Source organism: Caballeronia sp. INDeC2 (genome assembly GCF_023631325.1).
Taxonomy (GTDB): Bacteria; Pseudomonadota; Gammaproteobacteria; order Burkholderiales; family Burkholderiaceae; genus Caballeronia.
In genome coordinates, this window is record NZ_JALQDG010000046.1 from 56,586 (window position 1) to 114,256 (window position 57,671).

At 63.5% G+C, this 57,671-nt stretch carries 48 protein-coding genes and 2 pseudogenes (2 of these 50 cut by a window edge); 31 read left to right on the plus strand and 19 right to left on the minus strand.

Going from position 1 to position 57,671, the window contains the following annotated elements; all coding sequences use genetic code 11:
* The 11 genes in view from NCS28_RS30020 to NCS28_RS30070 are tightly spaced (at most 29 nt apart) and all read left to right on the plus strand, a layout consistent with a single transcriptional unit that may run on beyond the window.
* Window positions 1–97, plus strand: partial view of an SDR family oxidoreductase gene (locus NCS28_RS30020; protein ID WP_250517430.1) — the end only. It extends 647 nt beyond the left edge of the window; 97 of the gene's 744 nt are visible here — the last part of the coding sequence; the start codon falls outside the window, past its left edge; its stop codon occupies window positions 95–97.
* A gap of 29 nt (window positions 98–126) precedes the next feature.
* Entirely contained in the window at window positions 127–654 is a 528-nt protein-coding gene (locus NCS28_RS30025) for a cupin domain-containing protein (RefSeq protein ID WP_250517431.1), read from the plus strand.
* A gap of 7 nt (window positions 655–661) precedes the next feature.
* Window positions 662–1,522 carry an alpha/beta fold hydrolase gene (locus NCS28_RS30030; protein WP_250517432.1) on the plus strand — a complete coding sequence of 287 codons (861 nt, stop codon included), beginning with the start codon at window positions 662–664 and terminating at the stop codon, window positions 1,520–1,522.
* Window positions 1,519–2,379 carry an IclR family transcriptional regulator gene (locus NCS28_RS30035; RefSeq protein ID WP_250517433.1) on the plus strand — a complete coding sequence of 287 codons (861 nt, stop codon included), beginning with the start codon at window positions 1,519–1,521 and terminating at the stop codon, window positions 2,377–2,379. The genes NCS28_RS30030 and NCS28_RS30035 overlap by 4 nt, the downstream gene beginning before the upstream one ends.
* On the plus strand, window positions 2,376–3,185 hold the full coding sequence (locus NCS28_RS30040) for an SDR family oxidoreductase (protein WP_250517434.1): 810 nt from the start codon (window positions 2,376–2,378) through the stop codon (window positions 3,183–3,185). Before NCS28_RS30035 ends, NCS28_RS30040 begins: the two co-directional genes overlap by 4 nt.
* The gene (locus NCS28_RS30045; protein WP_250517435.1) at window positions 3,178–4,845 is read left to right on the plus strand and encodes a thiamine pyrophosphate-binding protein; all 1,668 of its coding nucleotides are present in this window, start codon (window positions 3,178–3,180) and stop codon (window positions 4,843–4,845) included. Before NCS28_RS30040 ends, NCS28_RS30045 begins: the two co-directional genes overlap by 8 nt.
* Window positions 4,838–5,662 (plus strand): aspartate dehydrogenase, encoded by an 825-nt coding sequence (locus NCS28_RS30050; protein WP_250517436.1) that lies wholly within the window; start codon window positions 4,838–4,840, stop codon window positions 5,660–5,662. Before NCS28_RS30045 ends, NCS28_RS30050 begins: the two co-directional genes overlap by 8 nt.
* Window positions 5,663–5,677: 15 nt before the next feature.
* Entirely contained in the window at window positions 5,678–7,168 is a 1,491-nt protein-coding gene (locus NCS28_RS30055) for an aldehyde dehydrogenase (RefSeq protein ID WP_250517437.1), read from the plus strand.
* Between the two features lie 10 nt (window positions 7,169–7,178).
* Complete coding sequence (locus tag NCS28_RS30060; protein ID WP_250517438.1) at window positions 7,179–8,144, plus strand: VOC family protein; 966 nt, start codon at window positions 7,179–7,181, stop codon at window positions 8,142–8,144.
* Window positions 8,137–9,354: an NAD(P)/FAD-dependent oxidoreductase gene (locus NCS28_RS30065; RefSeq protein ID WP_250517439.1), complete on the plus strand. Its 1,218-nt coding sequence runs from the start codon at window positions 8,137–8,139 to the stop codon at window positions 9,352–9,354. The genes NCS28_RS30060 and NCS28_RS30065 overlap by 8 nt, the downstream gene beginning before the upstream one ends.
* Before the next feature lie 28 nt (window positions 9,355–9,382).
* On the plus strand, window positions 9,383–10,801 hold the full coding sequence (locus NCS28_RS30070; RefSeq protein WP_502801255.1) for an MFS transporter: 1,419 nt from the start codon (window positions 9,383–9,385) through the stop codon (window positions 10,799–10,801).
* 62 nt (window positions 10,802–10,863) lie between these two features.
* Here NCS28_RS30070 and NCS28_RS30075 read toward each other — a convergent pair whose 3' ends face one another.
* The 3 genes from NCS28_RS30075 to tssB all read right to left on the minus strand — a co-directional run bounded on the left by NCS28_RS30075 (window position 10,864) and on the right by tssB (window position 14,252).
* Entirely contained in the window at window positions 10,864–11,982 is a 1,119-nt protein-coding gene (locus NCS28_RS30075; protein WP_250517440.1) for a nucleoside hydrolase, read from the minus strand.
* 159 nt (window positions 11,983–12,141) lie between these two features.
* Entirely contained in the window at window positions 12,142–13,695 is a 1,554-nt protein-coding gene (tssC, locus tag NCS28_RS30080; protein ID WP_250517441.1) for a type VI secretion system contractile sheath large subunit, read from the minus strand.
* A gap of 44 nt (window positions 13,696–13,739) precedes the next feature.
* On the minus strand, window positions 13,740–14,252 hold the full coding sequence (gene tssB / locus NCS28_RS30085; RefSeq protein WP_061119480.1) for a type VI secretion system contractile sheath small subunit: 513 nt from the start codon (window positions 14,250–14,252) through the stop codon (window positions 13,740–13,742).
* Window positions 14,253–14,750: 498 nt separating this feature from the next.
* Here tssB and tssK point away from each other — a divergent pair, with 498 nt between their 5' ends.
* The 6 genes and pseudogenes from tssK (at window position 14,751) to tssE (ending at window position 22,315) form a co-directional block, all read left to right on the plus strand.
* Window positions 14,751–16,103 (plus strand): type VI secretion system baseplate subunit TssK, encoded by a 1,353-nt coding sequence (gene tssK, locus NCS28_RS30090; RefSeq protein WP_250517442.1) that lies wholly within the window; start codon window positions 14,751–14,753, stop codon window positions 16,101–16,103.
* Window positions 16,100–16,828 (plus strand): DotU family type IV/VI secretion system protein, encoded by a 729-nt coding sequence (locus NCS28_RS30095; protein ID WP_250517443.1) that lies wholly within the window; start codon window positions 16,100–16,102, stop codon window positions 16,826–16,828. The genes tssK and NCS28_RS30095 overlap by 4 nt, the downstream gene beginning before the upstream one ends.
* A gap of 5 nt (window positions 16,829–16,833) precedes the next feature.
* Complete coding sequence (locus tag NCS28_RS30100) at window positions 16,834–18,516, plus strand: OmpA family protein (protein ID WP_250517573.1); 1,683 nt, start codon at window positions 16,834–16,836, stop codon at window positions 18,514–18,516.
* Between the two features lie 95 nt (window positions 18,517–18,611).
* On the plus strand, window positions 18,612–19,097 hold the full coding sequence (locus tag NCS28_RS30105; protein WP_250490799.1) for an Hcp family type VI secretion system effector: 486 nt from the start codon (window positions 18,612–18,614) through the stop codon (window positions 19,095–19,097).
* Window positions 19,098–19,212: 115 nt separating this feature from the next.
* A complete protein-coding gene (tssH, locus tag NCS28_RS30110) occupies window positions 19,213–21,876 on the plus strand; it encodes a type VI secretion system ATPase TssH (protein ID WP_250517444.1) in 2,664 nt (887 codons plus the stop codon).
* An 11-nt stretch (window positions 21,877–21,887) separates the two neighbouring features.
* A pseudogene (gene tssE / locus NCS28_RS30115) lies at window positions 21,888–22,315 on the plus strand (type VI secretion system baseplate subunit TssE).
* Between the two features lie 18 nt (window positions 22,316–22,333).
* Here tssE and NCS28_RS30120 read toward each other — a convergent pair.
* The 4 genes from NCS28_RS30120 to sauS form a co-directional block, all read right to left on the minus strand.
* On the minus strand, window positions 22,334–23,920 hold the full coding sequence (locus tag NCS28_RS30120; protein WP_250517445.1) for a tetratricopeptide repeat protein: 1,587 nt from the start codon (window positions 23,918–23,920) through the stop codon (window positions 22,334–22,336).
* A gap of 105 nt (window positions 23,921–24,025) precedes the next feature.
* Window positions 24,026–25,357 carry an MFS transporter gene (locus NCS28_RS30125; protein ID WP_350029831.1) on the minus strand — a complete coding sequence of 444 codons (1,332 nt, stop codon included), beginning with the start codon at window positions 25,355–25,357 and terminating at the stop codon, window positions 24,026–24,028.
* A 70-nt stretch (window positions 25,358–25,427) separates the two neighbouring features.
* Window positions 25,428–27,065 carry an AMP-binding protein gene (locus tag NCS28_RS30130; RefSeq protein ID WP_250517446.1) on the minus strand — a complete coding sequence of 546 codons (1,638 nt, stop codon included), beginning with the start codon at window positions 27,063–27,065 and terminating at the stop codon, window positions 25,428–25,430.
* Window positions 27,062–28,525 (minus strand): acylating sulfoacetaldehyde dehydrogenase, encoded by a 1,464-nt coding sequence (gene sauS, locus NCS28_RS30135; RefSeq protein WP_250517447.1) that lies wholly within the window; start codon window positions 28,523–28,525, stop codon window positions 27,062–27,064. Before sauS ends, NCS28_RS30130 begins: the two co-directional genes overlap by 4 nt.
* Window positions 28,526–28,736: 211 nt before the next feature.
* Between sauS and NCS28_RS30140 the strand changes: the two genes are divergently transcribed.
* Window positions 28,737–29,498 carry an IclR family transcriptional regulator gene (locus NCS28_RS30140; protein ID WP_250517448.1) on the plus strand — a complete coding sequence of 254 codons (762 nt, stop codon included), beginning with the start codon at window positions 28,737–28,739 and terminating at the stop codon, window positions 29,496–29,498.
* Window positions 29,499–29,540: 42 nt separating this feature from the next.
* On the opposite strand, the gene NCS28_RS30145 is transcribed toward NCS28_RS30140, so the two are convergent.
* The 3 genes from NCS28_RS30145 to NCS28_RS30155 all read right to left on the minus strand — a co-directional run bounded on the left by NCS28_RS30145 (window position 29,541) and on the right by NCS28_RS30155 (window position 32,941).
* Window positions 29,541–30,980 carry an amino acid permease gene (locus tag NCS28_RS30145; RefSeq protein ID WP_250517449.1) on the minus strand — a complete coding sequence of 480 codons (1,440 nt, stop codon included), beginning with the start codon at window positions 30,978–30,980 and terminating at the stop codon, window positions 29,541–29,543.
* Window positions 30,981–31,074: 94 nt separating this feature from the next.
* Window positions 31,075–31,464 (minus strand): nuclear transport factor 2 family protein, encoded by a 390-nt coding sequence (locus tag NCS28_RS30150; RefSeq protein WP_250517450.1) that lies wholly within the window; start codon window positions 31,462–31,464, stop codon window positions 31,075–31,077.
* 43 nt (window positions 31,465–31,507) lie between these two features.
* Window positions 31,508–32,941 carry an NAD(P)/FAD-dependent oxidoreductase gene (locus NCS28_RS30155; protein ID WP_250517451.1) on the minus strand — a complete coding sequence of 478 codons (1,434 nt, stop codon included), beginning with the start codon at window positions 32,939–32,941 and terminating at the stop codon, window positions 31,508–31,510.
* A gap of 234 nt (window positions 32,942–33,175) precedes the next feature.
* Between NCS28_RS30155 and NCS28_RS30160 the strand changes: the two genes are divergently transcribed.
* From NCS28_RS30160 to NCS28_RS30175, 4 genes are read left to right on the plus strand one after another with little or no spacing between them, the layout of a single operon-like run.
* On the plus strand, window positions 33,176–33,385 hold the full coding sequence (locus NCS28_RS30160; RefSeq protein WP_250517452.1) for a DUF3311 domain-containing protein: 210 nt from the start codon (window positions 33,176–33,178) through the stop codon (window positions 33,383–33,385).
* A 12-nt stretch (window positions 33,386–33,397) separates the two neighbouring features.
* Window positions 33,398–34,801 (plus strand): sodium:solute symporter family protein, encoded by a 1,404-nt coding sequence (locus tag NCS28_RS30165; RefSeq protein ID WP_250517453.1) that lies wholly within the window; start codon window positions 33,398–33,400, stop codon window positions 34,799–34,801.
* Window positions 34,798–36,450, plus strand: a complete 1,653-nt coding sequence (locus NCS28_RS30170) for an amidohydrolase (protein ID WP_250517454.1) — start codon at window positions 34,798–34,800, stop codon at window positions 36,448–36,450. Before NCS28_RS30165 ends, NCS28_RS30170 begins: the two co-directional genes overlap by 4 nt.
* Window positions 36,447–37,391 (plus strand): CobW family GTP-binding protein, encoded by a 945-nt coding sequence (locus NCS28_RS30175; protein ID WP_250517455.1) that lies wholly within the window; start codon window positions 36,447–36,449, stop codon window positions 37,389–37,391. The genes NCS28_RS30170 and NCS28_RS30175 overlap by 4 nt, the downstream gene beginning before the upstream one ends.
* Here NCS28_RS30175 and NCS28_RS30180 read toward each other — a convergent pair.
* Window positions 37,338–39,071 (minus strand): cobaltochelatase CobT-related protein, encoded by a 1,734-nt coding sequence (locus NCS28_RS30180; RefSeq protein ID WP_250517456.1) that lies wholly within the window; start codon window positions 39,069–39,071, stop codon window positions 37,338–37,340. The two genes, NCS28_RS30175 and NCS28_RS30180, sit on opposite strands and share 54 nt — an antisense overlap.
* Complete coding sequence (locus tag NCS28_RS30185; protein ID WP_250517457.1) at window positions 39,068–40,054, minus strand: AAA family ATPase; 987 nt, start codon at window positions 40,052–40,054, stop codon at window positions 39,068–39,070. Before NCS28_RS30185 ends, NCS28_RS30180 begins: the two co-directional genes overlap by 4 nt.
* 152 nt (window positions 40,055–40,206) lie before the next feature.
* Between NCS28_RS30185 and NCS28_RS30190 the strand changes: the two genes are divergently transcribed.
* The 8 genes from NCS28_RS30190 to pdxR all read left to right on the plus strand — a co-directional run bounded on the left by NCS28_RS30190 (window position 40,207) and on the right by pdxR (window position 50,714).
* Complete coding sequence (locus NCS28_RS30190; RefSeq protein ID WP_250517458.1) at window positions 40,207–40,959, plus strand: IclR family transcriptional regulator; 753 nt, start codon at window positions 40,207–40,209, stop codon at window positions 40,957–40,959.
* Window positions 40,960–41,072: 113 nt separating this feature from the next.
* On the plus strand, window positions 41,073–41,921 hold the full coding sequence (locus NCS28_RS30195; RefSeq protein ID WP_250517459.1) for an IclR family transcriptional regulator: 849 nt from the start codon (window positions 41,073–41,075) through the stop codon (window positions 41,919–41,921).
* A gap of 160 nt (window positions 41,922–42,081) precedes the next feature.
* Window positions 42,082–43,923: a sulfoacetaldehyde acetyltransferase gene (xsc, locus tag NCS28_RS30200; RefSeq protein WP_250517460.1), complete on the plus strand. Its 1,842-nt coding sequence runs from the start codon at window positions 42,082–42,084 to the stop codon at window positions 43,921–43,923.
* Between the two features lie 62 nt (window positions 43,924–43,985).
* A complete protein-coding gene (pta, locus tag NCS28_RS30205; protein WP_250517461.1) occupies window positions 43,986–44,999 on the plus strand; it encodes a phosphate acetyltransferase in 1,014 nt (337 codons plus the stop codon).
* Between the two features lie 9 nt (window positions 45,000–45,008).
* Window positions 45,009–45,833 carry an IclR family transcriptional regulator gene (locus NCS28_RS30210; protein ID WP_250517462.1) on the plus strand — a complete coding sequence of 275 codons (825 nt, stop codon included), beginning with the start codon at window positions 45,009–45,011 and terminating at the stop codon, window positions 45,831–45,833.
* A 209-nt stretch (window positions 45,834–46,042) separates the two neighbouring features.
* Window positions 46,043–47,719, plus strand: coding sequence for a GMC family oxidoreductase (locus NCS28_RS30215; RefSeq protein ID WP_250517463.1), 1,677 nt, complete (start codon window positions 46,043–46,045; stop codon window positions 47,717–47,719).
* A 34-nt stretch (window positions 47,720–47,753) separates the two neighbouring features.
* Entirely contained in the window at window positions 47,754–49,067 is a 1,314-nt protein-coding gene (locus NCS28_RS30220) for an MFS transporter (protein WP_250517464.1), read from the plus strand.
* Window positions 49,068–49,196: 129 nt separating this feature from the next.
* Entirely contained in the window at window positions 49,197–50,714 is a 1,518-nt protein-coding gene (gene pdxR, locus NCS28_RS30225; RefSeq protein ID WP_250517465.1) for a MocR-like pyridoxine biosynthesis transcription factor PdxR, read from the plus strand.
* 10 nt (window positions 50,715–50,724) lie between these two features.
* Here pdxR and NCS28_RS30230 read toward each other — a convergent pair whose 3' ends face one another.
* The 6 genes and pseudogenes from NCS28_RS30230 to NCS28_RS30255 form a co-directional block, all read right to left on the minus strand.
* Window positions 50,725–51,258: a cytochrome b gene (locus NCS28_RS30230; RefSeq protein ID WP_250517466.1), complete on the minus strand. Its 534-nt coding sequence runs from the start codon at window positions 51,256–51,258 to the stop codon at window positions 50,725–50,727.
* Window positions 51,255–52,316 (minus strand): catalase family peroxidase, encoded by a 1,062-nt coding sequence (locus tag NCS28_RS30235; protein ID WP_250517467.1) that lies wholly within the window; start codon window positions 52,314–52,316, stop codon window positions 51,255–51,257. The genes NCS28_RS30230 and NCS28_RS30235 overlap by 4 nt, the downstream gene beginning before the upstream one ends.
* A 467-nt stretch (window positions 52,317–52,783) precedes the next feature.
* Window positions 52,784–53,094, minus strand: a pseudogene (locus NCS28_RS30240) (VOC family protein).
* A gap of 121 nt (window positions 53,095–53,215) precedes the next feature.
* Window positions 53,216–54,742, minus strand: coding sequence for a glycerol-3-phosphate dehydrogenase/oxidase (locus NCS28_RS30245; protein WP_250517468.1), 1,527 nt, complete (start codon window positions 54,740–54,742; stop codon window positions 53,216–53,218).
* 32 nt (window positions 54,743–54,774) lie between these two features.
* On the minus strand, window positions 54,775–55,266 hold the full coding sequence (locus NCS28_RS30250) for a cupin domain-containing protein (RefSeq protein WP_250517469.1): 492 nt from the start codon (window positions 55,264–55,266) through the stop codon (window positions 54,775–54,777).
* 7 nt (window positions 55,267–55,273) lie between these two features.
* Window positions 55,274–56,134, minus strand: a complete 861-nt coding sequence (locus NCS28_RS30255) for a class I SAM-dependent methyltransferase (RefSeq protein ID WP_250517470.1) — start codon at window positions 56,132–56,134, stop codon at window positions 55,274–55,276.
* Between the two features lie 118 nt (window positions 56,135–56,252).
* On the opposite strand from NCS28_RS30255, the gene NCS28_RS30260 reads away from it, so the two are divergent.
* Entirely contained in the window at window positions 56,253–57,176 is a 924-nt protein-coding gene (locus NCS28_RS30260) for a DMT family transporter (protein ID WP_250517471.1), read from the plus strand.
* A 5-nt stretch (window positions 57,177–57,181) separates the two neighbouring features.
* Here the strand turns inward: NCS28_RS30260 and NCS28_RS30265 are convergent, their stop codons facing one another.
* Window positions 57,182–57,671 carry the final stretch of an IlvD/Edd family dehydratase gene (locus NCS28_RS30265; RefSeq protein ID WP_250517472.1) on the minus strand. 1,253 nt of this gene lie beyond the right edge of the window, so only the last 490 of its 1,743 coding nucleotides appear in the window; the start codon falls outside the window, past its right edge — the gene reads right to left on this strand; its stop codon occupies window positions 57,182–57,184.

The following is a 57,671-nucleotide window of genomic DNA, read 5'->3' on the forward strand; positions in this document are numbered from 1 at the left end:
CGACGTGAACGGCCCCGCGCTGTTCCTGCTCTCGGATGCGGCGCGCTTCGTGACCGGCCAGTTGCTGCCGGTCAACGGCGGCTTCGTGATGAATTGATTCGCTCTACATGGAACCTGGAGAAAGCAATGGCCGATGCAGACATCGAACGTAAATCGTGGGATCAGCCCGCCGACGCGAGCTTCGAGCAATGGATGGACTCGCGCGTCGCGCGCCTCGAAACGCGCCGCTACGACTGGGACGCGCTCAAGTTCCAGGCCGATTACGACCCGAAGTATCGCCGCGCGCAGATGCGTTATGTGGGCACGGGAGGCACGGGCGTCGCGAAGGACATGAACACGGTGCCCTCGGGCAGCTTCACGTTTTCGACGATGGTCATTCCCGCGGGCAACATCGGGCCGAGCCATATTCATATCGACGTCGAAGAGATCTTCTTCGTGCTGCGCGGAAAAATGAAGGTGATCTGCGAGAAGGACGGACAGACTTGGGAAGCCGTGCTCGGCGAGCGCGATCTCATTTCCGTGCCGCCCGGCGTGTATCGCACGGAGATCAACATCGGCGAGGAAGACGCGCTGATGTGCGTGATGCTCGGCGCATCGAAGCCCATCACGCCGACGTATCCGCCGGACTCGCCTCTGGCGAAGCTCAAGCGCTGAGGCTGCGATGAACATCGAGACGCTCGCACGCTTTCCGGACATGCACATCGATACCGCGCACGGCATCACGGGTTATCGCGAGGCAGGTGCAACGCATCTGCGCACCCTGCCCGTCGTGTTGCTGCACGGCATCGGCTCGGGCGCGGCGTCGTGGGTTCGGCAACTCGACGTGCTCGGCGCCGGGCGTCGCGTGCTTGCGTGGGATGCGCCGGGTTATGGCGTGTCCACTCGCGTGGCCAATGATTCGCCCGTTGCTGCGGACTATGCGAATGCGCTGCGCGCGTGGCTCGATGCGCTGAACATCACGCGATGCGTGCTCGTCGGCCATTCGCTCGGCGCGATCATCGCGGGTTCGTTCGCCGCAAGTGCGCCGGAGCGTGTCGCGGGCTTGCTGCTGATATCGCCCGCTGCGGGTTACGGCGCTGCATCGAAAGAACTGCGTGAATCTAAACGCGATGCACGCTTGAAGATGCTCGACGAATTCGGCCCGCAAGGACTCGCACGCGAGCGCAGCGCGAACATGGTCTCGCAATACGCCGATGAAACCGCGCGCGAATGGATCCGCTGGAACATGGCGCGCATCGTCCCCGAAGGCTACGCGCAAGCGACGCATCTGCTCGCGAACGCGGACCTCGCAGCGGATATGGCGCGCTTTCATGGACGCATCGCGGTGGCAGTGGGCGCGGAAGACACGATCACGCCGCCCGCCGCATGTGCGCCCATCGCGCAGGCCGCGCACGTCAGCCTGCAAGTCATGCCGCGTGCCGGACACGCGGGTTATGTCGAATCTCCCGCCGCCTATACGGCGCTGATCGACTCGTTTTGCCAGGGCATCGAATGTCACATGAAAGACGGAGTACCGCAATGACATCCATCGCCACGGAAGAAGCCGACAAGAGCGAACCGACGTACATCGTGCCGGGCCTCGAACGCGGGCTGAAGATCCTCACCGAGTTCTCGCCGCGCGAGCCCGTGCTCGGCGCGCCGGAACTGTCGCGGCGCCTCGGCATTCCGCGCACGACGGTTTTCCGGCTGCTTCAGACGCTCGAATCGCTCGGCTTTCTGGAACGCGCCGACAAGGACCGCAACTATCGCCTGGGCGTGGCCGTATTGCGCCTCGGCTTCGAATATCTGAGCTCGCTCGAACTGACCGATCTCGGCCTGCCGATCATCGAGGCACTGCGCGATGCAACCGGCCTCACGAGTCACATCCTGATTCGCGATGGCCGCGATGTCGTGTTCGTCGCGAAGGCGCAGAGTCACGCGCCGATCTTCAGCTCGGTGAAGGTGAACGTCGGCACGCGTCTGCCCGCGCATGCCACGACGCACGGTCACGTTCTGATGGGCGATCTCTCGCTCGACGAATTGCGCGCGCTGTATCCGGAACAGCATCTGGAGCGCTTCACGAAGTCGACGCCCGAAACCGTCGAAGAACTCTTCGAGCGCGTGAAGGAAGACGCCGAACGCGGCTATGCGACGAGTCAATCGTCGTTCGAGCGCGGCATTTCGGTCGTCACCGCGCCGGTTCGCAACGACACGGGGCGCATCGTCGCCGTCATCACGACGACGATCCCGCGTCCGGAAATCGATGCCGCCTTGCTCGGCAGCGGCCTCATCGACAAGGTTCGCGAAGCCGCCGATGCGCTCTCGATGCGTCTCAACTATCGTCCGGCCGCGCGCGCAAGTGCATCGAGCCGATACATGAAGTCTCTGGGGTTGCAATGATTCAGATCGATCTTTCAGGGCAGGTTGCCGTCGTGACCGGCGGTTCGTCGGGCATCGGCTACGCGACGGCGCGTGTGTTCTTGCAAGCGGGCGCATCGGTGGCCATTTGCGGACGCGACGGCGAACGCCTCGAATCCGCGCAAGCCGCACTCGCGAAAGAATTTCCGCAAGCGCAGTTGCTCGCTTCACGTTGCGATGTGCTCGATGAGAACCAGGTGAACGCCTTCGCGTCACGCATCAAGGAACGATTCGGCCGGGTCGACATGCTCGTGAACAATGCGGGACAAGGCCGCGTGTCCGCTTTCGCCGATACGACCGACGACGCCTGGCGCGACGAACTGGAGCTGAAGTACTTCAGCATCATCCGCCCGACGCGCGCCTTTCTGCCGATGCTCAAAGACGCGCCCTCGCCCGCGATCGTCTGCGTGAATTCGCTGCTCGCGTTGCAGCCGGAGCCGCACATGGTCGCGACGTCGTCGGCGAGAGCGGGCGTGCTGAGTCTCGTGAAATCGCTCGCGACGGAACTCGCGCCGCAACGCATCCGCGTGAATTCGATTCTGATCGGTATCGTCGAATCTGGGCAATGGAAACGTCGCTATCAGGACTATTTGCAGCAAGCACAAGAACCGCGTCAAAGCTGGCAGCAATGGACCGGCGAACTCGCGCGCAAGAAGAACATTCCGCTTCGCCGCTTCGGCCTGCCCGAAGAAGCGGCACAGGCGCTCTTTTATCTCGCAACAACGCTGTCGTCGTACACGACCGGCAGCCATATCGATGTTTCCGGAGGCTTTGCTCGTCATGTCTGAAAAAACCACGGTCGGCGAACTGATCGCCGCGTTCCTCGAACAATGCGGCGTGCGCACCGCGTTCGGCGTGATCTCGATTCACAACATGCCGATCCTCGATGCGATCGGCCGTCGCGGCAATATCCGCTATGTCGGCGCACGCGGCGAAGCGGGCGCGGTGAACATGGCCGATGGCCTCGCGCGTGTATCGGGCGAACTGGGCGTCGCGTTCACGTCGACGGGCACCGCCGCCGGCAACGCCGCCGGCGCAATGGTCGAAGCCCTGACCGCGGGCACGGCGCTCCTGCACATCACGGGGCAGATCGAAACCGAATATCTCGATCAGGATCTCGCGTATATCCACGAAGCGCCCGATCAACTGTCGATGCTGCAATCGATCTCGAAGGCCGCATTCCGCGTGCGCACGGTCGAAACCGCATTGCCGACGATCCGCGAAGCCGTGCGCGTCGCGCTGACCGCGCCGGCGGGCCCTGTGAGCGTCGAGATTCCGATCGACATCCAGGCGGCCGAAATCGAATGGCCCGCCGATCTGGCCGCGCCGCACGTCGGCACGCTCACGCACGACAGCCTGCGCGTGAAGCAACTCGCCGATGCGCTCACGAACGCGAAGCGCCCGCTGCTGTGGCTCGGCGGCGGCACGCGTCATGCACGCGGTGCGGTCGAACGGCTGGTCAAGCTCGGCTTCGGCGTGGTGACGAGCGTGCAGGGACGCGGCGTGCTGCCCGAAGATCATCCGGCGACGCTCGGCGCGTTCAACGTGCATCCGTCCGTCGAAGCGTTCTACAAGACGTGCGATGCGCTCGTCGTCGCCGGCTCGCGTCTGCGCGGCAACGAAACGCTGAAGTACAAGCTCGCGCTGCCGCAACCGCTCTATCGCATCGACGCCGATGCGCTCGCCGACAGCCGCGGTTATCGCAATGAACTGTTCGTACATGGCGATGCATCGCGCGTGCTCGACGAACTCGCGACGCTGCTCGAAGGCCGCATCCGCATCGACCCGGCGTTCGCGGGCGATCTCGCCGCCGCGCGCGAAACGGCGGTCGCGGAAGTATCGAAGGGACTGGGACCGTACAAGCGCCTCGTCGATTCGCTGCAACGCGCGGTCGGCCGCGATTACAACTGGGTGCGCGACGTCACGATCTCGAACAGCACGTGGGGCAATCGCCTGCTGAAGATCTTCAATCCGCGCGCGGGCGTGCATGCGCTCGGCGGCGGCATCGGCCAGGGCATGCAGATGGCGATCGGCGCGGCGCTCTCGGGCGCGGCGAAGAAGACCGTCGCGCTCGTCGGCGATGGCGGCCTGATGGTCAATGTCGGCGAACTCGCGACGGCTGTGCAGGAAAAAGCGAACGTGATGATCGTGCTGATGAACGATCAATGCTATGGCGTCATCCGCAACATTCAGGACGCGCAGTATGGCGGCCGCCGCATGTTCGTCGATCTGCATCAGCCGGATTTCGCGCAGTTCTGCGCGAGTCTCGGGCTCACGCATCGGCGCATCACGTCGCTCGATCAGGCCGATGACGTCGTGCGCGAAGGACTCGCCGTCGACGGTCCGGTGCTCGTCGAAGTGGACATGCTGTCGGTCGGCTCGTTCGCGACCGCTTTCGCCGGACCGCCTGTGAAGAAGGAAGAGCCGAAGGAGCCGGAATATGCGTGATCCTCGCCACGTGCCGCATGCGATCGATATCGCGATGATCGGCTTCGGCGCGATCGGCTCGGCGGTGTTCAACGCGGTCGAACATGATCCGCTCGTGCGCATCTCGCATGTCATCGTGCCGGAGCGCGACCGCGATCACGTGCGCTCGGTGCTCGGCGATCGCGTCGATGTCGTATCGCACGTCGATGCGCTCGCGAGCCGTCCCGAGTTCGCGCTCGAATGCGCGGGACACGCGGCGCTCGTCGATCATGTCGTGCCGCTCTTGAAGTCGGGCACGGATTGCGCGGTCGCATCGATCGGCGCGCTCTCCGAAGCGGGCCTCCTCGATGCGCTCTCCAATGCCGCCGATGAAGGCGCGGCCACGATCACGCTGTTGTCGGGCGCGATCGGCGGCGTCGATGCGCTCGCCGCGGCGAAGGAAGGCGGCCTCGACGACGTGCAATACACCGGCCGCAAGCCGCCGCTCGGCTGGCTCGGCACGCCCGCCGAAAGCGTATGCGATCTCAAGTCGCTGACCACGGAAATGGTCATCTTCGAAGGTACTGCGCGCGACGCCGCGCGGCTCTATCCGAAGAACGCGAACGTCGCGGCGACCATCGCGCTGGCCGGGCTCGGGCTGGACGGCACGCGCGTGCGGCTGATCGCCGATCCGAATGTCGAGCGCAACGTGCACCGCATCGTCGCGCGCGGCGCGTTCGGCGAGATGTCGCTCGAAATGTGCGGCAAGCCGCTGCCGTCGAATCCCAAGACATCCGCGCTCACCGCGTTCAGCGCGATCCGTGCGTTGCGCAATCGCGCCGCGCGCTGCGTCATCTGAAGGAGCTTTTGAACGATGAATCATCCCGACACTTCGCTCGTGAGCTCCGGCGATATCTTTCTCGGCGGCGAATGGCGCATAGGACGCGGCAATCAGTACGCGAGCATCTATCCCGCCGATCAGAGCGTCAACGCGGAAATCAGCACGGCGAATGCCGACGATGCGCGCGAAGCCGTCGAGATCGCGGATCGTGCTTACAGGAAGGCCGACTGGGCCGGATTGAAGCCGCATCAACGGGCAGCCGTTCTGCATCGCATCGCAGGTCTGATAGAAGCGCGTCATGAAGCGCTCGCGCACTTGCAGCGGCGCGACAACGGCAAGCCTATCAGCGAAACGCGCGCGCTCGTCACCAGCGCGGCGAACACGTTCCGCTATTTCGCGTCGTGCCTCGAAACGCTCGAAGAAGAACTCACGCCCTCGCGCGGCGACTTTCTGACGATGAGCGTGCACGAGCCGCTCGGCGTCGTCGCGGCGATCACGCCGTGGAATTCGCCGATCGCGTCCGACGCGCAAAAGCTCGCCCCCGCGCTCGCCGCAGGCAACGCCGTCGTGCTGAAGCCCGCCGAAGTGACGCCGCTCGCGTCGCTGGCGCTCGCGCGCATCTGCGAGGAAGCGGGCGTGCCGAAGGGCGTCGTCAGTGTGTTGCCGGGCAAAGGCTCCGTGATCGGCGATGCCCTCGTGCGTCATCCGCTCGTGAAGAAAGTCGCGTTCACGGGCGGCACGGAAGTCGGTCGCGGCATTGCGCGGCTCGCCGCGGAAAAGCTGATGCCGGTGTCGCTCGAACTCGGCGGCAAGTCGCCGACCATCGTCTACGCCGATGCCGATCTCGACCACGCGGTCAACGGCGTGCTGTACGGCATCTTCAGTTCGTCGGGCGAGTCGTGCATCGCGGGGTCGCGGCTTTTCGTCGAACGCAACGTGTACGGCGAATTCATGGCGCGGCTCGTCGATGGCGCGAGAAAGCTGCGCGTTGGCGACCCGACGCGCGAGAACACGCAGATGGGGCCGCTCATCACGGGACAGCATCGCGAAAGCATCGAGCGCTATGTCGCGCTCGGTCTCGAAGAAGGCGGCACGCTCTTGTGCGGCGGCGAGCGCCCCACGGGCGACGGCCGCGAGAAAGGCTTCTTCTATCTGCCGACGATCATCGAAGGGCTCACGAACGACGCGCGCATGTGTCAGGAAGAGATCTTCGGACCGGTGCTCGCCGCCCTGCCCTTCGACGACGAAGCCGCGCTGCTCGACGAGGCCAACGACAGCGTGTTCGGCCTCGCGGCAGGCATCTGGACGCGCGACTATAAACGCGCATGGAAGATGTCGCGTGCATTGAACACCGGCACGGTCTGGATCAACACGTACAAGCAGTTTTCGATTTCTACGCCGTTCGGCGGCTGGAAGGACAGCGGCATGGGACGCGAGAAAGGCCGTCTGGGCCTGCGCGAATACATGCAGCAAAAGAGTCTCTACTGGGGCTTGAACGATGCCCCGTTGCCGTGGGCGAACTGAAGGAGTTGCCATGACGATTCTCGGCATTGAACGCATCACATACGGCGTGACGGATCTCGACACTTGCCGGCGCTTTTTCGCCGACTGGGGTCTGAAGGAAGTCGCGCACGATGAAACGCGCGCGCGTTTCGAAACCCTCAACGGCTGCGAAGTGCTGCTCGCACTTGCCGACGACCCCACGCTTGCGCCCGCCTTCGAAGCCGGTCCGACGCTGCGCGAAGTCACATGGGCCGTCGCGACGCGCGAAGAACTCGACGCACTGCGCGGACGCTTCTCGGGCCAGCCCGGCCACGTCGAAACGGATGACGCCATCGGCTGCATCGATCCGAACGGCATGGCGATTCGCGTCGAAGTCACGAAAAAGCGCGACATCGACGTGAAGGGCTCGCCATCGAACGTGTGGGGACACACTTTGCGCGTCGATACGCCGAGCCCTGTCTATGAGCGCGCGGAGCCGGTCGAAGTGGGCCATGTCGTGTTCTTCACGAACTGCGTCGCGGAGCAGGAGAAGTTCTATCACGATCTGCTCGGCTTCGAGACATCGGATCGTTATCCGGGCCGCGGTGCGTTCATGCGTTGCGCGCCGCACGGCGGTCATCACGATCTGTTCCTGTTGCAATTGCCCGATGGCAAGCGCGGCCTGAATCACGTCGCGTTCACCGTGCGCGATATCCACGAAGTATTCGGCGGCGGCCTGCACATTAGCCGCTGTGGCTGGACCACGCAGCTCGGACCGGGACGCCATCCGGTTTCGTCGGCGTACTTCTGGTACTTCAAGAATCCGGCGGGCGGTCTTATCGAGTATTACGCCGATGAAGACGTGCTCACGCCCGATTGGCAGCCGCGCGATTTCGAACCGGGTCCGACCGTGTTCGCGGAATGGGCCGTCGATGGCGGTCTCGACGGCAACACGCGCCGCCAGAAAGACGCGAAGGCGCCGGAAGGCAAGTTCATGACGGAGCGCAAAAATGGCTGATCTTCAAACGGTCGTGGTGATTGGCGGCGGCCAGGCGGCGGGATGGATCGTCAAGACGCTTCGGAAGGAAGGCTTCGATGGCCGCCTCGTGATGATCGCCGACGAGATTCATCTGCCCTATGAACGCCCGCCGCTGTCGAAGGCCGTGCTCGCGGGCGATGCGGATATCGACACCGTGCGGCTCGTCGATCACGACGCCTTCGCCGAGCTGAATGTCGAAGCGTGGCAGCCGGAATGCGCGGCCTCGATCGATCGCGACGCGCGCATCGTGCGCACCGCGAGCGGACGCGAAGTGCATTACGACCGCGTCGTCATCGCGACGGGCGGCGCGGCAAGGCGTCTGCCGGCGTCGCTTGCAAAGACCTCGCATCTCGCCTATCTGCGCACGCTCGACGACGCGATGCTCATCGGCAAGCGCCTGCGCGAGAGCCATAGCAAGCGCTTGCTCGTGATCGGCGGCGGATGGATCGGCCTCGAAGTCGCCGCGACCGCGAGAAAGCTCGGCGTCGATGTCACGGTGATCGAAGGCGCGCCGCGTCTGTGCGCTCGCTCGGTGCCTGAAAGCGTGTCCGATTTTCTGCTGAAGCTGCATCGCGATAACGGCGTCGATGTGCGGCTCGATGCATCGCTCGTGTCGCTCGACGACTTCGGCAACGGCGTGCGCGCGCAACTCGCCGACGGCACGACCGTCGATGCCGATTTCGCCGTCGCGGGCATCGGACTGACGCCGCACACGCGAATCGCGGAACGCGCGGGCATCGACGTGAACGATGGCATCGTCGTCGATGAATTCGGCGCGACGAACGATGCGCACGTGTTCGCATGCGGCGATGTCGCCAATCATCCGAACGCGTGGCTGAAGCGCCGCGTGCGCCTCGAATCGTGGGCGAACGCACAGAACCAGGCGATCGCGACGGCGCGCGCGGTGCTCGGCGTGCGCACGCCGTATGCCGAGATTCCGTGGTTCTGGTCGGATCAGTACGACGTGAACCTGCAGATTCTCGGCGACATTCCGGCGGGCGCGATGCCGGTCGTGCGCGGCGATCTGGACGCACGTCGCGCATCGCTCTTCTTCTTCGATGGCGATGCATTGCGCGGCGTCATCGCGATCAATGCGACGCGCGATCTCAAGGTAGCGAAGAAATGGATGAGTCAGGGGCGCGCGGTCGATATCGCGGCGCTCGCGGACACGGCGAAGGCACTCGCATAACACACAGACGGGAGCAGGCATGAGGAGCATGGGCAATACGGCCGTTCAACACGGCGGCACCGCCACGACAGTCGCCGACGCGGCCACTGCCGCTCACGCGGTCACGAAGGGATCGATCATCGCGCGCATCGAGCGGTTGCCCGCCAACGCGATGCAGGTGCGCGCGCGCATTCTGATCGGCGCGGCGACCTTCTTCGATGGTTTCGATGTCATCGTCATCGCAGCGACGTTGCCGCTGCTCATTCAGAAATGGGGGCTGACGCCGGGGCAGGTCGGCTTTCTGATCGCCTCGGGATCGATCGGGCAATTAATTGGCGCGTTCCTGTTCCCGTCGCTCGCGGAACGCTATGGGCGCGTGCGTTCCATCGCGTGGAGCTCGGGCATCATCGGCCTGACGAGCATCGCGTGCGGCTTCGCGCCTTCGTTCGCGGTGTTCGTCGCGTTGCGGATCGTGCAGGGGCTCGGGCTCGGCGGCGAGTTGCCCGTCGCGGCGACTTACATCAACGAGATCACGCGTGCGCATGGACGCGGCCGTTTCGTGCTGCTCTACGAGATCGTGTTTCCGATCGGCCTGCTTGCATCGAACGCGCTCGGCGCGTGGATCGTGCCGCGTTTCGGCTGGGAAGTGATGTACTTCATCGGCGGCGTGCCGCTCGTGCTGTTCTTCCTGCTGCGCACGCTGGTGCCGGAATCGCCGCGCTGGCTCGGCGAACGCGGCCGCATGAGCGAAGCCGGCGATGCGCTTTGCGCGTTCGAGGCCACCGTGAAGCAACCGTTGCCGCCGCTCGGCAATCTCGCCGATTTCGAAGCAATGGCGAACCGTCATCCGAAGCGCCGCCGCCTCGATCTGATCGGCCCGGCGTATCTGAAGCGCACGATCGCGGTCGCGCTTCTCTGGATGACGTGCGGCGTGCTTCAGTACGGCCTCTCGACGTGGCTGCCGACGATCTACAAGACCGTCTATCACGCGCCGTTGCAGCTCGCGCTGAATCTCGCGGTGGCTGCTTCCGTGCTCGGCGTGATCGGCTCGCTGACGTGCGCGCTGATCGTCGACAAGGTCGGGCGCAAGCCGGTCATCAACTGGTCGTTCGTGCTGTGCGCGGTGTCGCTCGTGTTTGCGGGCGTGTTCGTCACGCAGTCGGTGTATGTGGTCGCGACGTTCTGCGCGCTCGCGCTCGGCTTCATGGCGTGCGGCTTCATCACCGCTTATGTCTATACGCCCGAGCTTTATCCGACGAGCATCCGCGCGTTCGGATGCGGCCTCGGCGGCGCATGGCTCAAGATCGCGGCAATCTTCGCGCCGGCGCTCGTCGGCAAGACGTTGATGGGCGGGAACATGAATGTCGCGTTCTATGCGCTCGCCGTGGTGCCGCTGGTTGCCGCGGTCGCCGTGCATTACATGGGCATCGAGACGAAGGGCAAGGTGCTGGAGCAGCTTGAAGTGTGATGCTTTCTTGTTCAGGGCCGGCGCTTTGTACCGCCGGTACCACCGGTCCTGAACTCTCGGCGCTACTGGAATTTGACGGGCACGGGCCGCGTCAGCAGATCGACATAGAACTTGAAGAAACGATCGTTGTCGTAGCGCGTCACGTAAGTGATCTTCTGCGGCGATGCACCGGCTTGCGGCGCATCCGGATACACCTTCACGTGCCCCTGATCCTCGCCGGGCGTCGTATCGATGTCGAGATACGCGCTCTGCGTCTGTGTCGCGTAGGTCGGGTCGAGGAAGTAACCGATCGTCAGCGTGTCGTAGATATCGGTGTTCGTCGAGAACGCGCCCGCGTTCGCGATTGCGTAGACCTTCGTCACCGCCGTCTGTCCGGTCGGCGGATTGACGATCTGGTTATAGACCGATTCGGTCAGCGGCACGGTGTCGGTTACGTCGAGCGGAATGACTTTCTGCGGGATCGTCGTCTGCAAGAGCGTGCGCACCGCGACGGGATCGAACCACCAGTTCAGCTCGCCGACGGCGTTCGCGTTGCCCGGCACGTTCATCGCGCCGCCCATGTAGACAATGCCCTTGATGAGCGGCACGATCTCCGGCGCCTTCTGCACGGCGGTTGCCAGATTGGTCGGCGGCCCGACTTCGATGATCGTCACCTGGTTCGGATAGCGCTTGATCGTCTCGACGATGAAGTCGGCGGCGCTCTGGCTTTGCAGCTTCGCCGATGTCGCGAAGCCGTCCGGCGGCGCGGTCAGTTGGGCTTGAGTGGTTGGTTCGGGACGCATCCACGCCCCGAAGTAGCCGTTCGGATTCGCGGCCTGCTGGGCGCGAATGCTCGCGACATCGTATTGCAGCGGATAGTTCGCGCCGGCATACACGCCGACCTTGTCCTGCACGCCCATGCGTTCGACCGCCTTGAGCGCGTCGGCTTCTTCCTGCAGCAGCCAGTCGTTGCCGGTCACGACGCACAGGCCGAGCAGGTTGACCTTGCCCTCGCCCATCAGTTGCGTGGACATGGCGAAGAGCTGGCCGTCGTCGCCCATCGTATTGAAGTCCGAATCGATGATGATCTTCGGCGCGTTGGAATAGCCGGGTTGATTGTCGTCGTCGGAGCCGCCGCAACCGGCGACCACGGCGGTTATGACAAAGGGAATGATCAGGAATGCCGCGCTGCAACGTCGCATGATGTCGTCTCCCGAATCGCTTGTGTAGTAAGTGCGCCGTTGCCTGGCGCAATTCATTCTACGATCGATTGGGAGAGGGCGTTGGCGGCTCTGGAAACGACGACGCCGGAACGGCCCGTGAGCCGTCCCGGCGTTGCACACACTAAGCTATCGCGAGAATCAGCTCTTCGCCTTGGGCATCTGCGAAACCAGCGACAAGCCGATATCCATGCCTTCCACCTGGAAGTGCGGCACGATGAAGAGCTTGATGCGGAAGAAGCCCGGATTGTCCTCGATGTCCTCGACCATCACCTTCGCCTCACGCAGCGGATGCGACGCTTGCAGCTCGTCGCCCGGATCCTTCATCTCGGTGACGAGGCTCTTGATCCAATTGTTCAGTTCGAGCTCGAGCAGACGACGGTCCTTGGTCGTGCCGATGTTCTCGCGCTGAATCAGCTTGAGATAGTGCGCAATGCGCGAGAGCAGAAAGATATACGGCAGGCGCGCATTGATACGGCTGTTCGCGGTGGCTTCCTTGGTCTCATAGAGCGCGGGCTTTTGCGTCGAGTTCGCCGAGAAGAAGCACGCGAAATCGTGATTCTTGTAGAACGAGAGCGGAATGAAACCGAGGTTCGCAAATTCGAATTCGCGCGTCTCGGGAATCAGCACTTCGGTCGGAATCTTCGGCTGCACCCCGGTGCCGAGGTCGTACAGATGCACCGGCAGATCTTCTACCTTGCCGCCCGCTTGCGGACCGCGGATCTGCACGCACCAGCCGTTGTTCACGAAGCTGCGCGTCATGTTGGCTGCGAACGCGAACGACGCGTTCACCCACAGATAACGATCGTGGTCCGGGCCCTTCACCTGCTCTTCATAGTTGAAGGCGCGCACGGGCGTGGTGTCTTTGCCGTACGGCAGGCGGCCGAGCACGCGCGGCATCACGAGGCCGACGTAGCGTGCGTCGTCCGTGTCGCGGAAGCTCTTCCACTTGATGTACTCGGCACGGTCGAAGTAGTTGCCAATGTCCTGAATCGCCGCGACTTCTTCCATCGACTTCTTGCCGAAGAAGGCCGCGCCCACCGAGCCGATGAACGGCATGTGCGCCGCCGCCGCAACCTTCGAGATGTTGCGCAGCAGGGCCACGTCCTGCGGCGAGTTGGCGAATTCGAAGTCGCTGACGAGCGCGCTGATCGGCTGGCCGCCCGGCGTGTCGTATTCCTCAATGTACGTCAGGCGATACAGACCGCTCTGGATGAGTTCCGGCGCGTCGTCGAAGTCGCGGATCAGCGCGTCCTTCGATACGTCCAGCACTTCGATGCGCGCGTTCTTGCGGAAATCCGTACGCGACACGAGCATCTTCAGACCGCGCCACCGGCCTTCGAGCGCCTGGAATTCGGGATTGTGCATAACCGAATCGAGCTGCTTGCTGATCTGGCGATCCAGTTGACCGATGAAGAAATCGAGCAGCGACTTGTCGAGACGCTCCACGGGCTTGCTCGTCTGCGCGACGAGATCGAGGAACGCGCCCATGCCGCGCGCGAGGCGCTCGTCGGCCGATGCTTCGGAAAGCATGTCGTTGTCGCGGAATGCCTCGAGCGGACGCGCCTGCGACACCGGGCTCAGGTGGATCTTGTTGCACAGCGATGCATAGACGCTGTCGCCATACGACTCTTGCGGTGCGTCGAGCACGACGGTTTCGCCTGCTGCGCTCGCGCGGACTTCTTTCTTGCTCATTGATTGTCCTGTCTGGGAAGCTTGTCGGTTGAAGGCTGAAGGGCTCAGGCGTGGCCTTCGGGCTGCGTCGCCGCCGTGGCGATCTGCGAAAGTTCGCCGCGCAGCTTGTCGGAGAGTTCCTTGTTCTTCAGGATCTTCTCGAACTCGCGACGGAAGGTGCCGTTGTCCAGCAAATTCGATTTCAGATCGCGCAGCAGGTTGCGCACGGCGAGCAGCGCCTGCAATTCCGGGATCTGCCGGGCCACTTGCTCAGGCTCGAAGTCCTTCATCGAACGGAAGGAGAGATTCACCGGCATGTCGGAGCCGTCGTTCGCGAGCGTGTTCTCCGTGGCGAACTTCAGGTCCGGCGCGTAGTCCGCCAGAACCGCGTCGAAGTTGTTCTTGTCGATATTGACCTTCTTGCGCTCGGAAAGCGGCGCCTGCTCGCGTCCCGCGCTGAAGTCGCCCGCGACCAGCAGTTTGAGCGGCAATTCGACCTTCTTTTGCGCGCCGCCGGTATGCAGATCGAGCGTGATCGAAACACGGCTCTTGGGAATCTCTCTCTGAAAGCTATCCATCAATAATCCTTAATAAATAGATGACATGCATCTCAAAATCGAGAGGCGGGACCAAAGTTTTTGGGCCTGCCCGACCTGGCGGCAGGCGCACCAGCCTACGAACTTGACTCTTGGAACGTCAATGGGGTCGTATTAGAACAGGTTTTACATCAATTAAAAAGTATCCTCAGATTGCCTAAATATTTGATAAAGGACACGCGCCGGCCTCGGCAGACATTGATGGAAAACGGATTTTCAAACGCCGCTCATGACATCGCCCAGCGTTCCCGGGCGGCGGCCCCACCCCAACGCCGACATTAATTGACATTTCTCGTCGACTCCGAATTCATCTCGAAAATAGCCCGCATATCCCGTGACTGACGGCAAGTAGCCGTTATCACGCGATTCGTATTCCTTGATCGGTAATCAAATGCCCTTTCATGAGTAGGTATACGAATTAAATGTTCGCCTATAGAATCCTGTCCCCAATACAAACGAATAGCACCACCAAATACACTCATGCGGATCGATAAACCGCTCTGGCACGAAGGCCTGATTCTCACGCAACAGCATTTCCAGCAACAGGAGCGGTGGACGGAATTCGCCCTGCGCCAGTTCACGGCGGCCGCGCTCGCGCAGCCGTGGGGAACGCTCGACGTCGAGGTTGACGAAGACGCGCTCGCGGCCGGCCGCTTCAAGCTGTCGCGGCTCAGGCTGCGTTTTCCGGACGGCACGCCCATCGATACGTCGCTTGCGCAAGCGCTGCCGCCCGCGCGCGATCTCACGCAAGGCGTGAGCGCCGAGCGGCAGAGCGTGACCGTGCTGGCCGCGCTCGCGCTGCCCGACGCCAACGGCAACAACTGCCGCATGGACGAGACAGCGCTCACGCGTCCGCGCCGTTCCTATCGCGAGTTCGTCAAGGTGGTCGATCTGAACGGAACGGACGAAACCGAGATTGCCGCGGAGCGTCACGCCGTGCGCCTGCTTTTCGACTTCGAGCCGCATGCAGACGACACCGTCTGCGAGATCGCGCGCCTGACGCGTTCGACGAGCGGCCAGTTCCAGCTCGACCGCCGCTACGTGCCGCCTTGCCTGTCGCTGGGCGCGCATGCGCTGCATGTCGAGCGCATCGGCCGTATCGCCGACATCCTGCTGGCCAAGAGCCTCGCGCTCGGTGCGCGACGCAGCGAGCGCATCGAACAGGTCGCCGAGTACGGCGTCGCCGACGTGCAACTGTTCTGGCTCCTGCACTGCATCCATGCGGCGTGGCCGAAGCTGCGGTTCCTCGCGTCGAATCCGAACCTGCCGCCCGAGCGGCTCTACGCGGTTCTGGCCGAGCTCGCCAGTTCGTTGATGACGTTCTCCACGAGCACGCAACTCACGGATATCCCGTCGTACGATCACGTGCGTGCGGACGAAGTGTTCGCGCAGCTCGAATCGACGATCCGCAGCCTGCTCGACGCGATCATTCCGTCGCGCGTCGTGCCGATCGATCTCTCGCACGATAACGCGACCACGTGGAGCGGCAAGATTCTCGACACGCGCATCGCGGACGGCGCCGCCGACTGGTACCTGTCGGTCAATTCGACGCTGCCGGCCTTCGAGCTCATCGAGCGGATTCCGCGCCTGTGCAAGATCGGCGCGCCCGACGAGGTCGATCACATCGTCAACTCGGCGCTCGCGGGCATTGCGCTAAAGGCCGTTCAACGCGTGCCGGCGGCGATCCCCGTGCGTCTCGACAATCAATACTTCGCGCTCGACGCCGCAAGCCCCGCGCTCGCCCGCATGCTGGCCGCGCGCGCATGCCAGGTCTACCTGCCGACGTCCGTGCCGGATGTCTCGCTCGAACTCTACGCGGTGCTGCGCTCATGAACATGCTGTCTACGTCTCCCGCTTATCCGGGCCTGGTCGAACCGTCGCCGGGCGGCGCGTCGGCCACTTTGAGCGGCATCCGCGATCTGCTGCGCGACACGGCGCTCTTCGTCGCAAATCTGTCGACCGGCGGCACCGCAGAGGATTTCCGTGCCTTGCGTACGCGCTGCACGTCCATGGTCGCCGATTTGAGCGCTGCGCTCGAACGCCGCGGTTATCCGGAAGACGTTCGCGACGATGCGTTGAAGGCGCAATGCGCGCTCCTCGACGAAACGGCTCTGCTACATCTCTCCGACCAGGACAAGCCGAAATGGTCCGCGCAGCCTTTGCAAGTCGAAAAATTCAAGCAGCACGATGGCGGCGAGCGCGTGTTCGAGCGGCTGGAGTTCCGCATGCGCGAGCGTTCGCCGCAGGTCGATCTGCTCGAATGCTATGCCGCCATTCTCGGCCTGGGATTCCTCGGCCGATACGCGGTTCACGGTGAAAACGAGCGGCTGGCGCTCATCGCCGAGCTGAATGGTCTGATCGCGCGGCTTCGCCCCGAAGGCGAACGCTCTCTCGTCATCGATCAGCCGGGCCGGCCCTTCGGCGACTGGATCCGGCGCGTCTCGCCGTGGGCTATCGCCGGACTCGGCTGCATCGTCGCGCTCGTGACGTGGATGATCTGGCACATCGCGCTCAATGTGCAGCTCGCCGCGTTGATTCCCCACGCCGTCAAGCCGTGAGCAACATGCAAAGGTTGGGTTATCCGGCGCGCACGATCGTCGTGCTCGCAGCGCTTCTCGCGCTCGCCGTGCAGTGGCTCGTGCAGCCGTTCGGCAAGGAATGGGTCTGGCTCTGCACCGCCGGCATCGTGATCGCCGCGGCGGCGTTCATCGTCTGGCGCACCCGGCAACTGGCGCGTGCGCGCCGGCGAAGCGCGCATATCCTGCACGCGCTGGGCGCTGCGACCGTCGACATTCCGCTGAATCTGCGCGCCCGCATGCCGCTCGTGCTCGTCACGGGCGATGCGCTTGCCTCGCTCTTCGACCGCGGCGCGGGCGAGCCGCGTCTCGTATATATCGGCGATGGCGCGATCTGGCTGCGCGTGGATCGTCCGCAAGAGCTGCCCGAAGTCGCGCTCGCGATGCGTCAATGGCGCGACGGCCACGCGCCCGATGGCGTCGTGCTGAGCATCGCGCCCGCGCTCCACGCCGACGCCGACGCGCTCTCGCAACGCCTGCGCGTGGCGCGCCAGGCGCTCGCCGATGCATCGCGCATCGTGAGCGCGCGGCTGCCGGGCTACATCGCCGTGTATCAGCGTTTGACGAACCTTGCGCCGCGCGATGCGAACGCGGTGCGTCAATGGCACAGCGTATCGGCCGGTGCGCCGCTCATCGATGCGGGGCGCTTCGAAGCCATGATCCGCAATGCGGAGAGCGAAGCCTGCCGCTACGCAGGCGATCGCTACGCGGCCGCTCATGCCGCGGCGCTGGCATCGATCGTCGGCTGGACGCAGCGTGTGGTCTTCGGCACGCTCACCGATCCGCGTCAGCCGGCCGCGCCCTGGGCGCTTCATGGCGCGGGCTGGATCGATTGCGGACCCGCGAGCGATGCGAACAAGCCGTGGGAGCATGACGTGCAATTGCAAACGCGCATCGCGCCCGCGACCGTCGATGCGGCGCCCGCGCCGTGGCCGTTGCCGCAATCGTTGCTCGAAGCGATGCCGCGCCGCGCCGCCATATCGCCGCGCATCGCCGCATTCGCGCACGCGATCGGCATCGCGGCGCTGGCCGCGGGCGCCGCCTTTCTCGGCGCGGGTCGGCACAACGCGGAACTGCTGGACCGCGTACACATGGATATGGAGCGCTACGCATCGATCGCGCCGGATCGCGACGCGGCCCGGCGCGATGCGTTGATGGCGCTCGTCGCGGATCGCGATGAACTCGATCGCAACGCCCGCACCGGCGAGCCGCTGAAGTTGTCTTTCGGTCTGTATCACGGTGCGCAACTGCTGCCCGCGTTGAATACGGCGATCGCAAGCTATCAGCCGCCGCCACCGCCGCCCGCCGTTGTGACGCTCGACAGCATGTCGCTCTTCGACAGCGGCAAGGCGCAGCTCAAGCCCGGCTCGACGCGCGCCCTCGTCGACGCCCTCGAAATGATCAAGGCGCATCCCGGCAAGCGGATACTCGTCGCGGGTCACACCGACAACGCAGGCGACGCCGTCAGCAACCTCAAGCTCTCGAACGCGCGCGCGGCGGCATTGCGCGACTGGCTGATCGACGCCTCGGGCATTCCGGCCACGCAGTTCGCGGTGCAAGGCTACGGCGACACGCGTCCGCTCGTCGCCAACGACACGCCCGAGGGCCGCGCGAAGAATCGTCGCGTCGAGATCACGCTGGTGCCGGACGCTGCTAATAGCGCGAACTAGCTTCGCGAATCGAATCCCCGGGGTTCCCTCTCCGGGATCTTGTCGCTCAGGGATTTTCCTGGGCATTGCTTGGCAGTACCAAAGAGGAGTAGTAAATGGCAATTCCTGCATACATGTGGCTCAAGGATGACGGCGGCGCGGACATCAAGGGTTCCGTCACGGTGCAAGGCCGCGAAGGCAGCGTCGAAATGGTCGCGTTCGACCACGGCGTGCACATCCCGACCGATGGCAACACGGGCAAGCTGACCGGCACGCGCGTGCACGCGCCGGTCACGCTGACCAAGGAAACCGACGCATCGACGCCGTACCTGTACAAGGCAGTGACGAGCGGTCAGACGCTCAAGTCCGTCGAGATCAAGTGGTACAAGATCGACGACGCGGGCAAGGAGAAGGAATACTTCAACACCAAGCTCGACAACGTCAAGGTCGTCGCCGTGCGTCCGAAGATGCTCGACATCAAGAATCCGGATTACGAGAAGCACAACCATCTGGAAGAAGTCGAACTGCGCTACGAACAGATCACCTGGTCGTACAAGGACGGCAACATCATCCACAAGGACACGTGGAACGAGCGCGCGTAAGCGCCTCATGACGACGTGAGTCGTCGAAGCCAGTCCGCCTCGCGGGCTGGCTTTTTCTTCTGCGATTTCAACAGCCCCGCACGCCCTCTTTCATTCCCTCGTCACCGGACTTCATATGACAATGCGCGATTCCACTCATCTGCTTCGCCGGCTCAATCCGCACTGCGCCCGCACGCTCGAAGCGGCCGCGAGCCTGTGCCAGACGCGCCTTTCCGATGAAATCACGGTCGAGCATTGGCTGCTGAAGCTGATCGAAGCGGACGAAGGAGATATTCCGGCGATCCTGCGTCACTATGAAATCGACGTGGATGCGATCTGGAACGCGCTGCTCGCCGCGATCGATCGTCTGCCGCGCAATCTGCGTGGCATGCCGTCGCTGTCCATCCAGCTCGCGAGCGTGCTGCAGGATGCGTGGAATCTCGCCTCGCGCGAGGATATCGAAGGCACGATCCGCTCGGCGCATCTGCTGCGGGCAATCATCGCCGCGCCGCATGTGATGCGCACGCAAGACGCATGGCCGCTTTTCTCGCTGTCCGGCGCGCAGATCGAACGTCTGACGCCGCGGCTCGGACGCGCATCGTGCGAGAACGCGCCCGAGCAGGAAGACGATGAAGCCGATGAAGCAAGCACTCCGTCATCCGAAACGAAAGCGGCCGCTCAACCCACGCCACGCTCGACCGAAGGCGAGGCACTCGAACGCTTCGCCATCAATCTGACGGACAAAGCGCGTCGCGGCGAGATCGATCCGGTGTTCGGCCGCGATCGCGAAATCCAGCAGATGATCGACGTGCTCGTGCGCCGCCGCAAGAACAACCCGATCCTCGTCGGCGAGCCGGGCGTCGGCAAGACGGCGCTCGTCGAAGGGCTCGCGCTGCGTATCGCGCAAGGCACGGTGCCGTCGCTGTTGCGCGACGTGCGCATCCTCACGCTCGATCTCGGTCTACTGCAAGCCGGCGCGGGCGTGAAGGGCGAGTTCGAGCAGCGTCTGAAGAACGTGATCGACGAAGTAAAGGCATCGGCGACGCCGATCGTGCTCTTCATCGACGAAGCGCACACGCTGATCGGCGCGGGCAACTCGGCCGGAGGTTCCGATGCGGCCAATCTGTTGAAGCCGGCCCTCGCGCGCGGCGAACTGCGCACGATCGCCGCGACGACGTGGACGGAATACAAGGAATACTTCGAGCGCGACGCGGCGCTGGAGCGGCGCTTCCAGATGGTCAAGGTCGAGGAGCCCGACGACGATGCCGCCTGCCTGATGCTGCGCGGCCTCGCGACGCGCTACGCGAAGCATCACAACGTGCATATCCGCGACGAAGCGCTCGTCGCGGCGGTCAGGCTCTCGCGCCGTTACATCCCCGCGCGCCAGTTGCCGGACAAGGCCGTCGATCTGATCGATACGGCCGCCGCGCGCGTGCGCATGGGTCTCGATACGCCGCCCGCCGAGTTGCAGCGCGCCCGCGCGGGCGTAGCGGCGCTGGAGCTCGAACGCTCGACCATCGATGCGGACGAGCGCGCGGGCATCGACGATGTGGCCACACGCCGCGACGCGCTCGAAACCGCGATCGCACAGGCAAAGCAGGAACTCGCGGAGATCGAAGCGCGCTATGAGCATGAGCTGTCTCTGGTCCGCACGCTGCTCGAACAACGCGGCGACGGCGCGACGAAGCCCAACGCCCGCGCCTTCGCCGCCGCCAAGAGCGCGCTCGCCGAAGCACAAGGCAAGACGCCGCTGATCTTCGCCGATGTCGATGCGCAAGCCATCGCGCGCGTGGTCGCCGAATGGACCGGTGTGCCGGTCGGCAATCTTCTAGAAGACGAACTGCTGAACTTGCTCACGCTCGAGGACCAGTTGCAAAAGCGCGTGGTCGCGCAAGACGACGCGCTCGGCATGCTTGCGCAAAGCCTGCGCACCGCGAAAGCGGGACTCAAGAGCGAGCATGCGCCGCTCGGCGTCTTCCTGCTGACGGGGACATCGGGCGTCGGCAAGACCGAGACCGCGCTCGCGCTCGCCGACGTGCTCTTCGGCGGCGAAGCTGCGCTCACGACGATCAACATGTCGGAGTATCAGGAAGCGCACACAGTATCGCAGTTGAAGGGCTCGCCCCCGGGTTATGTCGGTTACGGGCGCGGCGGCATTCTCACCGAAGCCGTGCGCCAGCGCCCCTACAGCGTCGTCCTGCTCGATGAAGTGGAGAAGGCGCATCGTGACGTGCTCGACATGTTCTACCAGGTCTTCGACCGCGGCTCGATGCGCGATGGCGAGGGCCGCGAGATCGACTTCCGCAACTGCGTGATCCTGATGACGTCGAACCTCGGCAGCGAACAAATTCACGATGCGACGACCGATACGCCCGACATCGCGCACGCCGCGCTGCTCGACGCCATTCATGATCCGCTCGTCAAGCACTTCCAGCCTGCGCTGCTCGCGCGCTTCCAGACGCTCGTCTATCGACCGCTCGACGTGAGCGCGCTCGGCAGCATCGTGCGGCTGAAGATCGCGAAGATCGCGGCTCGCCTGAAGCGTCAGCATGACGTGACGCTCGTGTGCGACGAGTCGCTGATCGCATCGCTCGCCGAGATGTGCCTGTCGCGCGATTCGGGTGCGCGCAACATCGACGCATTCCTCGATCAGCGCATCCTGCCCACGGTCTCGCGCGAACTGCTCACGCGCATGGCGAGCGGCGCAGCGCCCGCGGAGATTCGTCTCGCGCAATCCGAGGAAGGTAATCTGACGATCGAGTTCATCGATCGCGGCGAACCCGTGCAAGCAGCCGTCTGAAGCGAGCGACGATGCCAGCTGGTCCATCCCTCTACGAAATGCTGCTCGGCCAGATCGACGGCGAGCCGCTCAGCGACTTCGACGACCGCACGCTCGAAGTCCTGAGCGTGCAGCAAAACGTGCGGCGCATCCTGAACACGCGGGCTGGCGCGCTCAAGCACCTGCCCGACTACGGGCTGCCCGATCTGACCAACATCTACAAGGCGCTGCCCGCGTCGTCACAGGCGCTCAAGGAACAGATGGAACGACGCTCCTGAAGTACGAACCGCGCATCCGGGCGATCGACGTGGAAATGGTCAGCACGCCCGAACCGGGCTTGCAGGTGAGCTTCGAGATGACGTGTCATTTGAAGCGCGCGGGTCTCGTGCGCTTCGGGACGTACTTCGTTCCGCCTGGCGTTTTCAGGCTGGAGCGGCGCGTGCGCGAAGGGAAGATCTGAGCGCGCGTCTCGCGTACTCTACCGGCGGCCAATCAGCTCGCGCAGATCATTCCCGATCCGCGCGATGACCGGCTCCCACTCATGCAAGCGCGCCTGTCGATACAAGCGCATCTCCGGATACCACTCCGTCCGCTCGCCTTGCCGTCCCCAACGCCATTCCGGCGCGGCGGGAAGTATCGCCCAGGCCCGCTTGCCTAGCGCGCCGGCCAGATGCAACGGCGACGAATCCACGGAAATCACGAGATCGAGATGATCGACGAGGCCGGCCGTATCGGCGAAGTCACTCCATTGCGATGACAGATCGTGCGCGCGGATGCCCGATTGCCGCTCCAAATGCGCGTTCGCTTGATTCTTCTGCAAAACGAACCATTCGACACCTTCGATCGCGGACAGCGGCTTCAACGCGCGCGCCGGCACGAACCGGTCGATGCCGCTGAAGTTGTGCGGCCCGCTGAACCAGCACAGCCCCACCTTCAGCTTGTCGCGATAAGGCTGCATGTACCCGTCCCAGCGCGAGCGCGCCTCGCGCGGCGTGCGGACGTATCCGTGCTCAGCGCCGGACATGCCCGCCCTGCCCATGTAGGCGGGCAACAGATAATCCAACACCCAGTAATCGAATTGAGCGAGCTCGTCCGTCCGCCAGCCGGACGCGACACTCTGCGCGCCGTCGAGATCCCGAAACAGCCGGTGCAATTCCGGCCGACACACGAAGTGGACCGACGCGCCCGCATCCGCAAGTCGCTTCGCGTATCGCGCGAGCATCAGATTGTCGCCGATGCCCGCATGGTAAGCGACGAGAACCCGCTTGCCGTGCAGCGCTTCGCCGCGCCACTTCTTCGCGAGATACGGCGCGATGTCCGGATAGAACGTCAGCACGTACTCATCGCGCGCCAGTCCTTCGAGCATGCGCCAGCCCTCGTCCTCGCGTCCGAGCAGGATGAGCGTATCGCCCAGAGCGCCGATGGCATCCATCCTGGACGGCTCGCTCTCCGCGACACGCCTGAACGCATCCCGCGCTTCATCGAAACGGCACAGCATGTAGAGCGCCTTGCCGAGCATCATCCAGATGTCGGCATCGCCGGGTGTGGTCGCGAGCATCGCGCTTGCCTGTTCGATGACCGCTGCATGATCCGAGAGAAATCGGCCGCGAAGGTGCAGCGCGCGCCTGGCGTCGGCCCTGATGAGCGCCTGCTTCGCATGAAAGCGCATCAACTCCGGCTGACCGCCGAACAGATAAATCTGCGCGAGCGCTGCGTGCGCCTCATGATTGTCCGGATCGATGAAAAGTGCTTCGGCAAAGCACTCGATTGCGTTATCGCGATCCGAGCAGCTGTTCAAATAGATGACGCCGCGCTGAACGCGAATCATCGCGTTGTCGGGATTCTTCGCGATCCATTGCGCGCATACATCGAGTGCGAGCGACGGCTCGCCCATGCCGGCCAGATCGTTCGTCGATGCAATCGCGTAATGAACTTCGTGCGGTTCGAGATCGATCGTCTCGCGCCACAATGCGAGCGCCTCGTCACGGTCGCCTCGCTGCGCCGCCGCTTGGGCAGCGGCGGCAAGCGACATCGCCCGCTCCCTGATGTCATGCTCCAGGCTCATCTTATCGTCGCCATTCAAAAGACGACCGGAGCGTAACAGAGGGACTTTGCCGAAACGAAATAATTCGTCGGACCGTTCGCCGGCGTGCAGACCGCGCTACTCATGTCACTGTCCGGCCCCGCCCGCGAAAGCCGGCACGCCCATTTCATCGCGACGCTGCGCTTCGCGCGCCTCATCGGCTTCGACCGTCTTGCTCGTATCGATGAATAGCGCCGCGAACGCGCCGACCGCAAGCAATCCCGCCGAGATCGTGAACGGCACGTTGTAGCTGCCCGTCTCCTGAATCAGATAGCCGAACGCCACCGGCGACGCCATGCCCGCGAGACCGAAGCCCGTGTTCATCATGCCGCCTGCCGTGCCTGCATATTTGCCCGCGATATCGAGCGGCAAGGTCCACAACACGGGGTTCGTGATCTCGAGGAAGAAGAACGATCCCGTCAGAAACCACACCGCTGCAATCGGGCTCGGCGCATTGACCATTGGTATCAGGAACGCGAGCGAGCCGCCCATGCCGACGACTAGAATGCTGCATCGCGCGAGACGCAGCCGTCCCGTCATCTTGTAAATGCGATCCGATAGCACGCCGCCGAGCGTATCGCCGATCACGCCCGCGAGCAGCGGCAACGCGGTGAAGAGCGCGAGATGCTTGAGATCGAAACCGCGCGATTCCTTCAGATATGAAGGCAGCCACGTCAGATATACCCACAGCAGCCATCCATAGCAGAAGTCGACGAACGTCACGAGCCACATGCGACGAATCAGCTTGCGCCACGGCGTCGGGTTCTTTCTCGCACGCGCGCATTCGCCCGCGCGATAGCCGATTTCAGCGGTCTCCTCGGGTGTCACGCGGCGGTTCTCATCGGGTGAATTGGTGAAGACGAAGAGATACAGCACCGTCCATGCAAGGCTCGCGATACCGAGCAGAATGAACGCCTCGCGCCAGCCGCTCGCCGCGACCACCGCGAGCACGAGCGGCGGCGTCACCGCGCCGCCCAGCCGTGCGAAGCTATGCGTGATGCCTTGGGCGAAGCCGCGTTCGTGCACCGGCATCCAGAACGTGAAGGCGCGCGTCGCAGTCGGAAACGCGCCGCCCTCGCCGATGCCGAGCGCAAGACGCAACAGCACCAGCATGCCGATGCTGCCCGCGAAGCCTGTCGCAAGCGTCGCCGCGCCCCAGATGAGCGAGAGCACGGTCAAGACAAGCTTCGGGCCGAAGCGATCGGCGAGCCATCCACCGACGATCTGCATCACCGCATACGGGTACGCAAACGCGGAGAACACGAGCCCGAGTTGCACGGACGTGAGACCCATCTCCTGCCGGATCAACGGCCCGGCCACGGCGATGTTCACCCTGTCGATGTACGAGATGAAGTACATCAGGCACATTACGCCGAGAATGATATGGCGCGTCTTCACGCGCTGACGATGCTTGTTCACAGTGTCTCCTTCAGTCCATCTGATGTGGAATGTCTAGTCGTGTGAATGAATCCGCGTCCGTCGCGTCCGTTCATCCAGGCGCGGGCTGCGAATCCTGAACGAGCTTCAGGCGTTGCACCTTGCCTGACGGGCCGCGCGGCAATGCATCGGTGAAGCGGAATTCACGCGGCGTCTTGTAGCGGCCGAGTTCGCGCAAGCAGTGCGCGCGCAGAGCCGCCACATCGAGCGACGTTGCGCCGCCGCTCGGCACGATGTACGCGACGATGTCCTGCCCATACGCCGCATCGGGCACACCGACCGCGGCAGCTTCGAGCACGCCTGGATGACGCAGCAACGCTTCGTCGATCTCCCTCGGCGCGATGTTCTCGCCGCCCTTGATGATCAGTTCCTTCGCGCGCCCGTTGATATAGAAGAAGCCCGCCTCGTCGCGATAGCCAAGATCGCCGGTGCGCAGCCAGCCGTCGGCGGTGAACGCGTTGCGCGTCTCCTCCGGGCGCTTGTAGTAGCCGCTCATCAGTTGTCCGCCGCGCAGCACGAGTTCACCGGTTTCGTTGGGCGCGCATTCGCGTCCGTCGAGATCGACGATCTTCGCTTCGCCGCCCGATGGCAAACCGATGCTGCCGAGTCTCCTCATCGTCATATCATATGGATTACTGAACATAGGCGCCGCGGTTTCCGTCATTCCCATCGTTTCTATAACGCCGATGCCGAAGCGCTCCTCGAATGCGCGATGATGATCGGCCGGCAGCGCCGCCGATGCGCTGCGGCAGAACTTCAGCGCGGACAGATCGCAGTCTTGCGCGCTTTCGGCATTCAGCAGATAGGCGACGATGGTCGGCACCACGTTGATCCACGTGCAGCCGGAATACGATGCCTCCTTCCAGAACGTGCGCGCGGAAAAGCGCGGCGTCATCACCGCCGAGCCGCCGTGCCAGAGCGGTGTCAAGAGCGCGACGACGAGACCGTTGATGTGATAAAGCGGCAACGACACGAGCACGCGATCATCTTCGGAAAGGCGATGCTCCGCGCTGATATTGCGCATGTTCGCAAGCAGGCTGCGATGACTCAGCAGCACGCCTTTGGGCGCGCCCGTCGTGCCCGATGTGTACATGAGCAACGCGGTATCGTCGGGATTCATCGCGCACGCGCCGCTCGCGACGATCCGCGTGCCGGGCGTTTCATCGCGCACGAGCGGCGTCACGCGTGCAGAAAGCATCGGGATGTCCGGCACTTCGTTCGATCCCGGCGACGTGCGCACCACCGCAATCTCGCGATCCATGCCTTCGCGACGCAACGCACCGATCGCATCGACGATCGTGTCGTGCGTATCGTCCGCAACGAAGATCACGCGCGTATCCGAATGCTCGACGATGTAGCTCACCTGCGAAGGCTGGCACAGTAGATTCAGCGGATTGGCAACGAGCCCGCTGTACATCGTCGCAAGCAGCAGACGCGCCGTCTGTATGCCGTTGCCCATGAAGACCGACACCACGTCGCCCCGATGAAGGCCCGCCGCCTTGAAGCGTGCTTCGAGCTCGATGCAATCCTCGCGCAATGCGCCGAACGTCAATACGTCGTCGCGAGCGGCGGACAACAGGAACGGCTTGTCGGGTGCGCTTTGCGCGCGGGCATCGATCAACGCACGCAACGTCGATGCATCGCGCGGCAAGCGATCGGGCGCAACGATTCGATCCGGCAATGCGCTCATCGTCCGACCCTCCGGAAGTAGTCGCCGAGCACCGCGTCGACTTCGGGCACGCGCTCCGCTATCTGATACGCGACGCGCGTGACGTTCAGGTATTGCCGATAGCCGAGATTCGACGAGAAGTTATTGCCGCCCCACGTTCCGCAGCCCATCGAGAGCGAGAACGGCAGGCCGTTGTCGAAGTTGCCGCCGGTCGCGAGGCAATGCGCCTGATCGACGATCACGCGCGCCACCGGCAACTGCATGCCGAGCGTGACGGCGAGCGCGTCGTCCGCGCCGTGCACGCCGACCGAATGGCCCGCGCCCATGTAGCCGTAGATGCCGCGCACGATATCGATGGCCGCGCCGATGTCCCGCGCGCGATAGACCGCGAGCACCGGCGAGAGCTTCTCGCCGGAGAACGGATGGTCCGCGCCGTAGCCGCTCTCTTCGACCATCAGGAACTTCGGCTCGCGCGCGGCGATATCGTCGAGGCCCGCTTCTCGCGCGATCACCGTCGCCGAGCGTGCGGTGCAGCGCGCCGAGAGTTTGCCGTCTTGCCACATCGCCGCCTGCAATTGCGCCTTCTGCGCCGCGTCGAGCAGCACGCCGCCCTGCTTCGTCAACGCATCGAGCATGCGCGCGTAGATCGCGTCTTCAATCACGACGCTGTTTTCCGACGAGCAACTCGTCGCGTTGTCGAACGTCTTGGACACGGCGATCTTGCGCGCCGCGTCATCGGGATTCGCGTTCGCCGTGACGATCGATGCGACATTGCCCGCGCCGACGCCGAACGCCGGCGTGCCGCTCGTATAGGCCATGCGCACGTTGGCCTGCGACCCGGTCGCGACGACGAGATCGGCGAGCCGCATCAACGCGGCGGTCGCCGCCTTGCCGATCGGATGCGGCAACATCTGCACGAGATCGGGATCGAGGCCCGCCTTCGCGAACTCCGCGTGAATGAAGCCGATGAGCAGCGCGCACGACGAATAGCCTTTCGGCGAAGGCGCAACGATGACCGCGTTGCCGCACTTGAGCGCGTTGATGATCTTGTTCGCGGGCGTCGCTGCCGGATTCGTCGATGGCGTGATCGCCGCCACCACGCCGACCGCGCGCGCGATCTCGACGATGCCGCGCTCCTCGTCGCGCGCGGTCACGCCCGTCGTCGCGACACCGTGAAGATCGCGCAGCAGCCCTAGCGTCTTGCGATGGTTCTTGTGGAACTTGTCGTCGGCGTTGCCGAGACCCGTATCGCGCACGGCCATCTCCGCAAGCTGGCGGTTGCGCTGCGGCTCCATGATGGCCCACGCGGCAGCCGCGGCGGCGATGTCGAGCGTCTCTTGTCCCGCTTGTTCGAAGCGTCGTTGCGCGGCACGCGCGCGCGTGACGAGCGCGGCGACTACACGCTGCGCATCGGGCTCTGGTGTGTTCGGCGCGTGCTCGCCGGGACGCGCGAGCGTTGCGCCGCTTGCCATGTGATTCATGCGATAAACCTCGGCTGTTGGAAGATTGGCGATGCTTCCCAATCTAGTCAGCCGCGTTCATCGCGCGGTCCCGTTTTATGGACTAACGCATGCAGCGAAATCGCGAGCATCGGAAATTCAGCTTTTCGGGACTTTCACGAGTCCCGAAAAGCGGTGTTTTCGACGCACAATGAAATAGAAACGCAAACCATGCAGAGGGAGACAAGGCAACGTGACATCGAACCAATCGAATGCCGCCGCAGTGCGCGCGTTCCGCGTGCTCGAAACGCTCGCCGAAGCGAATCGCCCGCTTTCGATGACCGAACTCGTCGATGCATTGGGCCTGCCCAAGCAGACCGTGCATCGCATTCTCGTGCAACTGATGGACGCATGGCTCGTCACGCGCGGCGCAAGCGACAAGCTCTACGAATGCTCGGCGCGCGTGCGCACGCTCGCCATCAACGTGCTCATGCATGCGGGCCCCGCTGCGGCGCGTCATGCGCTCTTGGAACAGCTCGTCGCACGCGTCGGCGAAACCTGCAATCTGACGATGCTCGCGGGCAACGACGTCGTCTATGTCGATCGCGTCGAGACCGGCTGGCCGTTGCGCATGCATTTGCAGCCGGGCTCGCATGTGCCCTTGCATTGCTCGGCAAGCGGCAAGCTGCTGCTCAGTTTTCTGCCGAAGGAGCGGCGCGAGCGCATGATCGAGCGCCTGCCGCTACGTTCGTATTCGGAGCGGACGATCACCGACCGCGATGCGTTGCGCCGCGAGCTTGCATTGACGCGCCGCCGCATGCTCGCCATCAATAACCAGGAGCATTTGCAGGGTCTCGTTGCGATCGCGGTGCCGGTGATGCTCGATCGCAATCGCGCGTGCGCGGCGATCGCGATTCAAGCGCCGGTGGGACGCGTCGCGCTCGATCAATTGCTCACATTCGAGCCGGATCTCAGGCGGGCCGCCGAAGAAACGGCGAAGACGTTCAAAGAGTAATCGGCCGGTTTGCAACGCAGCAAACCGGCGTCACGTCAGTGCTTATCGTTCGACTGTTTGCAGATGCCGTGTCGGATGCGCATCGTCTTCGATCTCTTCTTCTTTGCGGCCGCGCTTGAACACGACATACGCGACGATCAGAATGCCGAGGCTCGCGACGCCCAGCCACAGCGGCTTGCGCTGATCGGGGATGAAGGCCATCGCGACGAGAATCGCGGTCATGCCGAAGATCGCGAGCCATGTGAGATAGGGAAATCCCCACATGCGCACGCGCAGATCGTTCGCTTCGAAGCTCGTCATGCGCGCGCGCAGACGCAGTTGCGAGAACGCGATCAGCAAGTACACGAAGATGGCCACCGTGCCGTACGAATTGACGAGAAACGCGAACACCGTATCCGGCGATATGTACGACATCACCACTGACACGTAGCCGAACACCGTACCGAGCAGAATGGCGCGCACCGGCACGCCGCGCTTGTTGACCTTCGCGAGACCGAGCGGCGCATCGCCGTGACGCGTCAACGCGAACAGCATGCGGGACGCTGCGTACAAGCCCGAATTGAGCGCGGACAACACGGCGGTGAGCACGATCGCGTTCATCACGTTGGCCGCTGCGGGCATGCCCATCACTTCGAGCGCGCTCACATAAGGCGTCGCCATCTGATGCGAATTCCACGGCACCAGCGCGACGACGAGCGCCACCGAACCGACATAGAACACGAGCACGCGCGTGATCACCGAGTTGGTCGCCTTCGCAACGGCCTTCGCGGGCTCCTTCGCTTCGGCTGCCGCGATGGTGACGATCTCCGCGCCGAAGTAGAAGCCTGTCGCGGCGACCGCGCCCGTCATCACCGGTCCGATGCCTTTGGGCATGAACCCGCCGTGGCCGAGGAAGGTCGCGGCAACATCGGTCGTGTGCATCGCAGCGGGCCAGAAACCGCATACGTACAAGCCGCCGAGGAAGAGGAACACGACGATCGCGCCGACCTTGATCGACGAGAACCAGAACTCGAACTCGCCATAGCTGCCCACTGAAATGAGGTTGGTCAGCGTGAGCACGACGAGCAGCACGAGACTGATGATCCATGATGGCACATCTGGTATCCAGAACTGCACGAGCTTCGCGCCCGCGACCGCTTCCAGCGCGATCACGATGACCCAGAAGTACCAGTACATCCAGCCCGTCAGAAAGCCCGCGAGACGGCCCGGCCCGCGCTGCGTTCTGAAGGCCAGGCGCGCATATTCATAGAACGAGCCGACGGTGGGCATCGCGCAGGCCATCTCGCCGAGCATGCGCATGACGAGCACCACGAGGCCGCCCGTGATGAGAAACGAGAGAATCGCGGCAGGCCCGGCCTGCTGGATCACCACACCGCTACCGACGAAAAGTCCGGCGCCTATGACGCCGCCCAGCGCGATCATCGTCATGTGGCGCTGTTTGAGGCCACACTTGAGATCGCCTTGATCCGTGTTCGATTGCATGTCGTCTCCTGCTTTGCTTGTATCGATTCGAGGCTCGCTCGCCGGTTCGTTGCCGGCGAGTCGAGTCATGTCGTTGGATCGTCTCTACATCGCTTCAGAGCGCCGGACGGTCCTTGCGATACGCGTTCTTCACGGCGATCTTGCCGCCGCTGAACGTGAAGACGTCGACCATGCGGGCCTCGATGCGCGAGCCGTCCGCCTTCGTGCCGCGAAACGTCGATTCCGATACGCCGCGCTCGCCGCTCACGAAATGCTCGCCCTCTTTCCACGATGCATCGGGGAAGGTTTCCCACGCGAGCGCGAAGCCCTTGCGGACCTCGTCGCGGCCCTTGAAAGTGCGGCCCAGCGCATCGGGTCCGGCCACGCCGTGAAAGACGCATTCTTCCGCCATGCAGTTCATCAATGCGTCGAGGTCGTGACGATTCCACGCATCGTTGAATGTCTCCAGCAGCCGAATGTAATCCTGATTCGTTTGAGTGCTCATGTGTCGATATTTTCAGTGTGTTGCAGAAGGGTTTCAGCGAGGTTCAGCGCTTCTCGTCCTGCGCCAGATACTTGTGATAAAGAAATCGTTGACCGACCCGGCGGAACGGAGCGAAGCCTTTCCATCGCACCATGCCCATCACGTTCGGATACTCGAGCGCGGAGTCGTAGATCGGCAGATCGTCGCGGCTGTGTTGCCATTTTCCCGCAACGCGCTCGGCCATGCGCCGCCCCGCATGCGCGGAAAACGACACGCCGTTGCCGCCATAACCGACCGCATAGAAGATGCTTTGCTGCGGATCGGGCTGCGCGACGCGCGGCATCATGTCGTGGCTCACATCGACCCAGCCCCACCACGAATAATCGATACGTATGCCCTTCAGCGAAGGGAACTTGCGATGCAGGCCTTCGATGAGCACATCCATGTGCCGCGGGTTGGCCGCATCCGCGCCCGTGATCGCGCTGCGGCTGCCGATCTGCACGCGATTGTCCGGCAGCAGCCGATAATAGAAACGCAACGTGCGCGTATCGGTGATGACCTGGTGCGTGCGGAAGTTGGTCGATTCGAGCTCCTCTTGCGTGAGCGGCCGCGTGACGAGCGAGTTCGAAAGAATCGGCATGATCTTCGCAGACAGCGTGCGATGCATGTCGTTGCGCGTATAGCCGCCGGTCGCGAATGCAACCGCCTTCGCACGAATCACGCCGCGCGGCGTGCGCACGTGATGCACGCCGTGAATCGTCTCGACATCGATAACGGGCGTGCTCGTATGCATTTTCACGCCGAGCGATCGCGCCATGCGCATATAACCGAACGCGAGCTTGAGCGGATGCACGCCGATGCCATCGGGTTCGAGCAGCGCACCGCAATTTTCGCGATCGTCGACGTACGATTGCGCGACTTCCTTCGCGCTCAGCATGCGCGCGTCGTAGCCGAAGACATCGCGCATCACCTTACATTCGTTCGTCAGAAAGTCCATCTTGCGCGCACGATGCGCGATATACAGATGCCCGCCCGGCTGCGGATCGCACGCGAATTCGCCGATCAGTTTCTTGAAAGTATCGAAGCCCTCGCGGATTTCCGCGTCGAGCTTGAGCGCCGTCTGCTTGCCCCAGCGCTCGATCCATTGCGAGCGATAGAGCCGGCCGCTCGCGTTCTGCCCTTGCCCGCCGTTGCGGCTCGTGCAGCCCCACGCGGTGCGGTTTGCATCGACGACGGTCGCGCGGATGCCATGCTCCCGCGCCAGAAAGAGCGCGGTGGACAGGCCCGTGAATCCCGCGCCGACGATCAGCACATCGACATCGGCATCGCCGGGCAATGGTCCGTCGTCGTCGGGAGGCTCGCCTGCGGTCGCAACCCAGTAGGTCGGCGCATAGTCCATCGCCTGACGGCCGATAGGCGAGACGAGCGGGTCGTAGAGCGGATCGTATGGGGCGCACGCGCCACGCAGGGACGGCGCAACGTAATCGAGAGTAGCCACCGATAACTCCTTGGAAAGTACCCTCATACTGCACCGAACTTCACGCACCGCTTAGAGCCACGCCGGAATCATCGGTAGTGCCAGGTCGCTTTTCATGGGCGCGCGTCGCTGGCTCCAGCGATTGGTTCCTTCTGGCACTACGACCGGCCATTTTTGTCTGGTCATACTGGACCGAATCTTCTTTCTCTCGCGCAATCATGCCTCGCGCGGGCCAATCTTCATACGGAGTGGTCCATGCTCAAGTTCCTGCTCGGAATCGGTTTGCCATTCGTCGGCGTCATCGGCTTGTTGCCGTGGGCTGCGTCCAACGATTTTTACGTGCTCGGCGTTCCGTTTATTTATGCGTGGATTTTCGGCTGGTTCGTGCTGACGTCGGTGTGCCTCCAGCTTTGCTGGGTGCTGTTCGACAAAAAAACGGAACAGCGCGAAGCGCGCGGCGCATAAGGAGACATCGGCATGGCTTCCACGGTATTTCTGGGTTTCATCGCGCTGTCGTTGTGGCTCGCGCTGCGCGCGGGCAAAGGGCGCGGCTCGCAAAGCGTGCACGACTTCTTCGTGGCGTCGCGTCAGTTCGGCGCGTGGCTCGTGTTCTTTCTCGCGGCGGGCGAGATCTACAGCATCGGCACGATGGTCGGCTTTCCCGGCGGCATCTATGCGAAAGGGCCGACATATGGCGTGTGGTTTCTCGGCTATATTCTGCTCGCGTATCCGATCGGCTATTTCGTCGGACCGAAGATCTGGGAAGCGGGCAAGCGCTATAACGCAATCACGCTGCCAGATCTGTTCAAGGGACATTTCGGAAGCCGCCCGCTCGAACTGATCGTCGCGATTTCCGCGCTGATCTTTTTGCTGCCGTGGGGCCAGTTGCAGTTCACCGGACTCGTCGCCGCGCTCAAGGGCCTCGGCTGGAACCTGAATCCGGTGCTCCTCATCATGATCTCGGCGCTGCTCGCGTTCGCGTATATCGCAATCGCGGGCGTTCGGGCATCGGCGTATATCGCCATTCTGAAGGACATCCTGATGGTCGCGGCGATCGTCATTACGGGCATAGCCGTTGCGTGGGAAGCGGGCGTCGAGCCGGTGTTCAGGGCCGCGAGCCAGCACGTATCGAACGCGATGAACGCGCATCAACTCACGTTCTCGATGAGCACGATGCTATTCCAGTCGCTCGGCTTCTATGTGATGCCCTTTGCGATCCAGAACTTCTTCACCGCGAAAAGCGCGAACACGATTCGCCGCTCGCAAGTGGTGATGCCGCTCTACATGCTGATGTACCCGTTCCTTGTGGTCGCGTCGTATTACGCGATCGCGCAGAACGTGCCGCTCGCCTCGCCCAACGAAGCGTTCTTCACTGCCGTCGTGCATCTGTTGCCGCCGTGGCTCGTGGGCCTCGTCGCGGCGGGCGCGTCGCTGTCGGGGCTGCTCGTGCTCGCGGGCATCTGTCTCGCGATCGGGCCTGTGGTGACGCGCAATCTGTTGCCGAACATGCCGGAGACGCGCCAGAAGGCCGGCGCCAAGGTGGTGATCGGGCTCTATCTGCTGCTTTCCATCGGCATGACGCTCGCGACGCCCAACCTCATGCTCACGCTCATCAACATGACGTATTACGGCGTCACGCAGTATTTCCCCGGCGTGATAGCGATCGTGCTCGGTCTGCGCGTGGCCGCGCGCGCGATTGCATCTGGACTGCTCGTGGGTCAGTTGCTCGCGGTCGTGCTGTACGTGTTCCATGTCGATATCGCCGGCATCAATATCGGCCTCATCTGTCTCGCGGTGAATGTGCTCGTCGTGTTTCTCGCCAATCCGAGCGCGGGCCGCAAGCATGTTCACGCTGACCTGATCCACTCGAACGACTCATGACTCGAACCGACGACAACGCAGTAAAAGTGCTGGTGGCACGCAAGATTCTGACGATGAATCCGCGCCAGCCAATCGCGACGCACGTGGTGATCCGCGGCGGCAAGATCCTCTCGGTCGGCACGCTCGACGACGTCCGTCAATGGACCGATGCCGCACCGGACACGACTTTCAGCGATAAAGTGCTGATGCCCGGTCTCGTCGAAGGCCATTCGCATTTGATGGAAGGCGCGATGTGGAGCGCGGTCTATGTCGGCTATTACGAGCGCCGCGGACCCGACGGCACGCGCTGGCCCGGCCTGCAATCGCTCGATGCGGTGATCGCGCGATTGCAGGAAGCCGAGCGCCAGCTCGACGACCCTAACGCGCCTCTGCTCGCATGGGGCTTCGATCCGATCTTCTTCGGCAGCGAGCGTCTTACGGTGACGCAACTCGAACGCGTATCGGCGACGCGCCCCATCGCGATCCTGCATGCGAGCGTGCATCTGATGAACGTGAATACGCCGATGCTCGAACTCGCCGGCATCGACGAAGACACCGACGTCGACGGCATCGTGAAGGACGAAAGCGGCCAGCTCACGGGCGAATTACAGGAATTCGCGGCAATGTTCCCGGTGTATCGCGTGATCGGTGCGAAGCTGTCGCTATCGGCCAGCGACAACCCCGACGCGATCCGCGCGTTCGGCAAGGTCGCGCAACTCGCGGGCGTGACGACGGCCACCGACCTGCTCAATGATCTGTCCGACAAGGGCATGCGCAATCTCGTCGAAGTCACGCGCGATGTGCGCTTTCCGATTCGTCTCGTACCCGCGTTCGGGCCGCAGCGCAATCCCGAAGGCGGGCCTGATCGCGTGCTGGAAGCCGTGAAGCTCAACTCTGACAAGCTGCGTTTTGGTCCGGTGAAATTCATCGTCGATGGTTCGATCCAGGGCTTTACCGCGCGCCTGCGCTGGCCGGGATACGTGAACGGACGGCCCAATGGCTTATGGCTGATTCCGCCGGAGCAGTTCGTCGAGACGTTCCTGCCTTTCCATCTCGCGGGCCTGCAACTGCATATCCACACGAATGGCGATGAAGCCACCGAACTCGTGTTGAATGCAATCGAAACTATCCTGGACCGGCATCCGCGATCGGATCATCGGCATACGCTGCAGCATTGTCAGATGGCCGACAGAAGACAACTCGAGCGCGCCGCCCGACTCGGCATGTGCGTGAACTTCTTCTCGAATCACATCTACTATTGGGGCGATGCGCACTACACGCAAACGATGGGCGCCGACCGCGCGAATCGCATGGACTCCGCAGGCACGGCAAACGAACTCGGCATCACGTTCGGCCTGCATTCGGATGCGCCGATCACGCAACTCAATCCGCTTTTCACTGCATGGTGCGCGGTGCAACGTCAGACCGCATCCGGACGTGTGCTGGGCGAAGCGGAGCGACTGAGCGTTGCCGACGCACTGCGCGCGATCACGCTCGGCGCGGCTTTCACGATCGGCATGGACGATGCCATCGGCAGCATCGAGATCGGCAAGTTCGCGGATTTCGCCGTGCTCGATGAAGATCCCAGCGAAGTGCCGGCGGAGCGCCTCGGCCAACTGCGCGTGTGGGGCACCGTTCTCGGCGGCCGCGTGCATCAGGCGCCCGCATGATGACGCCGATTCCCCTCGCGGTCATCGGCGGCTATCTCGGCGCGGGCAAGACCACGATGATCAACGCGCTCCTGACCAATACCGATGGCCGGCGCATCACCGTGCTCGTCAACGATTTCGGTTCGATCAATATCGATGCGGCGCTCATTCGCGAGCGTAGCGACGATGTGATAGGACTGGAGAACGGCTGCGTATGCTGTTCGATCGGCGGCAAGCTGATGGAGACGCTGATCGACATCAGCGCGCGCGAGCTGCGGCCCGATCTGCTCGTGATCGAAGCGAGCGGCGTGTCGGACCCGGTGCGCATCGCGCAGGTCGGCATGCTCGATCGTGCGTTCCGGCTGCAGGGCATCGTGGTTGCCGTGGATGCGGAGCGCATCGAAGCAACGCTCGCCGATGCCTATATCGGCGATATCGCGCGACGGCAAATCGAAGGCGCGACTTCGATCGTGTTGACGAAAACCGATCTGATTTCCGCCGATGATGTAACTACGGTACGCGCACGCTCGCTGCAAATCGCTCATACGCGCATCGTGTTCGAAGCCGATCGGGGCAAGGTGCCGAATACGCTTTTCTTCAGCGATGAACCATCATTGCGCGAACGCATCGCGCCGCGCGCATTCACGCCTTCGGGTCATCTTCCCGCCGATCTGCGCAGCGTGACGTTTCGCTCGGATGACCTCTTCGACCGGCGACGACTCAAGGCCGCATGCGCGTCCTTCAGCGACCGGCTCTTGCGCGCCAAAGGTTTCGTGCGGCTTCAGGATGGCACATGCGCGGAGATTCACGTCGTCGGCAAGCGATGGCATGTGACGCGATGCAAGAACGTCGAAGAGACTCGCATCGTCTTTATCGGCCTCTTTGAACTCGACGACATACAACGCGCGCTAAGTGCCGTGTCTGCGCCGCGCACCGAGCCATGCAGCGAGCTTCGCGAATAAGGTCATATCCGGCGCAACGGACAGATCCACCGCGAAGTGACGCCGATAATACGGGCTCAGATCGAGTCCCACGCCGAGCCCGAGCACTTCGACCATGCGCGCCGCCTCGTGCTTCGCGACGACTTCGCGCAGATGCTGATCGAGATAGTTCGCATCGTTGGCCTGCGCGGTGGCGCTGTCCATCGGGCTGCCATCCGAGATCACGACGACGATGCGCCGCGCTTCGCCACGCGCGGCGAGTCGCGAACACGCCCAATCCACCGCTTCGCCATCGATGCCTTCGCGAAACAGATCCGCCTTGAATAGCGCAGCAATGTCGCCGCGCGCCGCACGCCAGCTCGCATCGCCTTCCTTGAAGATCATGTTGCACGCTTCGTTGAGCCGGCCCGGATACCTGGGCCGGCCTTTCGCGAGCCAGTCGAGCTTCGCGCGGCCGCCGTTCCATGCGCCGGTCGTGAAGCCGAGCACTTCGGTCGTGACGCCCGCCATGCCGAGCGCGCGCACGAGCACATCGATCATCACGGCGACAGACTCGATGCTCGCCTTCATGGAGCCCGAGCAATCGATGAGAAAGCTCACCGCGCAATCCGCATGCGGACGTTCGCGCTCGCGTTTGAAGACGCGCCGCTCATCGGGCGATGCCACCACTTGCGCAAGCCGACGCCCGTCGATACGCCCTTCTTCCTCGCCGAACGACCAGCCGTCGCGATGCGGCACGGTAATCGCCGCTTGAAACATGCGCGCAAGACGCGGCACGTTGATATGCCCCGCGGCGATCAAATCGTCGAGGCGCTCGCGATATTCACGCAACAACGCAGTGCGTATCAGCGCGGCCGGGCGAATGGTCCTGTCGTGGCGCGTGGTGAACACACGATAGTTATCGCCCGATGCCTCACGCGCGGTGCTGTCGCCACTCGTAGCAAGCGCGAGCCGTTCGACGCTGCCTTCGTCATCGTCGATATCGAACCACGCGCCGAGCATCGTGCGCGCGGCCTGTTCGTTATCGTCATCGGATGAAGCGTTTTCTTCGACGAACGCGTGCCGCACGTCGCGCACCATTTCGCCTATCTTTCGCGCGATGTCGAGCGCATGAACCGCATACGCTTGCTGATCCGCGCAATGCCGCCGCATGCCCGCAAGCGCATGTCCAAGCGATGGCGCGAGCGCCGCGCGCGTGGCTTCGATAAGGCCCTCGGTCTCCTCCAGCACGGCGCGCCCCGACAGACGCGATTCGGCCATCTGAGCGACGGTGTAGATCAAGAGTCCGATATCGCTGTCGAGCAAGCCCGCCTCGTAGCACGCGAGCGACCACGCATCGAAGCCATGCCGTACGTTGCGCCTCACGCCTTCCATGCCGGCGGGCACGCGCGTTTCGCAACGCAACTGCTCGAGCATGTCGAAGACCATGCGTTCGACGGGTTCATCGGGCGTCATGTGCCGATGCAGCGCGGCGTCCGAATACGCGATGCGCAACGCCGACGAATCTGCCGCGCCGCGTGTCGAATCGAAGTCCTCTTCGTCCCTGCGCTCGCCGCGCAAATGCGGCGCATGCAACGGCACCGGCCGCAGATGGCGATACAACCTGCCGCCGCGATAGTGCAACGCTTCGTCGCCCGTCAAAGCCCGCACGGTGGCCGCGCATAGCGCATCGCGTCGCGCGAGTTCACGCGGCCCGTTCAATTCGCCGACTCGTCATGCCACTGCGAGGGCGTGTCCAGTTCCTCGCCGAACGCACGCTGAAAATATTCGGCGACGATCGGCCGTTCAGCTTCGTCGCATTTGTTCAGGAAAGTTAGGCGCAACGCGAGCTTCACGTCGTGGAAAACTTCGCAATTCTCGGCCCAGTCGATCACGGTGCGCGGCGACATGAGCGTCGACAGATCGCCCGCGGCGAAGCCGCGCCGCGTAAGTCCGGCCATGCTCACCATCGAATCGACGAGCGCCCGGCCTGCGTCGTCATCGAGACGCGGCACGCGCGCGAGCACGATGCGCGCCTCTTCTTCGCGCGACAGATAGTTCAGCGTCGCGACCACGTTCCAGCGGTCGATCTGCGCGTGATTCAGCATCTGCGTACCGTGATACATGCCGTTCAAATTGCCGAGGCCGATCGTGTTGGTCGTCGCGAACAGGCGAAAAAAACGATGCGGCTGAATCACTCGATTCTGGTCGAGCAGCGTGAAGCTGCCGTCGCGCTCGAGGATGCGCTGGATCACGAACATCACATCGGGGCGGCCGGCGTCGTATTCGTCGAACACGAGCGCAACGGGCCGTTGCAGCGCCCACGGCACGATACCTTCCTGAAACTCGGTGACCTGCACGTCGTCGCGTACGACGATCGCATCTTTCCCGACGAGATCGAGCCGGCTCACGTGGCCGTCCAGATTCACGCGCATGCACGGCCAGTTGAGGCGCGCCGCCACCTGTTCGATATGAGTCGATTTTCCGGTGCCGTGCAAGCCCTGCACCATCACGCGCCGGTTGCACGCGAAACCCGCGAGAATCGCCAGCGTGACTTCGGGATTGAAGCGATACGCCTCGTCGATTTCCGGAATGTGCGGATCGCGCGTGCTGAACGCCGGCACTTGCAGATCCGTATCGATGCCGAACAGCGTGCGCACGGACACTTTGCGGTCCGGCTCGTCCAACCATGTGTCGCGCATCATGAGGCTTCGTCTCCCGTGGCAGAGCCTCCAGCATATCAACTATATTTTTTCGGAACAATTCATTTCGGTTATTTTTATCCAAAAGGCCGATGGAGCGCGTATCGGCGCCTCATTTAAAATAATGTCGAACAAATTCATATGGAAACATGCCGATGGACAAGCCCGACACGCCCACGCTGCGAGCCTTCGCGCTGCTGGAATACCTGGTTCAGGCGGGCAGCCCCGTGTCGCTGACGGATATGGCCGATGACATCGGCATGCCGAAGCCTTCGCTGCATCGAATGCTTGCGTCGCTCGAAGCGGGCGGACTGGTGATCCGCGAGCCTGGCGACAGGAACGCGTACGTCGTCGGCCCGCGCCTCGCGCAACTGGGCCTCAATGTGATGACGCACGCGGGCGCGCGGCGGCTGCGCCACGCGATCCTCACGCGGCTCGTCTCCGATCTCGGCGAAACCTGCAATCTCACGATGCTTCACGAAAACGAGGTGCTGTATCTCGATCGCGTGGAAGCGCCCTGGCCGCTGCGGCTCGATCTGAAGCCCGGTTCGCACGTGCCTGTCTGGTGCAGCGCAAGCGGCAAACTGCTGCTCGCGTTGCAGCCGCGCGAGGAACGCAATGCGCTCGTGCGCGCGATGAAACTCGAGCGCTACACCGCCAACACGATCACCGACACGGAGATGCTCGAAGCGGAACTCGACCGCATCGCAAAGAAGGGGGTCGCGATCGACAACGAAGAATTCGTGCAGGGCATCGTGTGCGCGGCGGCGCCCATCGCCGATGCGAACGGCACATGCATCGCGGCGATCGCGGTTCACGCGCCGGTGTCCCGCACGCCGCTTTCGCGCGCGCTGGAAATGGTGCCGCGCCTCAAGGAAGCCGCTGCGGAGCTAGGCAAGACGTTCTAAGCGCGACTTCGAAGCAATAAAACGCAACCGCGCATTCCGAAAATTGTGGCGCAATCCGAGGATAGACGCGTAGAGTAGCCGTAATTCGAAACCAAACGTTCCGTTTTCGGCTCATGCGCAACGTCACACATCTCGATCCTGCCGAGCCCGCCGGCGATGAAGCGCGGACGCTCCGTCCGCTCGCCGTGCTGGAACAGCTGGCCGCTGCCGGCCACGCCTACACGCTGTCGCAACTCGCGGCGCGCGTGCGCATTCCCAAGGCGACGCTGCTGCGGCTCATCGATTCACTCGAAGCGCAAGGCTATGTCACGCACATGCCCGACTCGCGCGGCACCGACCGCGGCATCGCGCTCGGACCCCGCGCCGCCCAGCTCGCGCTCGCCACGCTCGCCAACAACTCCTTCACGCGCGCCTGCCGTTCAATCCTGCGCGCGCTCGTCGACGTCATCGGTGAAAGCTGCAATCTCACCGCGCTCGATGGCGATACGGTTCTTTACATCGAGCGCGTCGAGACGGCCGAACCGCTGCGCCTGCATATGCAGGCCGGTATGCGGGTGCCGCTGCATTGCACCGCCAGCGGCAAGCTATTTCTCTCGCAGATGCCGCTCGCCGAGCGTCGCCAGATCCTCGGCCGGCTCACGCTCACGAAGAAGACGCATCGCACGTTGACCGATCGCACGTTGCTCGAAGCCGAACTGGACCGGCTCGCCGCGCGCGGCATCGGCATCGATAACGAGGAGTTCGTGTTGGGGATGGTGGCCGTTGCGGTGCCCATCACCGATGCCGCGACCGGGCGCGTGCTCGCGTGCCTGGCCGCGCATGCTCCGACCGCCCGCGCCAATCTCAACGACTTGCTCCAAGCGGTTCCGCAATTGCGCGATACGGCTGTGAAGCTCGCGACGCTCATCGATACCTCCGACGGACTGACGCTCATGTCGCGCCAGCGTCCGGCGGCACGGTAGTCCTTCGCGTCATCCAAACTCAAAAATTCAGAATTTTTTGAGACGAAACATTCCGTTTATTTAAAAAACAGGTTGACGCCGAAATCGGCTCGTCCTACGATGCTCTCACGATACATATTCCGGAACCGCACGTTCCGTTTTATTTAACCCGGAGACATTCATGAGCGAGCACGATCAAGCCCGTCCTTCCCAGAACGCCCTCGCCGTCAGCGCGGCGCCCGCCGGTCCGCAGGCGATGACCCCGTCCGAAGCATTCGTCGAAACGCTCGCCGCCAATGGCGTGACCGAGATGTTCGGCATCATGGGTTCGGCCTTCATGGACGCGATGGACATCTTCGCGCCCGCCGGCATCCGCCTGATTCCCGTCGTGCATGAACAAGGCGCGGGCCACATGGCGGACGGCTATTCGCGCGTGTCGGGCCGTCACGGCGTCGTGATCGGTCAGAACGGCCCGGGCATCAGCAATTGCGTGACGGCAATCGCGGCGGCGTATTGGGCGCACAGCCCGGTCGTGATCGTCACGCCGGAGGCGGGCACGATGGGCATCGGTCTCGGCGGCTTCCAAGAAGCAAAGCAATTGCCGATGTTCCAGGAATTCACGAAGTACCAAGGCCACGTGACGCACCCGGCGCGCATGGCCGAGTACACCGCGCGTTGCTTCGATCGCGCGATGTCGGAAATGGGCCCGACGCAACTCAACATTCCGCGCGATTACTTCTATGGCCAGGTCAAGGTCGAGATTCCGAAGCCGCAGCGTCTCGATCGCGGTCCCGGCGGCGATCAGAGCCTGAACGAAGCCGCCGATCTGCTCGCGGAAGCGAAATTCCCCGTCATCATCTCGGGCGGCGGCGTGGTGATGGCCGATGCCATCGAGGAATGCAAGGCGCTCGCCGAGCGCCTCGGCGCGCCGGTGGTCAACAGCTATCTGCATAACGACTCGTTCCCGGCGAATCATCCGCTGTGGTGCGGCCCGCTCGGCTATCAAGGCTCGAAGGCCGCGATGAAGCTGCTCTCTCAAGCCGATGTCGTGATCGCGCTCGGCTCGCGTCTCGGACCGTTCGGCACCCTGCCGCAGCACGGCCTCGACTACTGGCCGAAGGAAGCGAAGGTCATTCAGATCGACGCTGACCACAAGATGCTCGGCCTCGTGAAGAAGATTTCCGTCGGCATTTGCGGCGATGCGAAGGCCACGGCCATCGCGCTCACGCAACGTCTCGCGGATCGCAAGCTCGACTGCGACGCGACGAAAGACGCCCGCGCGAAGACCATCGCTTCTGAAAAGGCCGCATGGGAAAAGGAACTCGACGAATGGACGCACGAGCGCGATCCGTATAGCCTCGACATGATCGAAGAGCAGAAGAACGAGAAGCCGTTCAGCGGCGGCCAGTATCTGCATCCGCGCCAGGTGCTGCGCGAACTCGAAAAGGCGATGCCGGAAGACGTGATGGTGTCGACCGACATCGGCAACATCAACTCGGTCGCCAACAGCTATCTGCGCTTCAACAAGCCGCGCAGCTTCTTCGCGGCGATGAGCTGGGGCAATTGCGGCTATGCGTTCCCGACGATCATCGGTGCAAAGGTCGCGGCGCCGCATCGTCCGGCCGTTTCGTATGCGGGCGACGGTGCGTGGGGCATGAGCCTGATGGAAACCATGACCTGCGTGCGTCACAATATTCCGGTGACGGCTGTCGTGTTCCACAACCGTCAGTGGGGCGCGGAGAAGAAGAATCAGGTGGACTTCTACAATCGCCGCTTCGTTGCGGGCGAGCTCGATAACCAGAGCTTCGCCGAGATCGCGAAGGCGATGGGCGCGGAAGGCATCGTCGTCGACAAGCTGGAGGATGTCGGCCCGGCGCTGAAGAAGGCCATCGATCTGCAGATGAATCACGGCAAGACGACGATCATCGAGATCATGTGCACGCGCGAGCTCGGCGATCCGTTCCGCCGCGATGCGCTCTCGAAGCCGGTGCGCATGCTCGACAAGTACAAGGATTACGTCTGAGTCCAACGCCGCGCCGCTCCGCGCCCGGAGCGGCGTTTTTTCTTGATGACAGTGAGCCCGCCATGAAAGCCATGCATCGCATCATCGATCAGGCGCGCGACCTGCCGATGCGCATCGTCCTCTCCGAAGCCGAAGACACGCGCGTGCTTCAGGCGGCGGAACGCGCGCACAAGCATGGCATCGCGCGCATCGTGCTCGTGGGCGCGCGAGTGCGTGCGTATCAAGCGGCGGACAGCGCGGGCATCGATCTCGAAGGCATCGACGTGATCGATCCTTCTCATTCTCCACATACCGAGCGCTTTGCCGAAGAGCTTTTCGCGTTGCGCGAGAAAAAGGGCATGACGCCCGAACTGGCGCGCGCCGCCGTGCTCGATCCGCTGTGCTTCGCGAACCTGATGGTGCGCATGAGCGAGGCGGACGGATCCGTATCCGGCGCGGTCAACACGACCGCGGATGTCGTGCGCAACGCGATACAGATCATCGGCGTGCGGCCGTCGTTCAAGCTCGTTTCAAGCTTCTTTCTCATGATGCTGTGCGAGCCTTTTCATACGATGAAAGGCGGTCTCATCTTTTCCGATTGCGCGCTCGTCGTCGAGCCGAATGCGGAGCAACTCGCCGAAATCGCAATGGCCGCCGCCGACAGCGCGCGCAGCCTGCTGATGGAAGATGCGCGTGTCGCGATGCTCTCGTTCTCGACGAGCGGCAGCGCGCACCATGCGGCCGTCGATAAAGTGATCGATGCGACGCGGCGCGTGAAGGAAGCGCGTCCCGGCCTCGCCATCGACGGCGACGTGCAGCTCGATGCCGCGATCGTCGCGGAAATCGCGATGCGCAAGGTGCATCACTCGCAGATCGATGGGCACGCCAATACGCTGATCTTCCCGAGTCTCGAAGCGGGCAACATCGGCTACAAGCTCGCCGAGCGCATCGGCGGCGCGAAGGCTATTGGGCCGCTGCTGCAAGGACTCGCGAAACCGGCCAACGATCTGTCGCGCGGCTGCAGCGCCGACGATATCTATCACGTGATCGCCGTGACTTGCGTGCAGGCGCAGGCAGCGCGGCATCAGACGACGTGAATGCGCATCATGGATACGCGAGCCGATACCGAAGCGTTCGCTCTTCAGCCTGAAGCGACGGAGAGCGCGCCGCTCATCGACAACACGCGCACCGAAACGCCTACGCTGCGCGCCTTCAGCGTGCTCGAACATCTGGTCGCGGCGAAGGGCGCGCTGTCGCTTGCGGAGCTCGCGAACATCATCGGGCAGCCGAAGGCCTCGCTGCATCGCATGTTGCAATCGCTCGAAGCGGGCGGCTTCGTCGCGCGTGAGCCGGGCCAGAAGAACGCGTACGTGATCGGCCCGCGCCTCGAACGGCTCGGCGTCGACGTGATGATGCACAGCGGCGCAAGGCGTCAGCGCCACGCGATTCTGGAGCGCCTCGTCGCCGATCTCGGCGAGACCTGCAATCTGAGCACGCTGCACGACACGCAGGTGCTCTATCTCGACCGCTGTGAATCGCCGTGGGCGCTGCGGCTCGAACTGAAGCCCGGATCGCACGTGCCGGCGCATTGCAGCGCGAGCGGCAAGCTGTTGCTTTCGATGATGCCGCGCGAAGAACGCGCCGCCCTCATCCGCGCGATGCGGCTCGAACGCTTCACGCCCAGTACGCTCGACGACCCGAACCTGCTCGAAGCGGAACTGGATCGCATCGCGCACAAAGGCATTGCCGTCGATAACGAGGAGTTCGTGCTCGGCATCGCGTGCGTCGCCGTGCCGGTGTTCGATTCGCGCGGCAAATGCATCGCGGCCATCGCCGTGCATGGGCCGGTGTCGCGCATGGCGCTGTCGCGCGCGCTGACCTTTGTGCCGCGCTTGCAGGAAGCCGCCGCCGACCTCACGGCGACCTTCTGACGCGCCGCAGCATCTATATTTCGGATGACGAATCAATATCAGGGTCAACCCGAGGCCCACTCGCATTTCTGAATCGGATTTCGCACTTTCCGTTTCAGTTTCGCGAGCTTCCGCGCTTTTCTCTTGGCTTCCTCGCCCGCTTCTTCCACATTGAACGAAACGCAAACGAAACGATTCGTTCCAAAAGAAGACTTCAGGAGACAGGTGTCATGCAGCAGCAGGAAGTCGATTACGTCATCGTCGGTGCCGGTTCAGCAGGTTGCGTGCTGGCCAACCGTCTGAGCGCCGATCCGTCCAACGTCGTGATGCTGCTCGAGGCGGGCGGCTCCGACACGAGCCCGTGGATTCATATCCCCGTCGGCTACTTCAAGACGATGCACGATCCCGAGCTCGACTGGTGCTATCGCACGGAGGCGGACGATGCCGTCGCCGGACGCAGCATCGACTGGCCGCGCGGCAAGGTGCTCGGCGGCTCCAGCTCGCTCAACGGGCTGCTCTACGTGCGCGGCCAGCGCGAGGACTACGACCGCTGGGCCGCACTCGGCAACGCGGGATGGAGTTTCAGGGACGTGCTGCCCTACTTCAGGAAGTCGGAAGATCAGGAGCATGGCGCGAGCGAATATCACGGCGCGGGTGGGCCGTTGAAGGTATCTGACCTGCGTTTGCGCCGTCCGATCGCCGATCACTTCATCGCGGCGGCGCAGGAGATCGGCATCCCGTTCAACGCGGACTACAACGGCGCGACACAGGAAGGCGTCGGCTATTTTCAGCAGACAGCCTACAAGGGGCTTCGCTGGAGCACCGCGAAAGGCTTTCTCAAGCCGGTGCGCGATCGCCGCAATCTCATCGTGCGCACGCGTGCGCAGACCCGCAAGGTGCTGATGAACGGCAAGGAAGCGACCGGCATCGAGTACGTGCATGAAGGCGTCGTGAAGACGGTTCGTGCACGTGTCGAAGTGATTCTCGCGGCGGGTGCGATCGGCTCGCCGCAGATTCTGCAGAACTCGGGTATCGGTCCCGTGCGCGTGCTGAACAAGGCGGGCGTGCAGGTGAGGCACGAGTTGCCCGGCGTCGGACGCAATCTTCAGGATCATTTGCAGGTGCGTCTCGTCTTCAAGACGAGCGAGCGCACGCTCAACGACGAGGTGAACAATCCGTTCAAGAAGGCGCTCGTGGGCCTGCAATACGCGCTATCGCGCACCGGGCCGCTCACGCTCGCGGCGAGCCAAGTCGCCATCTTCACGCGTTCGTCTCCGGATGTTACGCGTCCCGACATCCAGTTCCACATGCAACCGCTTTCCGCCGACAAGCCCGGCCAGGGCGCGCATCCGTTCTCTGCGTTCACGTCGTCGGTGTGTCAGTTGCGGCCGTACAGCCGCGGCAGCGTCGAGATCCGCTCGAACGATCCGCTGCATTATCCCGCGATTCACGCGAACTATCTCTCCGATGAACGCGATCATCCCGTCGTGATCGGCGGCATCAAGGTGGCGCGCCGCATCGCCGCTGCGCCGTCGCTCGCCAGGCACATCGTGTCGGAGTTCGTGCCCGGTTCGCAGTATCAGTCCGATGCCGAATTGCTCGATGTCGCGCGCAAGTTCAGTCAGTCGATCTATCACCCGGCAGGCACCTGCAAGATGGGCAGCGACGCGCTCGCGGTCGTCGACGAGCGCCTCAAGCTGCGCGGCATCGGACGCCTGCGCGTGGTCGATGCGTCGATCATGCCCGAGCTGGTATCGGGCAACACGAACGCCCCTGTCATCATGATCGCGGAGAAAGCCGCCGACATGATTCTCGAAGACCGGCGCTATCAACACGTCGCGCGTGTGGAAGACGCACCCGAAGTCGTTGTGGAAAAGCCCGTGGCCCATGCAGGCCAGAGAGACTGAGCACAAGTCTCACACACACATCAAGGAGACAACCATGAACGCAACGCCCCGAACCGATGGCAAGCAGATGCGCAAGGTCGTCGTCGCCAGTCTGATTGGCGCGACGATCGAGTGGTACGACTTTTTTCTATACGGCGTGGTCGCCGGCATCGTCTTCAACAAGCTGTATTTCCCGAGCGGGGATCCGCTCATCTCGACGATGCTCGCCTACGGCACCTTCGCCGTCGGCTTTCTGAGCCGGCCGTTGGGCGGCGTGATCTTCGGCCATTTCGGAGATCGCGTCGGCAGAAAGAGCATGCTCGTGATGACGCTCACGATCATGGGCGTCGCGACGGTGTTGATCGGCATGGTGCCGACGTATGCGCAGATCGGCATCTGGGCGCCTTCGCTCTTGCTGTTCCTGCGCGTGCTGCAAGGCATCGGGCTCGGCGGCGAATGGGGCGGCGCGGTGCTGATGGCGTTCGAGTACGCGCCCGAGAACAAGCGTGGCTTCTACGCGAGCATTCCGCAGATCGGTCTTGCGTTGGGGCTGTGTCTGTCGTCGGGTGTCGTCGCGGGTCTGTCGCTCACGCTGACCGATGCGCAGTTCCTCGCGTGGGGCTGGCGCGTCGCGTTCTTCCTGTCGTTCGCGCTCGTGATCATCGGCATGTACATTCGGCTGAACGTGATGGAAACGCCGGAATTCACGCGCATCCAGAAGACGGGCAGCGAAGCGCGCATGCCGATCGTCGATGTGATCTCGAAGTATCCCGGCAACACGATCGCGGGCATGGGCGCACGTTTCATCGACGGTGTGTTCTTCAACGTGTTCGGCGTGTTCTCGATTTCGTATCTCACCGGAACGCTGCATCTGCAACGTACCGATGCCCTGTTCGGCGTGATGGTCGCCGCGTTCGTGATGATCTTCACGATACCGTTCTTCGGGCGGCTCTCGGATCGCGTCGGACGCGCGCGCATTTACTTCTGGGGCTCGCTCGCAACCGGACTGTCCGCGTTCTTCGGCTTCTGGCTGATGAAGAACAGCGGCGGCAACACGATGCTCGCGTGGCTCGCGGTCGTGATCCCGCTGGGCGTCGTCTATGCATCGATCTATGGTCCCGAAGCCGCGCTCTTCTCCGAGCTCTTCGATGCGAAAGTGCGCTACTCGGGCATCTCGTTCGTGTATCAGTTCTCGGGCATCTTCGCGAGCGGCATCAGCCCGATCGTCGCGACATGGCTCTTGCAACGCAATGGCGGCGATCCGTGGATGATCGCGGGATATTGCCTCGCGGCGGGCGTCATCAGCGCGCTGTCGGCGGCGTGGGTCGGCTTGCGGCAGCGGCGCGAGACAGCGTTTTCCATGAGCTGATCGTCCTCGCGTGGACATCGAGAGCCGCTGCGCCGGACCATCGGCGCGGCGGCTTTTTGTTGGACTGGCACGCCGTGCAAGCCGCACGTAATATCCGGATATCACCAGAACATTTCGCAGGAGAGATGCATGGCCACCCGCCCAGCCGCCACGCTTTGGGCGCAGCTCTTCGAGCGCTCGCGGGTCTCGGGGATGAGCTTGCAGAACCAGATCCGTCAGATGATCGTCAACGCGATCCTGAGCGGTCATATCGCGCCCGATTCCGCGTTGCCTTCGAGCCGCGAGCTCGCCGATCAGCTCAACGTGTCGCGCAATACCGTTGTGCTCGCGTATCAGCAACTCGTCGAAGAAGGCTATCTCGTGTCGCGCGAACGCAGCGGCCATTTCGTCAATCCCGCGACGGAGGAATTGCAGCGCGGCTTCACCGCGACGGGCGTCGCCGACACGGCGATCATCGAGACGCAGCAAGGTCATCCCGACTGGAGCGCGCGCATCCGGCATGCGCCTTCGAATCAACGCAATATCGTCAAGCCGTCGAACTGGCAGACTTACGAATATCCCTTCATTTACGGGCAATTCGATACCGAACTGTTCCCGACGAGCGATTGGCGCGAGAGCTGCATGCACGGGCTGTCGGTCATGGAGATTCGCAACTGGGCGCCCGATCTCATCGAACGCGACGACGAAACGCTCGTCGAACAGATTCGCACGCGCGTGCTGCCGCGTCGCGGCGTGTTCGCGATGCCCGACGAGATCGTCGTGACGAATGGCTGTCAGCAGGCGCTCTATCTGATCGGCGATCTCTTGTGCGGGGCGCAGGTGAAGGTCGGCATGGAAAACCCCGGCTATCCCGATGCGCGCAACATCTTTCAGCATCACAACGCGCAGATCGTGCCGCTCGAGGTCGATGAAGACGGCGCCGTCATCGACGATGAAAGCGTGATCGCCCAGTGCGATTACGTGTATGTCACGCCGAGCCATCAATGTCCCACTACGGTGACGATGCCGATCGAGCGGCGGCGCAGGCTGCTCGATCTGTCGGTGAAGCATGACTTCATCGTCATCGAGGATGACTACGAGAGCGAGAACACGTTCTCCGGCACGCCGCATCCGGCGTTGAAGAGCCTCGATACGGCGGAGCGTGTGGTGTATATCGGTTCGTTATCGAAGACGCTCGCGCCGGGTTTGCGGCTCGGGTATATCGTCGCGCCGCGCACGCTGATACGCGAATTGCGCGCGCTGCGTCGCTTGATGATCCGGCATCCGGCCGCGTACATTCAGCGCGCCTTCGCGACCTTTCTCGCGCTCGGTCATCACGACACGCTGTTGCGCAAGCTCGGGCGCGTCTACAAGGAGCGCGCCGAAGTGCTGATGGATGCGCTCGCCACGCATCTGCCGGAGCTGCGTGCATCGAAGGTGACGGGCGGCGCATCGTGCTGGGTCGAAGGTCCGCCGTGGCTCGACGCGACACGCCTCGCGAAAGACGCACAAGCGCTCGGCGTGTTGATCGAACCCGGCAGCGTGTTTTTCGCCGATCCCGCCGATGGTCAGCGATGCTTCCGCATGGGCTTCTCAGCCATACGCGCGGAGCTGATCGAGCCGGGCGTGCGAGCGCTCGCCCAGGTCGTGCAGCAGCGGCGCTCTTGAGCTTGCGCGTCTATTTCCAAGGGGCCATCGCATGGAACACGCCGTCGCGCCGCACGAGCGCATGAAACAGCGCCGCCGCGAGATGCACGACGATCAACGCGAAGAAGCACAGCGCAAGAAAGCGATGCGCGTTCCAGAGCAGCGTATGCAGCGAATTGCTATGAGGCAAAAGCGACGGCACGTGAAGGCCGAATAGCACGACGGGATAATCCGCCGCGGACAACATCCCATAGCCGAGCAGCGGCAACGCGATCATCAGCGCGTAAAACGCATAGTGCGACAGATGCGCGGCGAGCTTCATCGGCTCCGGCATGTCAGCGGGCAACGGCGGCGCACCGCGTGCGATCCGCACCGCGAGACGGATCAGCGCCAGCACGAGAATCGCGATGCCGAGCGGCTTGTGGATGGATACGAGCGTCAGATAGTCCGGCCTCACCGTCGACACCATGCCGACGCCGATGAACAGCATCGCGAGAATGCATATCGCCATGATCCAGTGCAGGGCGCGTTGCAGCGGCGAGAACCGCTCGTTGATCGCGTTCATGGCTTGGCTCCTTGCGCGGGCGTGTGCGGGTAATACTTGTCCTCGGCGGTGCGTCGATTGAACGACACGGAGTACGCGGCCGAGCGCGCGGCGGGGAACGGATCGTCGGATACGCGCATGCCGGACGGCAGCACGGTCGGGTCGAAGTTGAGATCGCGGCATGCGCCGCCGGGTTCGGGTTCGATCGCTTTGACGACGAGCGTGCCCACTTCCACCGTACGACGATCCTCCGGCCAGGCCTTGCTCGGATCGGCGGTGGGATCGCCGGGATTCGCGACGGTGACGACCATCGCCCAGCGCTGCGGCGTGCTCCGCACGCGCTGCGTGATTTCGGCATCGAGGAAATTCGCGCCCTTCTGCTTGAGCTCGTCCGGCGTGAGGTTCTCGGGCTTCGCGGCGGGAATGAAGGACCATCGCACGGTCTGATCCTGTCCGTCCGCGTTCGTGAAGACGAAGCTGTTGAGGCTGTTGTAGCGTTCGTCGGCATACGAGGCCGTCCACGGCGCGCTGCCCGCCCATGCGCCGAACGCGCCGATCTCGGGATGCGCGGCGGCGAACTTTTGCATCGACTCGGGATCGTTCTTGTTCGCGAGCGCGCGTTGCAGGTCGTAGAAGGCCTGCGGGGTCGCGACGGGGAAGAACGGGGCATCGATCATCGCGGAGCGCCACTCGCTCGTGTCGGGCATCACGATGCGCAGGCTCAGGCCGCGCACGCGGGCCATCGCGTCGGATGCTTGCGGGTCGGGCGTCGAGAGATTGAATCGGCCCGTGACGGCATACGTGCCCGGCATGAACATTTTGGCTTTGGAGATTGCCGCGCCCGAGCCGTTCGATTCGAAGTCGCCGGTGAAGCAGATGCCCTTCGCGTGATTGCGCCTGAACCCCGGCACCGCGCCGCCGGGGGGCGCGAGGCTGCCGACGATCTTCGCCGGCGTGAGGCGATGCGGCGTGAGCCAGCCGCCCGTGTAGGCAAAGGCCGCCACCAGCACGACGACGATGGCCGCGATAAGAATCAGCGCGGGAAGGGGCGAACGGGGGGAAGCGGGTTTGTCAGTCATCGTAGTCTCTCGATCAACGATTCTGTTGCACGGTAATCTATCAGCGTGAGGGGAATCGTGCCAGCAACGCGCAAAATTCGCAGAGACCCCTTCGTGGAGCTACGCCCTCTGCCTCCTAGCAACGCCCGCAGCCACCACAAGAACCCGACCAAACGCGACGCCCAATCCCACCATAACCGCCGCTTTCACCACCATCGGCCACTTCCGGACACTCACACGATCGCCGCTCATGCTTCCCCTGGTCCCGCGCCATCCACACTCTGACCGCTTCGGGCGACGCGCGCGGAAATTCGCGTCGTGTCAGCGCGATTTTTGGCGGGGCCGCGGCAATTTCATCGTGATCGTGATGATGTCCACCGTCGTGCGCGCGCCGCTGCGCGACGATCGGAATGATCGTGTCTCGCATGTCTCTCTCCTTGTGGGGTGCAGCAACAGCTTATGTATGTGGTCCTGCGGTGCCGCCGTGACTACTCGTAATGTCCATGCCGCTCGAGCACTTCGATCTTGTAGCCGTCCGGGTCCTGAATGAAGAAGTAACGCGCGATCAGCGAGCCGTCGTCGTTCTTGAACTCGCGCACGTCGTTGGGCGTGAGACCGAGACCGATGAGACGCTCGCGCTCCGCCTTCACGCGTGCGTTTCATCGTTACGCAGATAGGCGAGCGTGAAGTCCGGAAAGTCCAGCCGATGCGCAACGCCGAGATCGAAAGCCTTCTGATAGAAATCGAGCGAGCGTTGCAGATCCAGCACGCGAATCATCGTGTGAATGAGTTTCGACATGGGAGCCTCCTCCTTGTTAGACAAGTTTAGGAAGCGGCGCGCGTAAAGGGTAATGGCGGGTTAAATCGGGCAGTAGGCGTTTCCCCGAGGCGCACGCGCGCCGGCCGGGGAAATCGAGCCGTTACGACAACATCCAGGTTCGCGCGAAGTCATCGAAACGCGCGACCTCTTCGGATTGCCACTGCGGGCTTCGTCCGAGCTCTTCCGCCACGATTCGCGCGACTTCCGGCGCGGCCTCGCGGGCGGCGGCAGCATCGAGAAACAGCGCGCGATTGCGCCGCGCCAGCACATCTTCGACACAACGCGCGAGTTCGGCCCGAACCGCAAAGCGCGTCTGCGCCTCGGTCAGCCCGCTTGCCTTCACCAGCACGTTCCGCGCGCCCGGCAGACGTTCGATCAACGCGGCATCGGAACCGTAATGGCCGCGTTGCTCCGCCGTCGCGCCGTGCAGCGGCAGCGACGCCGTCCGGCAAGGCGCATCCGGCAACAAGCGTTTCGCGACGGCCAGATCGATGACCTGCTGCGCCATCAGGCGATACGTCGTCCACTTGCCGCCCGTCACGGTGATCATGCCCGTCGCGTTCATTTCGATCGTATGTTCGCGCGAGAGCGCCGCCGTCGATGCCTGCGCGCCGGCCTTCACGAGCGGACGAAGCCCCGCCCATACGCTCAAAATGTCGTCACGCGTCGGCTTGACGGACAGATAGTCCGACGCCGTCGCGAGAATGAAGTCGATGTCCTCGTCGCTCGCGCGCGGGTCGAGCGGCAAGTCCTGACGCGGCGTGTCCGTCGTGCCGACGATCGTGTGACCATGCCACGGCACCATAAAAAGCACGCGGCCGTCTTTGGTCTTCGGCACGAGAATCGCGTCGTTGCTTTGCAGGAAGCGGCGCGGCAAGGTCAGATGAACGCCCTGGCTCGGCGCGACGATCGGGCGCGCGCCGGGATCGGCCATCGCGCGGATCGAATCGACCCAGACGCCCGTCGCGTTGACGAGGCAGCGCGCGCCGACGCTGAGGCTATCGCCCGTTTCGACATCCGTCACCGACAGCCGATGATGTCCCGCCGCGCGATCGAAGCCGACGCCAAGCACGGCGGTATTGTTCAGCGCGAGGCCGCCGAGATCGAACAGCGTGCGCATCAGCGCGATGGCGAGACGCGCGTCGTCGAACTGGCCGTCGAGGTAAAGCGTGCCGCCGCGCAACGCGTGACCGTCGAGGCTGTCGGCGAGCATCGGCGATTTCGCGCGCGTTTGCGCAAGGCTCAGACTGCGGCTTGCGCCGAGGTTCGACGCGCCCGCGAGCCAGTCGTACATCTTCAATCCCGCGCCGTAGATGAACTTGTCGGCGAAGCGATACGCCGGAACGACGAATCCGAGCGCATGCACGAGATGCGGCGCGTTGCGCGCGAGCAGGCCGCGCTCACGCAGCGCTTCGCGAACGAGCGGGACGTTGCCTTGCGCAAGATAGCGCACGCCGCCGTGAACGAGCTTGGTGGCCTTGCTCGACGTGCCCTTGGCGAAGTCGCGCGCTTCCAGCAGCAAGGTTCGATAACCGCGCGATGCCGCGTCGACGGCCGTGCCGAGGCCGCTTGCGCCGCCGCCGATCACGACGACATCGAATACGGGCGTCTTGTCCAGTTCGCGCATGAGCGTTGCGCGGTCAGAAGGCGTGATGTCTGTCACTTGTCGTTGTGTTTGCAAACCTGGAGGTTCGTCGAATCGATCAGCGTGCCGTCTTTATGAACGAAGCGGCCGTCGGCGTTGGCGCTCATCATGTCGATATCGGAGCACGTCGTGAGGTCTTCATACACACGGCTGCCGACTTCAAGATACACGGCCACCCTGTCCGAACGATTGATCATGTGATGACCGTTGCCCGTGCCCTTCGGAAACGCCGCGCAATCGCCCGCGCGCAATGTCGTTTCGCCTTCGTTCTCGATCAGCACGAGTTCGCCTTCGAGCACTTGGACGAACTCGTCTTCGTGCGAATGCCAGTGACGCTGGCTCGACCATCCGCCCGGCGGCAGACGCATCAGATTCACGCCGAAATCGTTGAGGCCGCCCGCATCGCCGAGACGCTGGCGGATGCGATCGGCGCACGGCGCATCGAAGGGCGGCGGATAACCCGAGCCTTTTAACTCGGGCACGGCGGCGAGATCGATCTTGGGCATGACGAGCCTATGTATTGGCGATCAGCAGTTCCTCGGCATTGCTCGGCGGACGCAGGCCATCGGTTCTGTTGGCAAAGTATCGCTGTGTCAGATCCGCAGCCGATACGTGCCGTGCATCTTTGAAGCCCGCATCGCGCGCCAGCGCCTGAATGTCCGCCGGCATGAAGAAGCTGATGAACGGCGTGCCGCTCGCACGCGCGCCCTTCTCCGCCATCTCCAGATCCGGACGCACGTCGGGGTCCGCGAGTTCTATCGGCAGCAGGAAGGTCATCGCGAAGGTCGATCCCGACGCAAAGCCCGCGACCTCGCGCAACGTGGCCGCGTTCGCTTCCTTCGTGAGATACATGCTGACGCCCGTCGATGCGACGATAGCGGGCCTGCTTTCATCGAACCCATTTTCTACGAGCTTCTCGCGCCACGATTCTCCCGCTTCGAAATCCACGGGAACGAAATGCAGCCGCTCCGGCACGCCATAGCCCAGTTCGATCAGACGCCGGCGCTTCCATGCCTGCGGCCCCGGCGGATCGACTTCGAAAATGTTCAGCCGCGCCGCGATCTCCGGCCTGCGCTGCGCGAAGCTGTCGAGACCCGCGCCGAGGATCACGTATTGCGCCACGTCGCGATCGAGCGCTTCCACGACGAGATCTTCGATGAAGCGCGCACGCGCCACGATCGACGCACGGAAAGGCCGCGTGAACTGCGGGTTCATGTCGCCGCGTTCGCGCCAGTTCGCATCGGGCGCGAGCAATGCGAGGCCGATGGTGTCTTCCAGTACATGGGGCGGCGCATCGGCTTCGGCGTGCAGCGCGCGCCACATCGCGACGCGCGCGGCGGTGCTGTCGGGTGCTTCACTGGTGTTGTCGCTCATGGTTCAGCGTTCGATCGAATCGATGATGTTGTAAGCACAGAATGTCTCACACTTCGCCGGCGTCGTCTCGACCACTACAATCGGTACTTCCGCTGCACACGAACACAAGGACGCGAACATGGCGCAGGCGCCGCGCATCGACCGGAATGAAGAAAGCAGCACGCAGAACGAACGCCGCTGGCTCACCATCGGCGGCCCCATTCTTTTTCTGTTGCTCTGGTCCGCGGGTTTTCCGATTGCGAAGACCGGCCTGCATTACGCGTCGCCACTGACGTTTCTGTCGATACGCTTCGCGTTGAGCGTCGGCGTACTGCTCGCCGTGTGCGCGGTGCGGCGTCCGCAATGGCCGCGCAATGCGGGCGCGTGGCTGCATCTCGGCGTCGTCGGCTTTCTCGTACAGGTGATGTACTTCGGACTCAGCTATCTGTCGATGACGGCGGGCATCGCGACATCCGTGCTCGCGTTGATCGTGTCCTTGCAGCCGATTCTCGTGGGCGTGCTCGCGCCGAAGTTCGTCGGCGAACGGATCGGCGTGCGGCGCTGGATCGGCTTGCTGCTCGGGCTCGCGGGCGCAGCGGGCGTGATCGCCGCGCGCGGGCCGCTGCATGCGGATGCGCTCGGACCGGTGCTGCTCGCGATCGGCGCGCTCATCGGCATCACGGGCGCGATGCTGTACGAGAAGCGGCTCGGCACGGCGCAGGATCCGGTTACGTCGAACCTCATTCAATACAGCGTCGGCTTCGTCTTTTGCGCGCCGATGGCCCTCGCCTTCGAACACACGCAAGTGCAATGGACGCCCACGTTCATCGCCACGCTCGCCTATCTCGTGATCGGCAATTCGCTGATCGCGATCACGCTGCTGCTCGCGTTGACCCGCGCGGGCAAGGTGTCGCAAGTGGCGTCGCTGTTCTTCTTCATCCCGCCCGCGGCCGCGGTGCTGTCGTACTTCTTTCTCGGCGAAGTGTTGCCCGCAGCCGCATGGTGGGCGATGGGCGTCGCGGTGCTCGGCGTCGCGATTGCAACGTGGAGCCCGCGCAAATGACGCCCTCAGTGCGAATGCTTCGGCACGTCCGCGCCACGGCAGCCGACGAGAAAGTCGAAGTCGCAACCTTCATCGGCTTGCAGCACATGCTCGACATATAGCTTGCGATAGCCCGTGCGATCTTCGGGAATCTCGCTCTTCGCCGCTTGCCACGCATCGAGACGCGTGCGGATTTCGTCGTCGTCGATATCGATGCGCAACACGCCCTTGTCGCAATCGAGCTCGATCCAGTCGCCGTCGCGCACGATCGCAAGCGGCCCGCCGGCGCGCGCCTCGGGCGCGACGTGCAGCACCACCGTGCCATACGCGGTGCCGCTCATGCGCGCATCCGACACGCGCACCATGTCCGTCACGCCTTGCGCCAGCAGCTTCGGCGGCAAGCCCATGTTGCCGACCTCCGCCATGCCCGGATAACCCTTCGGGCCGCAGTTCTTCATCACGAGCACGGAGTCCGCCGTGACATCGAGATCGGGATCGGCGATGCGCTGCTTGTAG

What these genes read in the sequence shown, in the direction of transcription:
- NCS28_RS30175 (WP_250517455.1), top strand. Translation starts at nt 36,447, where the DNA reads ATGATGACGCCGATTCCCCTCGCGGTCATCGGCGGCTATCTCGGCGCG.
- tssK (WP_250517442.1), top strand. Translation starts at nt 14,751, where the DNA reads ATGCGGATCGATAAACCGCTCTGGCACGAAGGCCTGATTCTCACGCAA.
- NCS28_RS30055 (WP_250517437.1), top strand. Translation starts at nt 5,678, where the DNA reads ATGAATCATCCCGACACTTCGCTCGTGAGCTCCGGCGATATCTTTCTC.
- NCS28_RS30215 (WP_250517463.1), top strand. Translation starts at nt 46,043, where the DNA reads ATGCAGCAGCAGGAAGTCGATTACGTCATCGTCGGTGCCGGTTCAGCA.
- pdxR (WP_250517465.1), top strand. Translation starts at nt 49,197, where the DNA reads ATGGCCACCCGCCCAGCCGCCACGCTTTGGGCGCAGCTCTTCGAGCGC.
- tssC (WP_250517441.1), bottom strand. Translation starts at nt 13,695, where the DNA reads ATGAGCAAGAAAGAAGTCCGCGCGAGCGCAGCAGGCGAAACCGTCGTG.
- NCS28_RS30120 (WP_250517445.1), bottom strand. Translation starts at nt 23,920, where the DNA reads ATGAGCCTGGAGCATGACATCAGGGAGCGGGCGATGTCGCTTGCCGCC.
- NCS28_RS30190 (WP_250517458.1), top strand. Translation starts at nt 40,207, where the DNA reads ATGGACAAGCCCGACACGCCCACGCTGCGAGCCTTCGCGCTGCTGGAA.
- NCS28_RS30050 (WP_250517436.1), top strand. Translation starts at nt 4,838, where the DNA reads ATGCGTGATCCTCGCCACGTGCCGCATGCGATCGATATCGCGATGATC.
- NCS28_RS30230 (WP_250517466.1), bottom strand. Translation starts at nt 51,258, where the DNA reads ATGAACGCGATCAACGAGCGGTTCTCGCCGCTGCAACGCGCCCTGCAC.
- NCS28_RS30220 (WP_250517464.1), top strand. Translation starts at nt 47,754, where the DNA reads ATGAACGCAACGCCCCGAACCGATGGCAAGCAGATGCGCAAGGTCGTC.
- NCS28_RS30245 (WP_250517468.1), bottom strand. Translation starts at nt 54,742, where the DNA reads ATGCGCGAACTGGACAAGACGCCCGTATTCGATGTCGTCGTGATCGGC.
- xsc (WP_250517460.1), top strand. Translation starts at nt 42,082, where the DNA reads ATGAGCGAGCACGATCAAGCCCGTCCTTCCCAGAACGCCCTCGCCGTC.
- tssB (WP_061119480.1), bottom strand. Translation starts at nt 14,252, where the DNA reads ATGGATAGCTTTCAGAGAGAGATTCCCAAGAGCCGTGTTTCGATCACG.
- tssH (WP_250517444.1), top strand. Translation starts at nt 19,213, where the DNA reads ATGACAATGCGCGATTCCACTCATCTGCTTCGCCGGCTCAATCCGCAC.
- NCS28_RS30100 (WP_250517573.1), top strand. Translation starts at nt 16,834, where the DNA reads ATGCAAAGGTTGGGTTATCCGGCGCGCACGATCGTCGTGCTCGCAGCG.
- NCS28_RS30075 (WP_250517440.1), bottom strand. Translation starts at nt 11,982, where the DNA reads ATGCGACGTTGCAGCGCGGCATTCCTGATCATTCCCTTTGTCATAACC.
- NCS28_RS30105 (WP_250490799.1), top strand. Translation starts at nt 18,612, where the DNA reads ATGGCAATTCCTGCATACATGTGGCTCAAGGATGACGGCGGCGCGGAC.
- NCS28_RS30250 (WP_250517469.1), bottom strand. Translation starts at nt 55,266, where the DNA reads ATGCCCAAGATCGATCTCGCCGCCGTGCCCGAGTTAAAAGGCTCGGGT.
- NCS28_RS30145 (WP_250517449.1), bottom strand. Translation starts at nt 30,980, where the DNA reads ATGCAATCGAACACGGATCAAGGCGATCTCAAGTGTGGCCTCAAACAG.
- NCS28_RS30160 (WP_250517452.1), top strand. Translation starts at nt 33,176, where the DNA reads ATGCTCAAGTTCCTGCTCGGAATCGGTTTGCCATTCGTCGGCGTCATC.
- NCS28_RS30095 (WP_250517443.1), top strand. Translation starts at nt 16,100, where the DNA reads ATGAACATGCTGTCTACGTCTCCCGCTTATCCGGGCCTGGTCGAACCG.
- NCS28_RS30040 (WP_250517434.1), top strand. Translation starts at nt 2,376, where the DNA reads ATGATTCAGATCGATCTTTCAGGGCAGGTTGCCGTCGTGACCGGCGGT.
- NCS28_RS30165 (WP_250517453.1), top strand. Translation starts at nt 33,398, where the DNA reads ATGGCTTCCACGGTATTTCTGGGTTTCATCGCGCTGTCGTTGTGGCTC.
- NCS28_RS30025 (WP_250517431.1), top strand. Translation starts at nt 127, where the DNA reads ATGGCCGATGCAGACATCGAACGTAAATCGTGGGATCAGCCCGCCGAC.
- pta (WP_250517461.1), top strand. Translation starts at nt 43,986, where the DNA reads ATGAAAGCCATGCATCGCATCATCGATCAGGCGCGCGACCTGCCGATG.
- NCS28_RS30195 (WP_250517459.1), top strand. Translation starts at nt 41,073, where the DNA reads ATGCGCAACGTCACACATCTCGATCCTGCCGAGCCCGCCGGCGATGAA.
- NCS28_RS30260 (WP_250517471.1), top strand. Translation starts at nt 56,253, where the DNA reads ATGGCGCAGGCGCCGCGCATCGACCGGAATGAAGAAAGCAGCACGCAG.
- NCS28_RS30070 (WP_502801255.1), top strand. Translation starts at nt 9,383, where the DNA reads ATGGGCAATACGGCCGTTCAACACGGCGGCACCGCCACGACAGTCGCC.
- NCS28_RS30185 (WP_250517457.1), bottom strand. Translation starts at nt 40,054, where the DNA reads ATGATGCGCGACACATGGTTGGACGAGCCGGACCGCAAAGTGTCCGTG.
- NCS28_RS30045 (WP_250517435.1), top strand. Translation starts at nt 3,178, where the DNA reads ATGTCTGAAAAAACCACGGTCGGCGAACTGATCGCCGCGTTCCTCGAA.
- NCS28_RS30255 (WP_250517470.1), bottom strand. Translation starts at nt 56,134, where the DNA reads ATGAGCGACAACACCAGTGAAGCACCCGACAGCACCGCCGCGCGCGTC.
- NCS28_RS30130 (WP_250517446.1), bottom strand. Translation starts at nt 27,065, where the DNA reads ATGAGCGCATTGCCGGATCGAATCGTTGCGCCCGATCGCTTGCCGCGC.
- NCS28_RS30170 (WP_250517454.1), top strand. Translation starts at nt 34,798, where the DNA reads ATGACTCGAACCGACGACAACGCAGTAAAAGTGCTGGTGGCACGCAAG.
- sauS (WP_250517447.1), bottom strand. Translation starts at nt 28,525, where the DNA reads ATGAATCACATGGCAAGCGGCGCAACGCTCGCGCGTCCCGGCGAGCAC.
- NCS28_RS30060 (WP_250517438.1), top strand. Translation starts at nt 7,179, where the DNA reads ATGACGATTCTCGGCATTGAACGCATCACATACGGCGTGACGGATCTC.
- NCS28_RS30235 (WP_250517467.1), bottom strand. Translation starts at nt 52,316, where the DNA reads ATGACTGACAAACCCGCTTCCCCCCGTTCGCCCCTTCCCGCGCTGATT.
- NCS28_RS30150 (WP_250517450.1), bottom strand. Translation starts at nt 31,464, where the DNA reads ATGAGCACTCAAACGAATCAGGATTACATTCGGCTGCTGGAGACATTC.
- NCS28_RS30035 (WP_250517433.1), top strand. Translation starts at nt 1,519, where the DNA reads ATGACATCCATCGCCACGGAAGAAGCCGACAAGAGCGAACCGACGTAC.
- NCS28_RS30030 (WP_250517432.1), top strand. Translation starts at nt 662, where the DNA reads ATGAACATCGAGACGCTCGCACGCTTTCCGGACATGCACATCGATACC.
- NCS28_RS30210 (WP_250517462.1), top strand. Translation starts at nt 45,009, where the DNA reads ATGGATACGCGAGCCGATACCGAAGCGTTCGCTCTTCAGCCTGAAGCG.
- NCS28_RS30065 (WP_250517439.1), top strand. Translation starts at nt 8,137, where the DNA reads ATGGCTGATCTTCAAACGGTCGTGGTGATTGGCGGCGGCCAGGCGGCG.